The organism is Cupriavidus sp. LA-1 (genome assembly GCF_055385985.1).
The window spans coordinates 1,064,173-1,118,417 of record NZ_AP031388.1 but is presented as its reverse complement, the minus strand read 5'-3'; the positions used below and the strand labels follow the sequence as shown (position 1 = coordinate 1,118,417).

The 54,245-nt window shown below is 64.7% G+C and carries 56 protein-coding genes (1 of these 56 running past the window's edge); 23 read left to right on the top strand and 33 right to left on the bottom strand.

What is annotated here, in order from left to right; genetic code table 11:
- The first annotated feature begins 280 nt into the window (after positions 1–280).
- Positions 281–847: an antibiotic biosynthesis monooxygenase gene (locus ACZ5MJ_RS24295; RefSeq protein WP_464226218.1), complete on the top strand. Its 567-nt coding sequence runs from the start codon at positions 281–283 to the stop codon at positions 845–847.
- A 140-nt stretch (positions 848–987) separates the two neighbouring features.
- Here ACZ5MJ_RS24295 and ACZ5MJ_RS24290 read toward each other — a convergent pair whose 3' ends face one another.
- From ACZ5MJ_RS24290 to ACZ5MJ_RS24275, 4 genes are all read right to left on the bottom strand, one after another.
- Positions 988–1,557, bottom strand: coding sequence for a cysteine dioxygenase family protein (locus ACZ5MJ_RS24290; protein WP_464226217.1), 570 nt, complete (start codon positions 1,555–1,557; stop codon positions 988–990).
- A gap of 107 nt (positions 1,558–1,664) precedes the next feature.
- The gene (locus tag ACZ5MJ_RS24285) at positions 1,665–2,735 is read right to left on the bottom strand and encodes an acyltransferase family protein (protein WP_464226216.1); all 1,071 of its coding nucleotides are present in this window, start codon (positions 2,733–2,735) and stop codon (positions 1,665–1,667) included.
- 19 nt (positions 2,736–2,754) lie between these two features.
- Positions 2,755–3,012: a hypothetical protein gene (locus ACZ5MJ_RS24280; protein WP_464226215.1), complete on the bottom strand. Its 258-nt coding sequence runs from the start codon at positions 3,010–3,012 to the stop codon at positions 2,755–2,757.
- Between the two features lie 240 nt (positions 3,013–3,252).
- The gene (locus ACZ5MJ_RS24275) at positions 3,253–3,603 is read right to left on the bottom strand and encodes a MerR family transcriptional regulator (RefSeq protein WP_464226214.1); all 351 of its coding nucleotides are present in this window, start codon (positions 3,601–3,603) and stop codon (positions 3,253–3,255) included.
- Positions 3,604–3,701: 98 nt separating this feature from the next.
- Between ACZ5MJ_RS24275 and ACZ5MJ_RS24270 the strand changes: the two genes are divergently transcribed.
- Positions 3,702–4,130 (top strand): hypothetical protein, encoded by a 429-nt coding sequence (locus ACZ5MJ_RS24270; RefSeq protein ID WP_464226211.1) that lies wholly within the window; start codon positions 3,702–3,704, stop codon positions 4,128–4,130.
- 62 nt (positions 4,131–4,192) lie between these two features.
- Here the strand turns inward: ACZ5MJ_RS24270 and ACZ5MJ_RS24265 are convergent, their stop codons facing one another.
- From ACZ5MJ_RS24265 to ACZ5MJ_RS24250, 4 genes are all read right to left on the bottom strand, one after another.
- Positions 4,193–4,561 carry a VOC family protein gene (locus ACZ5MJ_RS24265; RefSeq protein ID WP_464226210.1) on the bottom strand — a complete coding sequence of 123 codons (369 nt, stop codon included), beginning with the start codon at positions 4,559–4,561 and terminating at the stop codon, positions 4,193–4,195.
- Positions 4,562–4,663: 102 nt separating this feature from the next.
- Positions 4,664–5,077, bottom strand: a complete 414-nt coding sequence (locus ACZ5MJ_RS24260; RefSeq protein ID WP_464226209.1) for a LysR substrate-binding domain-containing protein — start codon at positions 5,075–5,077, stop codon at positions 4,664–4,666.
- A 24-nt stretch (positions 5,078–5,101) separates the two neighbouring features.
- Positions 5,102–7,072, bottom strand: a complete 1,971-nt coding sequence (locus ACZ5MJ_RS24255; protein ID WP_464226208.1) for an APC family permease — start codon at positions 7,070–7,072, stop codon at positions 5,102–5,104.
- A gap of 269 nt (positions 7,073–7,341) precedes the next feature.
- Positions 7,342–7,893 (bottom strand): universal stress protein, encoded by a 552-nt coding sequence (locus ACZ5MJ_RS24250; RefSeq protein WP_464226206.1) that lies wholly within the window; start codon positions 7,891–7,893, stop codon positions 7,342–7,344.
- A gap of 361 nt (positions 7,894–8,254) precedes the next feature.
- On the opposite strand from ACZ5MJ_RS24250, the gene ACZ5MJ_RS24245 reads away from it, so the two are divergent.
- From ACZ5MJ_RS24245 to ACZ5MJ_RS24200, 10 genes are all read left to right on the top strand, one after another.
- Positions 8,255–8,419, top strand: a complete 165-nt coding sequence (locus tag ACZ5MJ_RS24245) for a hypothetical protein (RefSeq protein WP_464226205.1) — start codon at positions 8,255–8,257, stop codon at positions 8,417–8,419.
- Complete coding sequence (gene kdpF, locus ACZ5MJ_RS24240; RefSeq protein ID WP_078199188.1) at positions 8,419–8,508, top strand: K(+)-transporting ATPase subunit F; 90 nt, start codon at positions 8,419–8,421, stop codon at positions 8,506–8,508. The genes ACZ5MJ_RS24245 and kdpF overlap by 1 nt, the downstream gene beginning before the upstream one ends.
- Positions 8,508–10,328: a potassium-transporting ATPase subunit KdpA gene (gene kdpA, locus ACZ5MJ_RS24235; protein ID WP_464226203.1), complete on the top strand. Its 1,821-nt coding sequence runs from the start codon at positions 8,508–8,510 to the stop codon at positions 10,326–10,328. The genes kdpF and kdpA overlap by 1 nt, the downstream gene beginning before the upstream one ends.
- A 102-nt stretch (positions 10,329–10,430) precedes the next feature.
- Positions 10,431–12,665: a potassium-transporting ATPase subunit KdpB gene (kdpB, locus tag ACZ5MJ_RS24230; RefSeq protein ID WP_464226201.1), complete on the top strand. Its 2,235-nt coding sequence runs from the start codon at positions 10,431–10,433 to the stop codon at positions 12,663–12,665.
- A 17-nt stretch (positions 12,666–12,682) separates the two neighbouring features.
- Positions 12,683–13,309: a potassium-transporting ATPase subunit KdpC gene (gene kdpC / locus ACZ5MJ_RS24225; RefSeq protein WP_464226200.1), complete on the top strand. Its 627-nt coding sequence runs from the start codon at positions 12,683–12,685 to the stop codon at positions 13,307–13,309.
- A gap of 115 nt (positions 13,310–13,424) precedes the next feature.
- The gene (locus ACZ5MJ_RS24220; protein WP_464226199.1) at positions 13,425–16,274 is read left to right on the top strand and encodes a DUF4118 domain-containing protein; all 2,850 of its coding nucleotides are present in this window, start codon (positions 13,425–13,427) and stop codon (positions 16,272–16,274) included.
- A gap of 28 nt (positions 16,275–16,302) precedes the next feature.
- Positions 16,303–16,998 (top strand): two-component system response regulator KdpE, encoded by a 696-nt coding sequence (kdpE, locus tag ACZ5MJ_RS24215; RefSeq protein WP_464226197.1) that lies wholly within the window; start codon positions 16,303–16,305, stop codon positions 16,996–16,998.
- Between the two features lie 132 nt (positions 16,999–17,130).
- Positions 17,131–17,937 (top strand): TorF family putative porin, encoded by an 807-nt coding sequence (locus ACZ5MJ_RS24210; RefSeq protein ID WP_464226196.1) that lies wholly within the window; start codon positions 17,131–17,133, stop codon positions 17,935–17,937.
- Positions 17,938–18,037: 100 nt separating this feature from the next.
- Positions 18,038–18,421 (top strand): hypothetical protein, encoded by a 384-nt coding sequence (locus ACZ5MJ_RS24205; RefSeq protein ID WP_464226195.1) that lies wholly within the window; start codon positions 18,038–18,040, stop codon positions 18,419–18,421.
- 2 nt (positions 18,422–18,423) lie between these two features.
- Entirely contained in the window at positions 18,424–19,392 is a 969-nt protein-coding gene (locus ACZ5MJ_RS24200; protein ID WP_464226194.1) for a 4-hydroxy-tetrahydrodipicolinate synthase family protein, read from the top strand.
- 547 nt (positions 19,393–19,939) lie between these two features.
- Here ACZ5MJ_RS24200 and ACZ5MJ_RS24195 read toward each other — a convergent pair.
- Together ACZ5MJ_RS24195 and ACZ5MJ_RS24190 are read right to left on the bottom strand one after the other, a co-directional pair.
- Positions 19,940–20,605 carry a response regulator gene (locus tag ACZ5MJ_RS24195; protein WP_464226193.1) on the bottom strand — a complete coding sequence of 222 codons (666 nt, stop codon included), beginning with the start codon at positions 20,603–20,605 and terminating at the stop codon, positions 19,940–19,942.
- Positions 20,586–22,256 (bottom strand): MASE1 domain-containing protein, encoded by a 1,671-nt coding sequence (locus tag ACZ5MJ_RS24190; protein WP_464226192.1) that lies wholly within the window; start codon positions 22,254–22,256, stop codon positions 20,586–20,588. Before ACZ5MJ_RS24190 ends, ACZ5MJ_RS24195 begins: the two co-directional genes overlap by 20 nt.
- Before the next feature lie 458 nt (positions 22,257–22,714).
- Between ACZ5MJ_RS24190 and ACZ5MJ_RS24185 the strand changes: the two genes are divergently transcribed.
- Positions 22,715–22,960 (top strand): hypothetical protein, encoded by a 246-nt coding sequence (locus ACZ5MJ_RS24185; protein WP_464226191.1) that lies wholly within the window; start codon positions 22,715–22,717, stop codon positions 22,958–22,960.
- Positions 22,961–23,223: 263 nt separating this feature from the next.
- Here ACZ5MJ_RS24185 and ACZ5MJ_RS24180 read toward each other — a convergent pair whose 3' ends face one another.
- Positions 23,224–23,529 (bottom strand): panthothenate synthetase, encoded by a 306-nt coding sequence (locus ACZ5MJ_RS24180; protein WP_464226190.1) that lies wholly within the window; start codon positions 23,527–23,529, stop codon positions 23,224–23,226.
- Positions 23,530–23,980: 451 nt separating this feature from the next.
- On the opposite strand from ACZ5MJ_RS24180, the gene yddG reads away from it, so the two are divergent.
- Positions 23,981–24,925 (top strand): aromatic amino acid DMT transporter YddG, encoded by a 945-nt coding sequence (yddG, locus tag ACZ5MJ_RS24175; protein ID WP_464226593.1) that lies wholly within the window; start codon positions 23,981–23,983, stop codon positions 24,923–24,925.
- Positions 24,926–24,951: 26 nt separating this feature from the next.
- Here yddG and ACZ5MJ_RS24170 read toward each other — a convergent pair whose 3' ends face one another.
- The 5 genes from ACZ5MJ_RS24170 to ACZ5MJ_RS24150 are packed head-to-tail and all read right to left on the bottom strand — an operon-like array spanning position 24,952 to position 29,241.
- Complete coding sequence (locus ACZ5MJ_RS24170; RefSeq protein WP_464226189.1) at positions 24,952–26,334, bottom strand: DUF1329 domain-containing protein; 1,383 nt, start codon at positions 26,332–26,334, stop codon at positions 24,952–24,954.
- 16 nt (positions 26,335–26,350) lie between these two features.
- Positions 26,351–27,358 carry an NADP-dependent oxidoreductase gene (locus ACZ5MJ_RS24165; protein WP_464226188.1) on the bottom strand — a complete coding sequence of 336 codons (1,008 nt, stop codon included), beginning with the start codon at positions 27,356–27,358 and terminating at the stop codon, positions 26,351–26,353.
- 17 nt (positions 27,359–27,375) lie between these two features.
- A complete protein-coding gene (locus tag ACZ5MJ_RS24160) occupies positions 27,376–28,251 on the bottom strand; it encodes an SDR family NAD(P)-dependent oxidoreductase (protein ID WP_464226187.1) in 876 nt (291 codons plus the stop codon).
- On the bottom strand, positions 28,248–28,907 hold the full coding sequence (locus ACZ5MJ_RS24155) for a Dabb family protein (RefSeq protein ID WP_464226186.1): 660 nt from the start codon (positions 28,905–28,907) through the stop codon (positions 28,248–28,250). Before ACZ5MJ_RS24155 ends, ACZ5MJ_RS24160 begins: the two co-directional genes overlap by 4 nt.
- Positions 28,897–29,241 (bottom strand): hypothetical protein, encoded by a 345-nt coding sequence (locus ACZ5MJ_RS24150; protein WP_464226185.1) that lies wholly within the window; start codon positions 29,239–29,241, stop codon positions 28,897–28,899. The genes ACZ5MJ_RS24155 and ACZ5MJ_RS24150 overlap by 11 nt, the downstream gene beginning before the upstream one ends.
- Before the next feature lie 266 nt (positions 29,242–29,507).
- Here ACZ5MJ_RS24150 and ACZ5MJ_RS24145 point away from each other — a divergent pair, with 266 nt between their 5' ends.
- The 3 genes from ACZ5MJ_RS24145 (at position 29,508) to ACZ5MJ_RS24135 (ending at position 32,041) form a co-directional block, all read left to right on the top strand.
- Positions 29,508–30,524: a helix-turn-helix domain-containing protein gene (locus ACZ5MJ_RS24145; protein ID WP_464226184.1), complete on the top strand. Its 1,017-nt coding sequence runs from the start codon at positions 29,508–29,510 to the stop codon at positions 30,522–30,524.
- Between the two features lie 210 nt (positions 30,525–30,734).
- Positions 30,735–31,217, top strand: a complete 483-nt coding sequence (locus tag ACZ5MJ_RS24140) for a DUF4440 domain-containing protein (protein WP_464226183.1) — start codon at positions 30,735–30,737, stop codon at positions 31,215–31,217.
- A 101-nt stretch (positions 31,218–31,318) separates the two neighbouring features.
- Complete coding sequence (locus tag ACZ5MJ_RS24135; RefSeq protein ID WP_464226182.1) at positions 31,319–32,041, top strand: hypothetical protein; 723 nt, start codon at positions 31,319–31,321, stop codon at positions 32,039–32,041.
- A 65-nt stretch (positions 32,042–32,106) separates the two neighbouring features.
- On the opposite strand, the gene ACZ5MJ_RS24130 is transcribed toward ACZ5MJ_RS24135, so the two are convergent.
- On the bottom strand, positions 32,107–32,910 hold the full coding sequence (locus tag ACZ5MJ_RS24130) for a BPL-N domain-containing protein (RefSeq protein ID WP_464226180.1): 804 nt from the start codon (positions 32,908–32,910) through the stop codon (positions 32,107–32,109).
- Positions 32,911–33,017: 107 nt separating this feature from the next.
- Positions 33,018–33,842: a substrate-binding domain-containing protein gene (locus ACZ5MJ_RS24125; protein WP_464226179.1), complete on the bottom strand. Its 825-nt coding sequence runs from the start codon at positions 33,840–33,842 to the stop codon at positions 33,018–33,020.
- A gap of 237 nt (positions 33,843–34,079) precedes the next feature.
- Here ACZ5MJ_RS24125 and ACZ5MJ_RS24120 point away from each other — a divergent pair, with 237 nt between their 5' ends.
- Complete coding sequence (locus tag ACZ5MJ_RS24120) at positions 34,080–34,979, top strand: LysR family transcriptional regulator (protein ID WP_464226592.1); 900 nt, start codon at positions 34,080–34,082, stop codon at positions 34,977–34,979.
- 61 nt (positions 34,980–35,040) lie between these two features.
- On the opposite strand, the gene ACZ5MJ_RS24115 is transcribed toward ACZ5MJ_RS24120, so the two are convergent.
- Entirely contained in the window at positions 35,041–35,496 is a 456-nt protein-coding gene (locus tag ACZ5MJ_RS24115; protein WP_464226178.1) for a universal stress protein, read from the bottom strand.
- A gap of 368 nt (positions 35,497–35,864) precedes the next feature.
- On the opposite strand from ACZ5MJ_RS24115, the gene ACZ5MJ_RS24110 reads away from it, so the two are divergent.
- On the top strand, positions 35,865–36,707 hold the full coding sequence (locus ACZ5MJ_RS24110) for a universal stress protein (protein ID WP_464226177.1): 843 nt from the start codon (positions 35,865–35,867) through the stop codon (positions 36,705–36,707).
- 186 nt (positions 36,708–36,893) lie between these two features.
- Positions 36,894–37,325 carry a hypothetical protein gene (locus tag ACZ5MJ_RS24105; RefSeq protein ID WP_464226176.1) on the top strand — a complete coding sequence of 144 codons (432 nt, stop codon included), beginning with the start codon at positions 36,894–36,896 and terminating at the stop codon, positions 37,323–37,325.
- A 110-nt stretch (positions 37,326–37,435) separates the two neighbouring features.
- On the opposite strand, the gene ACZ5MJ_RS24100 is transcribed toward ACZ5MJ_RS24105, so the two are convergent.
- The 5 genes from ACZ5MJ_RS24100 to ACZ5MJ_RS24080 form a co-directional block, all read right to left on the bottom strand.
- Positions 37,436–38,170 (bottom strand): YoaK family protein, encoded by a 735-nt coding sequence (locus ACZ5MJ_RS24100; RefSeq protein WP_464226175.1) that lies wholly within the window; start codon positions 38,168–38,170, stop codon positions 37,436–37,438.
- A gap of 38 nt (positions 38,171–38,208) precedes the next feature.
- Positions 38,209–38,505, bottom strand: coding sequence for a XapX domain-containing protein (locus ACZ5MJ_RS24095; protein WP_464226174.1), 297 nt, complete (start codon positions 38,503–38,505; stop codon positions 38,209–38,211).
- 1 nt (position 38,506) lies between these two features.
- Positions 38,507–38,965, bottom strand: coding sequence for a DoxX family protein (locus tag ACZ5MJ_RS24090; protein WP_464226172.1), 459 nt, complete (start codon positions 38,963–38,965; stop codon positions 38,507–38,509).
- A 20-nt stretch (positions 38,966–38,985) separates the two neighbouring features.
- Positions 38,986–40,857: an amidohydrolase gene (locus ACZ5MJ_RS24085; protein ID WP_464226171.1), complete on the bottom strand. Its 1,872-nt coding sequence runs from the start codon at positions 40,855–40,857 to the stop codon at positions 38,986–38,988.
- 79 nt (positions 40,858–40,936) lie between these two features.
- The gene (locus tag ACZ5MJ_RS24080; RefSeq protein WP_464226170.1) at positions 40,937–41,623 is read right to left on the bottom strand and encodes a hydrolase; all 687 of its coding nucleotides are present in this window, start codon (positions 41,621–41,623) and stop codon (positions 40,937–40,939) included.
- A 319-nt stretch (positions 41,624–41,942) separates the two neighbouring features.
- Here ACZ5MJ_RS24080 and ACZ5MJ_RS24075 point away from each other — a divergent pair, with 319 nt between their 5' ends.
- Together ACZ5MJ_RS24075 and ACZ5MJ_RS24070 are read left to right on the top strand one after the other, a co-directional pair.
- On the top strand, positions 41,943–43,034 hold the full coding sequence (locus tag ACZ5MJ_RS24075) for a porin (RefSeq protein ID WP_464226591.1): 1,092 nt from the start codon (positions 41,943–41,945) through the stop codon (positions 43,032–43,034).
- A gap of 282 nt (positions 43,035–43,316) precedes the next feature.
- Entirely contained in the window at positions 43,317–44,321 is a 1,005-nt protein-coding gene (locus ACZ5MJ_RS24070) for a helix-turn-helix domain-containing protein (RefSeq protein WP_464226169.1), read from the top strand.
- Between the two features lie 166 nt (positions 44,322–44,487).
- Here ACZ5MJ_RS24070 and ACZ5MJ_RS24065 read toward each other — a convergent pair whose 3' ends face one another.
- From ACZ5MJ_RS24065 to ACZ5MJ_RS24025, 9 genes are all read right to left on the bottom strand, one after another.
- Complete coding sequence (locus ACZ5MJ_RS24065; RefSeq protein WP_464226590.1) at positions 44,488–45,930, bottom strand: amidase; 1,443 nt, start codon at positions 45,928–45,930, stop codon at positions 44,488–44,490.
- Between the two features lie 265 nt (positions 45,931–46,195).
- Positions 46,196–47,695, bottom strand: coding sequence for an aldehyde dehydrogenase family protein (locus ACZ5MJ_RS24060; protein WP_464226168.1), 1,500 nt, complete (start codon positions 47,693–47,695; stop codon positions 46,196–46,198).
- 53 nt (positions 47,696–47,748) lie between these two features.
- Positions 47,749–48,177: a c-type cytochrome gene (locus ACZ5MJ_RS24055; RefSeq protein WP_464226167.1), complete on the bottom strand. Its 429-nt coding sequence runs from the start codon at positions 48,175–48,177 to the stop codon at positions 47,749–47,751.
- 1 nt (position 48,178) lies between these two features.
- A complete protein-coding gene (locus ACZ5MJ_RS24050) occupies positions 48,179–48,625 on the bottom strand; it encodes a c-type cytochrome (RefSeq protein WP_464226166.1) in 447 nt (148 codons plus the stop codon).
- Positions 48,622–49,137, bottom strand: a complete 516-nt coding sequence (locus ACZ5MJ_RS24045; RefSeq protein WP_115213751.1) for a methylamine dehydrogenase light chain — start codon at positions 49,135–49,137, stop codon at positions 48,622–48,624. The genes ACZ5MJ_RS24050 and ACZ5MJ_RS24045 overlap by 4 nt, the downstream gene beginning before the upstream one ends.
- A gap of 19 nt (positions 49,138–49,156) precedes the next feature.
- Positions 49,157–49,744, bottom strand: a complete 588-nt coding sequence (gene mauD, locus ACZ5MJ_RS24040) for a methylamine dehydrogenase accessory protein MauD (RefSeq protein WP_464226165.1) — start codon at positions 49,742–49,744, stop codon at positions 49,157–49,159.
- A 32-nt stretch (positions 49,745–49,776) separates the two neighbouring features.
- The gene (locus ACZ5MJ_RS24035) at positions 49,777–50,334 is read right to left on the bottom strand and encodes a MauE/DoxX family redox-associated membrane protein (RefSeq protein WP_464226164.1); all 558 of its coding nucleotides are present in this window, start codon (positions 50,332–50,334) and stop codon (positions 49,777–49,779) included.
- On the bottom strand, positions 50,331–51,536 hold the full coding sequence (locus tag ACZ5MJ_RS24030) for an amine dehydrogenase large subunit (protein WP_464226163.1): 1,206 nt from the start codon (positions 51,534–51,536) through the stop codon (positions 50,331–50,333). Before ACZ5MJ_RS24030 ends, ACZ5MJ_RS24035 begins: the two co-directional genes overlap by 4 nt.
- 679 nt (positions 51,537–52,215) lie before the next feature.
- Positions 52,216–53,346: an IS110 family RNA-guided transposase gene (locus tag ACZ5MJ_RS24025; RefSeq protein WP_464219317.1), complete on the bottom strand. Its 1,131-nt coding sequence runs from the start codon at positions 53,344–53,346 to the stop codon at positions 52,216–52,218.
- A 329-nt stretch (positions 53,347–53,675) separates the two neighbouring features.
- Between ACZ5MJ_RS24025 and ACZ5MJ_RS24020 the strand changes: the two genes are divergently transcribed.
- Positions 53,676–54,245, top strand: partial view of a potassium transporter Kup gene (locus ACZ5MJ_RS24020; RefSeq protein WP_464226589.1) — the 5' portion only. Its footprint extends 1,332 nt past the window's final position; only the first 570 of its 1,902 coding nucleotides appear in the window; its start codon is at positions 53,676–53,678; its stop codon lies beyond the right edge, outside the window.

The window sequence follows — 54,245 nt, the reverse complement described above, 5'->3', positions numbered from 1 at the left end:
GGATAGGAGGTCAGCTGGGCACCTGCCAAATATTGCATGCGCTGCAAGGGGGCGGTTGACCGCTATCCGGGCGCAGCCGCCGCTTGGCTGGTGCCGTCCATTGGCCGTAGAGAATCGGCGCCGATTGCGGGAGGTGAATGCATTCCTCATCACTGAAGGGCTGCCGCACAACCGCATTCCGCGTAAGATGTAGAGGATCAGCCACAATGCCCCCGCCAAGCGTGTCAAAGCGAATCGCAGACGCATGGCGCAGCGGTTACTGCCATCCACCGGGAGCGCGATGAACACGACCACCTTCAATCCGCAGGAAATCGTGACGAGCATCATTGTCCACGAGGTCGCGCCCGACGACGCCGAGCAGTACGAAACGTGGCTCGCGGACATCCGGGCCGCGTGCTCCAGGTTTGCCGGCTACCTGAGCACCGATGTGGTCCGTCCGGTCGGCGCGAGCCGCGAGTACGCGACCATCGTCCGCTTCGCCGACTTCAAAAGCCTCAGCGCCTGGATGGAATCCGATGTGCGTCGCCAACATATTGAGAGCATGCGGCCGTCTCTGCGGCAAGGCGACCGATACGAGATCAGGACCGGCCTCGATTTCTGGTTCACACCAAAGAGCGCACCGGTCAAGGTTCCAACCGCGTGGAAGCAGTGGCTCATCACGTGGAGCGCCATTCTGCCGATCAGCATCGTCGTGCCATGGGGCGTCGTGCCTGCGCTTACGCGCCTGGGCTTCGCCCATGACTCGTTCATCGACAAGGCAGCCGTGACGGCGGCAATCGTGTTCCTGATGGTTTACGTTGTGATGCCGCGCTATACACGGCTCGTTGCACACTGGCTGTTCAAGTGACCAGCATGTACCTGGCGCGCTGCAGCGGCGCTCAAGCCGCGCAGCGTGCGTTTGCGCGCGTCATCATGCGGGGTCCGGAGCATGGGGCCGAGTTGCATTCCAGTCGCCGGCTAGTTGTTCCTGCGCGGCGATGATCCGGGTCAGCTTTCATTGTGCGGGACGGTGATGCGGCGACGGGTGCGGGCCTCAACGTCGTACGTGTTGAAGTCATTCATCGTTCTGCCATAGATGTGCAGACTGACCGCGCGGGACCGCCCAGCTGGAACGCCGGTAACGTGAATGTGATCGGGATTGGGTACGAAGCTGGTCACGGATCCGCTCCGTAGCAGGACGATGCCCCCACGCACCAGGTCTATCCCTTCGTCGGCGCCGCGATCCGGTGACACCCTCACATAGGCACGTTCCTCCAGAACGCCCTCGACCACGCCGACGACACCCCAACTTCCGTGGTCGTGTACCGGTGTCCATTGGCCTGGAAGCCAAACGAGCGCGTACAGCGAGAGCCCTTTGTCCGGGGCCTCATAAATGAGGTTACGGGTATAGCCCGCGTCGCTGCTCCGATAGTGATGTGGCTGCAGAAACGTGCCAGCATGCTCGATTAGATTGAGCATCAGCGGAGCGAGCGCCAGCACGCTGTCGGCCGGCTCCGACTGTAGTTGGCTTCGGGCGGTGGCCTGGTTGATGAAGCTGTCGAGAACGTGTGAGGTCATGGGCAATTTGTGCCTCCGGCCGGCTCGCGGACGATCCGCGAAGCCAGTCGTTCCGACACTGTTGAACTGGCGAGCCGAGGGATTGTAGTTCAAGTCAGAACACTACACTAGGCGGGGCTTTTTTGCGCTTCAATGGGATGGGATTTTCTGCGCAGATAGCGGGTCATGGGGGCCTCGAATTTCAAGTAAAAGATATAGCCAAAGAGCACGGCAATTGAAATCGCCCCAATCCAGATCATGTCACCATAGACGATTCGTGCGCGGTCCAGTTTAGTCAGGACTCGACCGATGAGGGGCAGTACAAAGATATGAGTGAGATAGAGTGAATAGGAACTGTCGCCGAGCAGGCGCAACATTTTTGGCCAGCGGGTGCCGCCGCTACGCTCGATGAGCGCGGTGCCAGCCACTATCAAGGCTGCCGGCAGCCCCCATGCGAGAACGCGCCAGTGCAGGTCAATATCCTCTCGAATTGATGCTGTCGCAAGTGCGCCGCCCAGGGCAAGTACAACAAGGACGGCGCGTCTGGATACCGGAGGCGCCTGCTGGTAGATCCGACCGGCAATGCATCCGAAGACAAATTCTGTCGTGATGGGATCTGTGAGAAATGCCAGAAACCCTTGCTGTTGCATGGCGAAGCCCGCGGTTGCGGTAGCCCCAAAAATAAAAATCAGGCCTGGGATGCGGACTTCCCGTCTTAGGAGAAGCATTGCTGCGAAGACCAGATAAAACAGCATCTCGTATGAGAGGGTCCATCCAACATAAAGGATAGGGTAGGTAATGCCTGCGGCCCTATCCAGGGTCGGTATGAACAGGCAGGACGCCAAGGTAATAACCCAGTCGAAATGGGCAGTGTTGAATACGGATGGTGCTGCGGCGAGCGCCAGCGTCATCAATCCGGTCAGCACCCAATAGACTGGTGCGATTCGTATGATGCGATCGAGCATGAATTTGCATGCGGCGTCAATCCCGCGCGGTCTGTCGCCTGCGGTGACCACCATCACAAAGCCGGAGATGACGAAGAAGATGTCGACACCGATCCGCCCCCAATGGTCGAGCAGATTGGCCAGATGGACGGTCCAGCCATTTCTCTGAACAAGTAGCGCCGCATGGAAGCAAACCACGAGCAGAGCCGCTACCCCGCGAAGCGATTGGATGCCGGAAAGAGTTGTTTGGCGCACGTTTTTTTGAAACGGAAAATTATCGATAGCTCGCGATTTTCGACGGCAACGGCGACCACTGCGGGAAGCATTGCCAGAACGTCCGGTAATCCCGTACCGGATAATCGTGCAGCGCAGCGAAATTGTGGAAGAATTGGCCGGTGTGTGCCTGGAGGACCGCGGTAAATGCGGTCATTTGCGATGCAGCAGCGCGCTCGGGCGTGCTGCTATAAACGGGAACGCGCACCATGGTCGCGCTGGGGCAGGGCGACGCGTCGAAGAGGTAAAAGCGATCCATCCGATCCTCCACTGAGACCGGTGCACACCGTTCGAAGCAACGGCGTGTTCTGATGATCCAGACTAGTGGCTCGCCATTTCTTTCTCGGTGCGAAATCGCACGAACTATTCCCGAAAGTTCCTCCTGGAATGGTGTGGGCGAATCCACGAGATCCTGATGCGGACCCTGGGGCGGCACGTTTCGATCGGCGACGACCAGGAAGCGTGAGGGGCTACATATCGAGGCCGGAGCGCTGAAGCATCAGGCGCGAAGCGGGCAACCCTGACCGAGGCGCGCTTCAAGGTCTTGACGCAGCGCTTTTAGCTCGACGATGCGCAGGTCGACCATCTGCAATTTTGCCCTCAGCAACGCTTCCAGTTCTCGTTCGGGGTCAACTGCCGCCTTGACACGTGCACCATGCGTGCGAATCTCGTTGAGGGTGAAGCCGAGCGTTTGAGCGGTTCGCACGTACTGAAGCCAGGCAAGGACTTCCGGCCCATAGTCACGATAGCCGTTGGTCCGCCTGCGGGCTTCGAGCAGACCTTCTTTCTCATAGAAGCGGAGCGCATCTCGCGACAGCCCGGACAACTCCGCCAGTTCACCTATTCGCATAGTGCTCCGAGAAAATTGATGCGCGGCGGCATGTATTCCCCTTGACGTTGGTGTGCACTCCAGGGTTGAGACTATAGACGCTAACACCGGAGAGCGCTATGTCTTACCCAAACCGATATCTGAAAATTGTCCGAGCCAGCGCCTGGTACGACGTTATTGCCACCGCCGCCTTCACGACGCCCTGGACATTTGAAGTTTTCTGGCGCGTCATGAATCAGATCGCTGCCAACCTGGCGCTCGCGCCGATGCCGGTTTTCGATCCCATACACGTGCTGTTTGCTAACCTGCTTGGCTCTGTTGTCCTGGTTTGGGCAGCAGTACGCCTATGGCGGACAACGCCAGGCTACGGCGTCTTCGACGGGATTGCCCGGGCATTGTTCGCGATGTGGCAAGCGGTGGCCCTTCACCAGGGCGCGAGCCCCCTGATCTGGCCATTCCTGGCCGCAGAGTTGGCCTTCGGCGCGGCGCAGTTGCTTCCGCTCCTGCGCGGCCCGTGGAGAACGCGACTGTTCGGCGCCTCGACTTGACGTGTGAATGGTCATGGTTATCCCGCAGGTTCTGCGGGATACATTACGTCAGGGCCCAGGCCCTAGTTTTGGTGGCAAACCACTTCAATGTTGTGCCCGTCCGGACCAATGACGAACGCTGCATAGTAGTTCGCGTGGTAGTGCGGGCGCAGACCAGGCGCGCCATTGTCTTTGCCACCCGCCTCCAGAGCCGCGCGATAGAAGGCTTCGACCTGCTGGCGATTCTCGGCCGTGAACGCCAGGTGAAGATGCGCCGGCTTCTCCTCGGTCTGGTACAGGCACAATGACGCCTTACCCTTTGGGCTAAGTTCGACACCGTACGTCGGCGGCCCCTCCGATGCAATCGCTACGCCGAGCGGTTCGAGTGCCTTGAGGAAGAACGCCTTGCTCGCTGCATAGTCGCTGACTCCGAATTTGACATGGTCAAACATGAGTGCTCCGGAAGTGTGTGTGGGCCTGCGCGCGCATCCTAACCCTTCCATCAAGGGGACGTCCACAAGCGGGCCTGGCCCACCGGCGGCCGCCCCCGCATGTCAAGCTTTCCGTGAGGGGTTTGTCATCGCTTCGTCGAGTTTCTCCATAAGAAACTCGGCGAAGACCGTTACCGCGGGCGGTACCGGTGGGCGGCTCGTGTAGACCAGCTGCAGGCCGAGGCCGGTGCTCGTGCGCCGATAGGTCGGCAGCACGCGCACCAGTTTCCCCTGCGCGATGACCGGCTCGACGATTAGCTGCGGCACCAATGCAATACCCAGTCCGGCTGTACAAGCCTGCGCCAGCACTCGCATGTCGTTGACCGCGAACCGGCTGTTGATCGACAACTCCTGAGTGCCGCGTGGACCCTGCAGACGCCACGCGCCTCGACCCCGGCGATTGGAAATCGTCAGACAGTCGTGCTCGGATCGACGACCTGCTATGGTGGACCAAAGCGCTGCAGACCGCGCGGGCAAGCTGACGATAACGCCGACTGGCAGTCAGGGCACGTTCATCGGCAGCAGCACCATCTGTTTGCCCCGCAAGTGCAGGCGCGCCTGCAGTTCTACCGGGGTCTGATTGTGCAACCATGCGGTCAGGAAATTGACCTGCTGAAAGATGAGTTTGCTGGCAAAGCAGACGCTGTTTGGATATTCCTCCAGCACGGCTTCGGCAAGCTTCATGAATTCGCGTACCGGGTCTGTGCCGAATGCCACCCGGGAATCCGCTGCAAGGCCGTGGCGGTGACAATGGCCGACGTAGTAGCGTAACGACGCGCCAATCGCATTCTGCAGGCGATGGAGGGCTTCTTGTCCTTCATAACTATGGGCATCGACCTCGCCCACCGCCAGGAAGATCACATTCTTGAAATGGCCGGGGAATAGCCGCTCGACCCACAGCAAGGCATGCATGCTGACGCCGCGATGCTTGCCCACCAGCAAGACGGCCGTGGGTTGGGCCGGATCGAGCGGCCGGATCCGGCTGGCATCGACCGACGGCGGATTGCCCGCAAAGAGCTCATCTTCGCGCGCGAGCTCGGCGCGCGTCTCGGTGTAGTGGCGCTTGATAAGGAAGCACACGCCAACGACGGCGCTTGTGACCAGCACGGTCAGCCAGCCGCCGGCGGTAAATTTTTCGACCAGGGTAATGACAAGTACGGTCGCGGTGACGGTGAAGCCCAGCACCGAGAGGGCGAACCGGATGATCCATTGGCCGCCCTCATGGCGGTGGCGCCACCAATAGATGCACAAGCCAAACAGCGACAGGCTGAAGGTCAGGAATACGTTGATGCTGTAGAGGACCACCAGCACCGCGACCTGGCCGTGTGTCCACAGCAGGATCAGAAGACTGGCGAGCCCCATCACGATGACGCCGTTTTGCCGGACCAGCCGGGTCGAGAGGTCGCGAAAGTGCCGGGGGACCCAGTAATCCCCCGCCATATTGGACAGCACCGCGGGCCCGTCCAGGAAGCCGGTCTGGGCCCCGACCAGCAGGAGCCCCGCTTCGAATGCGAGCACGGAGGCCAGCAGCGCATGGCGGGCAAAATCCGACCCCAGCCCAAGGTTGTCGATGATGTTGGCGAATACGACGGCGTTCAGTGTCTGCCCTTCGGCTGGCTTGGCGTTCCAGAGCATGTAGAGGAGGATGATGCCCCCTGCCGTGAAGGCGAGCGAGGTTGCCATGTAAAACATCGTCCACTTTCCATTGGGGACGCGGGGCTCGGCCAGCATATTGACATTGTTCGACACGGCCTCCAGGCCGGTATAAGTGCCGCCACCCAGCGAGAATGCACGCATCAGGATAGCGGCTACCGCCATGGGCCCGACGACTTGCGAAAGCTTCGACGCTTCGCCCACGGCGTCCGGTACCACGGCAACGAGATGATCGGCGTGGGCGACGATGCCATAGGAAATCAACCCCAGGTGCAGCACGACGAAGCCAAGAAAGATCGGCATCAGGATCAGGATCGACTCCTTCATCCCGCGAAAGTTGAGGCCGGTCATTAGTGCCACCAGCACCAGCTCCGTCGCCAGCTTGAACGCCTGCGCCCCGACCGGCAGCAGGCTGAAGAAGGCATCGACGCCGCTGGCCAGCGAGGTGGCCACGGTCAGCACATAGTCCACCAGCAAGGCCGCGCCGGACACCAGCCCGGGACGCGGACCGAGCAGTGCCGTGGCCACTCGATAGCCACCGCCCCCGGTAGGGAAGAGTTCGATGACCTGGTTGTACCCGACCGCAATAATGAAGACCGTCGCCGCCGTGGCGAACGCGAGGAACACTGCCAGCGGAGTGTGCGCGCCGAGCGCGAGGAAGGCTTCCTCCGGGCCGTAGCAAGACGAGGAGAGACCGTCCGCGCCGAGTCCGACCCAGGCAAGAACCGGCGCGACAGCGATCGCGTGACGGGTCCCTGGGTCGAGCGGATCGAGCGGCTTGCCGGCCAGGACCTTCCACCACCTTGATAATTCCGCCATTTTCGCCACCCGGCACGCTAATGCAACGCAGCACGCGAGGCGCCGCGCTCGGACTCAGGGCTGGCGGCGTCGCGGCGCGGGTGCCAGCGGAAGGGGTTGATAGCCCTTTGGGAATAATGTAGGCGCAACGGCGGCAGGCACCCAAGCTCGCAACGGCCGGCTGCAGGGGCTTCCCAACGCTTCAGGCGCTCGGCGCTCAGTCCATATCGCTCGGCGGCAAGCGGGGCCTCCGTGGAGCGCGCCGAGCCGGCAGGCCCTGAGGGTGGCTCTCAGTGGGCAAGCCTGTCAACGCATCGAGGCACGGATGCAGACGGATAGACGACAAGCGCAGGGTGTGCATGACTGGTGCGTGGCCGGTGCACCGTGAACTCGGATGGGACCTGTGCGTGCGGGGGGGCATTGACCAGCGTGACGGGAACGCGGGAGCGTCGCATGACCTTGGCCGGCGTACCGGCGCCTGCCAGGGCCAGGACCCGCGCCCAGGCTGACAGGCCCAACACGATACCGTCGCATTGGCACGCCTGTGCGGCATTCAATATCGTGTTCGCGGGCGCACCGATGCCGATCTGCGCCACGTAATCCACGCCGGAATCGTCAAGGATTTCGCCTGCACGTGCCAGTGCGGCTTCCCCTTCCCTGCGTTCTCGCTCTCGCAGCTCGGCGAGGGAGTGGTAGGCACTGGCCCTTCCATGCTCAATCGGCGCTTGCGCGTTGAGCAGCACGACCTGCACGACGCTGCCCTCTCGGTAGAGGAACGCTGCATGCCGGACGGCCCATAACGAACTATCTGAGCCGTCAACAGCGACGAGGAGCTTGATCATGGCGGTTCAACACTGGTAGCGGCAAATCCTATGCAACCAGCGTATGCAAGGACGCGTTTACCGTGCATCAATAAATGGCGGCAGTGCATAAAGATCTGATAAAGAAGCATTGGTCGGCCGGGCGGTTCCTGACCCGATGCCCTCGGGCGGCAAGCCAGGTGCCTTGTCGCGGGCAGCTCTGGCATCACCTCCGAGCCGATATCAGGGGGCAAGCCGGCACTAAAGTGCCTTTGTTCTCGCTTGCCGCACCCGCTTCCCACCATCTTTATGCGTTCTTTATACGCACCGGCCACCTTTCTACCCTGTTTTTACTACCCCGTCGCTAAGCTGCAAACCGGAAATCACGCAAGGGTGTTTAGTCATGGACGGGATCTTTCTGATCGTATTAATCGGCTTCGCCGTGCTTAGCGCAGCCCTGCTGGGGCTTTGCGCCGTGCTGGCCCCGCAATCTTCGGCGGGCACCGGGCAGGGCGGTCCGCATCACCAGGTGCTGGGAAAGAACAGCGCGTCGGACAGGGGGCAGTGATGAGCTGGACCGATCTGCTGAGCGGCGCGCTGGCCGCAGCCATTTTTGTTTACCTCCTTGTTGCGCTGTTCCGGCCGGAGAAATTCTGATGTCCTCCCAATTCGTGGGCCTGCTGATCCTGTATCTCGCAATCCTCCTGGCTTGCGCGCCATTCCTCGGCCGCTATCTGCGGCGGGCCGTGGAGGATGGCCGCTACGCGCTGACCGCGTGGGGCCGCCCCCTGGAGCGATTGCTGTATCGCCTGGGCGGCGTGCGCGCCGATGCCGAGATGGGGTGGAAGCAGTACACCGTCGCGGTGCTTGCCTTCAACCTGCTTGGCGTGGTGGCGGTCTACGCGCTGCAGCGTCTGCAGGGCCTGTTGCCGCTGAATCCGCAGGGCTTTGGTGCGGTCACGCCCGACTCGGCCTTCAACACCGCCATCAGTTTTGTCACGAACACCAACTGGCAAGGCTATTCCGGTGAGTCGACCATGGGCTATCTGACCCAGATGCTCGCGCTCACGGTGCAGAACTTCCTGTCGGCCGCAACCGGCATCGCGGTGGTGTTCGCGCTGATTCGCGGCTTCGCGCGCCAGAGTGCGGCCACCATCGGCAACTTCTGGGTCGACATGACCCGGACCACCCTGTATGTACTGGCGCCGATTGCCACGGTGATCGCGCTGGCCTTTGTCAGCCAGGGCGTGATCCAGAATTTCGATGCCTACAAGGAAGTCAGCCTTGTGACGGCGGTCGAATACAGCCAGCCCAAGGTCGATGGCGCCGGCCAGCCGGTGCTCGATGCACAGGGCAAGCCGGTCATGGAGGCCATGAAGACGGACAAGCAGACCCTGGCAATGGGGCCGGTCGCCTCGCAAGAGGCCATCAAGATGCTTGGCACCAATGGCGGCGGCTTCTTCAACGCCAACTCGGCGCATCCGTTCGAGAATCCGAATGCCCTGGCCAACTTCATCCAGATGCTGGCAATCTTCCTGATCCCCGCGGCGCTTTGTTTCACATTTGGCGAGATGGTGGGAGACAGGCGGCAGGGGGTGGCCGTGCTGGCCTCCATGACGGTGATCTTTGTCGCCATGGCTTGCGTTGCCGCGATGTCCGAACAAATGACCAATGCTGCGTTGTCCGGCTTGCCGGTCGACCATGCCAGATCCCTGTTGCAGGCCGGCGGCAATATGGAGGGCAAGGAGACGCGCTTCGGCATGGCGGCGTCGGCGCTGTTCGCCACCATCACGACCGCGGCTTCGTGCGGCGCCGTCAATGCCATGCACGACTCCTTCACCGCCATCGGCGGGCTGGTGCCGATGCTGCTGATTCAACTGGGCGAAGTGGTGTTCGGCGGCGTCGGTTCGGGGCTGTACGGCATGCTCGTCTATGCGGTGCTTGCCGTGTTCATCGCCGGCCTGATGATCGGCCGCACGCCGGAGTACCTGGGCAAGAAGATCGAAACCTATGAAATGAAGATGACCGCCGTCGCGATCCTGGTCACGCCGCTGCTGGTGCTGCTCGGCACGTCCGTGGCGGTAATGGCCGAAGCGGGGCGCGCGGGCGTATTCAATCCGGGTACGCACGGCTTCTCGGAGATCCTTTACGCGCTTTCGTCGGCGGCCAACAACAACGGCAGTGCGTTCGCCGGCCTCTCCGCCAACACGCCGTTCTACAACACGCTGCTGGCGGCGGCCATGTGGTTCGGGCGCTTCTGGATCATCATCCCGGTGCTCGCGCTGGCAGGCTCGCTCGCGGCCAAGAAGCGCGTGCCGCCCAGCGGCGGCACGATGCCCACGCACGGTCCCCTGTTCGTTGTCCTGCTGGTGGGGACGGTGCTGATGGTGGGCGCGCTGACCTACGTGCCGGCCCTGGCGCTCGGACCGGTTGCCGAGCAGCTCCAGGGCGCGGTGACGGCCACCGCGGCGAAGTAAGACGACCACTGACGAAGACATATCGAGCATTCCGACACGTCTGGTACCGCGCTGCGATGCAGCGGCGGGTGCCGGGTGTCTCCAGCGGATTGCGGAGAAACCATGCAACATGATTCGATGGCCCCGGCGGCCAAGCGCAGCGGCACGACGCCCGACGCTTCTACTTCCGACACGCTCCAGGCGAAGGGCGCGCCGGTGTCCGGGCTGCAACGCGATGCCTACCCTCCCCACCATCATCGCCCGGCACCGCGCAGCATGTTCGCGCCGGAACTGGTCAAGCCTGCGCTCGCCGCGGCCTTCCGGAAGTTGTCGCCGAGGGACCAGTTGCGCAACCCGGTGATGTTCGTCGTCTATGTGGGCAGCATCCTGACGACCATCCTCTTCTTCCGGGGGCTGTTTGCGCCGGCGGCGGCGCCTGGCGGAGAAAGCGCGGGCTTTATCCTGGCGGTGTCGGTCTGGCTGTGGTTCACGGTACTGTTCGCCAATTTTGCCGAGGCGATGGCAGAAGGGCGGAGCAAGCAGCAGGCCGAGGCGCTGCGCGGCCTCAAGACCACGGTCACCGCGCGTGTGCTGAAGGAAGGCAGCCGCGGCGGCGCCACCGAGGCCCGTCCAGCGACGGCGCTGCGGCGCGGCGACATCGTGCTGGTGCAGGCCGGCGAGATGATCCCCGGCGACGGCGAAGTGATCGAGGGCGTGGCCTCGGTTGACGAGAGCGCCATCACCGGCGAATCCGCGCCGGTCATCCGTGAATCAGGCGGCGACTTCTCCTCGGTGACCGGCGGCACGCGCGTGCTGTCTGACTGGATCGTGGCGCGCATTACGACCAACCCGGGCGAGAGCTTCATCGACCGCATGATCACGATGGTCGAAGGCGCCAAGCGGCAGAAGACACCGAATGAGCTGGCCCTGACCATCCTGCTGGTCGGCCTGACCCTCGTGCTGCTGCTGGCCACGGCCACGCTGCAGCCGTTCTCGCTCTACAGCGTCCTGGTGACAAAGGCCGGCATGCCGGTGACAATCACCGTACTGGTGGCGCTGCTGGTCTGCCTGATCCCCACCACCATCGGCGGATTGCTGTCGGCCATCGGTGTTGCCGGCATGAGCCGGATGATGGAAGCGAACGTGATCGCCACGTCGGGCCGTGCGGTCGAAGCCGCCGGTGACGTGGACGTGCTGCTGCTGGACAAGACCGGCACGATTACCCATGGCAACCGGCAGGCATCGCGCTTTATCCCGGCGCCGGGCGTGTCGCTGCTGCAGCTCGCGGAAGCGGCGTGGCTGTCGTCGCTGGCCGACGAGACCCCGGAAGGCCGCAGCATCATCACGCTGGCGCGCCAGCAGCCGGGGCTGACGGCGCCGGCGATGGCAAGCCTGAAGCCGGAGTTCGTGCCGTTCAGTGCCCAGACCCGCATGAGCGGTGTCGATCTGAGCGATGGTGGCAGCGAGCGTAACGTGCGCAAGGGCGCAGCCGATGCCGTGCGCCGGTACGTGACGGATCGCGCCGGCAAGTTCCCCGATGCGGTCTTGCAGGCCGTTGATGAGGTCGCCCGTGTCGGCAGCACGCCGCTGGTGGTAGCGGACGGCAACGGCGCTACAGTGCGCGTGCTTGGCGTGATTGAACTGAAGGACATCGTCAAGACCGGCATTCGCGAGCGCTTCAGCGAACTGCGCAAGATGGGCATCAGGACCGTCATGATCACCGGCGACAACCGCCTGACAGCGGCCTCGATCGCCGCCGAAGCCGGCGTTGATGACTTCCTGGCGGAAGCCACGCCCGAAGCCAAGCTCAAGCTGATCCGGCAGTACCAGGCCGAAGGGCGGCTGGTTGCGATGACCGGTGACGGCACCAACGATGCGCCGGCACTCGCCCAGGCCGACGTCGCCGTGGCGATGAACAGCGGCACGCAGGCGGCCAAGGAAGCCGGGAACATGGTGGACCTGGACAGCAACCCGACCAAGCTGATCGAGATTGTCGAGATCGGCAAGCAGATGCTGATGACGCGCGGCTCGCTGACGACCTTCAGCGTCGCCAACGACATCGCCAAGTACTTCGCGATCATCCCGGCGGCGTTTGCCACCACGTATCCGCAGCTTAACCTGCTGAATGTGATGGGGCTCGCCACGCCGGCATCTGCCATCATGTCGGCAGTGATCTTCAATGCGCTGATCATCGTCGTGCTGATTCCGCTTGCGCTGAAGGGCGTGGTCTACCGGCCGCTGGGCGCCGCGGTATTGCTGCGCCGCAACCTGCTGATCTACGGTCTTGGCGGCATACTAGTGCCGTTTGCGGGTATCAAGTTGATCGACATGATCCTTGCCCTGTTTGGCTGGGTCTGATTTCCCTCGGAGCTTTCATGAATACGCAAGCGCAGTCCCCGCAGGCATCCTCGCCTCCCGAGCAGGCGGGCCTTGTCCGGCCGATGGTGGCGGTGTTTATCGCGCTGTCGCTGATTACCGGCCTGTTGTACCCCGGCGTGATTACCGCCATCTCCAAAGCCGTGTTTCCGCATCAGGCAGGCGGCTCGCTGATCGAGAAGGACGGCAGGGCCGTCGGATCGGAACTGATCGGCCAGCCGTTCTCCGACCCGAAGTACTTCTGGGGCCGGTTGTCGGCGACCGCGCCGATGCCGTATAACCCCGCGGCTTCGGGCGGTTCGAACCTGGGTCCCACCAATCCGGCGCTGACCGACGCGGCGCGTGCGCGCATCGACGCGCTGCACACCGCTGACCCCGACAACCAGGCGCCGGTGCCGGTGGACCTGGTCACGGCATCCGGAAGCGGGCTGGATCCGCATATCAGTCCTGCCGCGGCCGGGTACCAGGCCGCGCGCGTTGCCCGGCTCCGGGGGATTCCCGTCGAACAGGTGAGGCAGCTGATCGCCGCGAGCACCGAAGCGCCGTTGCTGCCGGTACTGGGCGACCCGGGCGTCAATGTCCTGAAGCTGAACCTTGCACTGGACGGCGTTGCACCAAGGCGATGAAGATCCTGAAGATCGGGCGATCCTTGGGGGACTGCACGCCCCCCACAGCGGCAGAGGCCCCCGGATATGAGGCTGGCCGGGACTGCCTGTGCCAGGGTCAAGGGTGAGCCTTCCCATGCCTGACATCGAATCCCGCGATGCCGGCGCACGGCCCGACCCCGACGCGCTGCTGCAGTTGGTGCAGGCCGAAGGTGAGCGGGCAGCGCGCGGCAAGCTCAGGGTCTATTTCGGCGCTTCGGCCGGCGTAGGCAAGACCTTTGCCATGCTTACCGCGGCGCGGGTGGCGTCCGCGCAGGGCACGGATGTCGTCATTGGCATCGTGGAGACCCACGGCCGCGCGGAGACCGAAGCGCTGATTGCCGGTATCGAGCGGCTGCCGATGAAGGATGTGCCGTACCGCGAGCGGGTGCTCAGGGAGTTTGACCTTGACGCGGCCCTGGCCCGGCAACCAGCGCTGATCCTGGTGGACGAGCTGGCGCATTCCAATGCGCCGGGAAGCCGCCATCCCAAGCGCTGGCAGGACATACAGGAACTGCAGGCCGCCGGCATCGACGTCTGGACCACGGTCAACGTGCAGCACCTCGACAGCCTGAACGAGGCTGTGGGTGGCATCACGGGTATCCGTGTGTGGGAAACCGTGCCCGACATCGTCTTCGACAGCGCAGACGAAGTGGTGCTGGTCGACCTGCCCGCCGATGAACTGTTGCGCCGGCTGAAGGAAGGCAAGGTCTACCTGCCCGAGCAGGCCCGGCATGCGGCGCGCAACTTCTTCAGGAAAGGCAACCTGATCGCCCTGCGCGAACTGGCGCTGCGCCGCACCGCCGATCGCGTCGACGACGATGTCCGTGCCTGGCGCCAGTCCGAAGCCGTGCAATCGGTCTGGCGGACCCGCGAGGCAGTGCTCGCCTGCATCGGCAGCGGCGACGATGCCGAGCAGGTCGTCAAGAGTGCCCGCAGGCTTGCCGGCCAGCTTGATTGCGACTGGCATGTGGTGACGATCGCCACGCCGAGGCTGGCGCCGCCGTCCAATGCCGCCAGGGTCCGCCTGCAGACGGCCATGCGCCTTGCCGAGGAGCTGGGCGCGCGCACCGAGACACTGGCCGGCAACGACATGGTCCAGGCCATTGTCGGCTATGTCCGGCGCCACAACCTGACCAAGGTGGTGATCGGGCGGGCGCCGGCAGACTGGCGCCGGGGCGGGGCCTCGCTCGCGGAACGGGCGCGGTCGCTGCTTGGCCTGGCCTTGTCGCCCTTTGTGAATGCGCCAGCCTGGTTGTTCGGACGCCGCAGCTTTGCCGATGCGCTGGCGCTCGGGTGCCCGGAGATCGATATCATCCGCGTGGCGGCCGACACGACCCGTGCCGACATTCGCCCGCGCCACGGCGCCGACGAGCCGGAAGCCCCCGAGGCTGCCGACGGGGCCACACGCAAGGACTACCTCTGGGCCGCCGTATGGTGCGCGGGGGCCACGGCACTGTCGGCGCTGGCGTATCCCTGGTTCGATATCGTCAATATCGCCATGCTGTTCCTGGCGGCGGTGGTCGGGGTCGCGCTTCGTCATGGCCGCGGACCGGCCGCGCTGGCCTCGGTACTGGCCGTGGCGGCTTTCGATTTCTTCTTCGTGCCGCCGCGGCTGTCATTTGCCGTGAGCGATGTGCAATACCTGCTGACTTTCCTGGTGCTGCTTTCCGTCGGCCTGGTCATTGGGCAACTGACTGCCGGCTTGCGTGAACAGGCGCAACTTGCCGTGCAGCGGGAAGAAGACGCACGCACGCTGTACGAACTGGCGCGCGAGCTGTCGGCCGCGCTCATGCCGGACCAGATCGTTTCGATCGGCAGCCGCTTCCTGCGCGCCGCATTCGATGCCAACTCGGCCTTCTTCCTGGTTTCGCCGGAGGGGCGCCTGCTGTCGCCGGTAACCGATGCCGGCCAGCAAGACACCCGTGCGCGCACCGACTCGATCGACCGTGTGCTGGCGGAGTGGGTATTCCATCACGGCCAGCCGGCCGGCACTGGCACGCATACGTTGCCGGGCAGCACCGTGCTGTATCTGCCGCTGAAGGCGCCGATGCAGACCCGGGGCGTGCTGGCGGTGGAACCCGCGGTCACGCGCGCCTTTGCGCAACCCGCGCTGCGGCGCCAGGTCGACGTCTTCTGCACCCTGATCGCCATTGCGATTGAACGGTTGCACTACGTCGAGGTCGCGCAGCAGGCCTTGCTGTCGATGGAGTCCGAGCGTTTGCGCAGCTCGTTGCTGGCCGCCGTGTCCCATGATCTGCGCACCCCGCTGACCAGCCTGATCGGCATGGCAGAAACCATGCAGCGCAGCGAACCCGCGCTGGCGCCGCCACTGGACGAAACGGTAGCCGCCATGCTTGAGCAGGCAAAGCGGATGCGGACGATGGTGGTGAACCTGCTCGACATGGCGAAGCTGCAGAGCCGCGATGTCCGCACGAACAAGGAATGGCAGTCGGTGGAGGAACTCGTTGGCGCCAGCCTTGCCGCCATGCGCGATGCCCTCGGACGCCATCGCGTCATCGTCGCCGACTTGTCCGGGGTACCTCTGGTCGAATGCGATGCCGTGCTGATTGAACGCGTGCTGTGCAACCTGCTGGAGAACGCCGCCAAGTACACACCGGCGGGCACCGAGATCCGGCTGTCTGCCGCACAGGTCGACGATGAAATCAGGATCGCCGTCGAGGACGACGGCCCCGGCGTCCCCAAAGGCAAGGAGCGGCAGATCTTCGAGAAATTCACGCGTGGCGAGCGCGAGTCTGCCACTGCGGGTGTCGGCCTGGGCCTTGCCGTGTGCGAGGCCATCATGCAAGCGCATGGCGGGCGCATCTGGGTGGAACCGGCGCAGCGGCCGGACTTGCCCGGCGGGCAGGCGGGCGCGCGCTTTGTGTTCGCATTGCAGCGCGGCATTCCGCCGGCAGTGGAGCCGGAGCCGGTCGATGCCGGGTAAGCCGCCACACACACAACGGAGGGGGCTCATGCCATTTGATTTTTCCCCAACGATTCTGTTCGTTGAGGACGAGCCACACATCCGGCGCTTTGTCCGCTCGGCACTGGAGTCCGAAGGCTGCACCGTGCATGAGGCGGAGTCGCTCAAGCGCGGATTGATTGAGGCGGGCACCAGGCAGCCTGATCTTGTCATACTCGACCTGGGGCTGCCGGACGGCGATGGGGTGCAATTGATTCGCGAGATGCGTACGTGGACCGAAGTGCCGGTCCTTGTCCTGTCCGCACGCAGCGGGGAAGCCGACAAGATCGGCGCGCTCGATGCAGGCGCGGACGACTATCTGACCAAGCCCTTCGGCGTCGGGGAACTGATCGCGCGCCTGCGCGTTCTGCTGCGTCGGCATGCCAGGGCCAACCCGCAAGGCTCCCACCAGATCACGTTCGGCGACGTCCACATCGATCTTGCCAACCGGCTGGTCACCCGTGCCGGACAGGACGTGCATCTGACCCCGATCGAGTATCGGCTGCTGGCGGTCCTGATCGCCCATCGCGGCAAAGTCATGACGCACCGGGAATTACTGCGAGAGGTCTGGGGGCCTTCACAGGCGGAAAGCAGCCAGTACCTGCGCGTCTACATGGGACATCTGCGTCATAAGCTTGAAGCGGACCCGGCACAGCCTGCCCACCTGCTGACGGAAGTGGGGCTGGGCTACCGGTTTGCCGGATAGCATCGGACCCCCCGCATCTTTATTGAATCTGCACGCAGGCATTGCCGCTTTTGATACATTTTTTAGGTGTCAGGCCATATCGTGACGAGGCTCCCGGCGACCGGGATTTTCTCAACTTCTGTCACAAGAAAAATGACTGACCTGCGCCATACCGCGGCTGCGCTGCTTGCGTGTTCCGTACCTTCCATCATCCTGTTCGCCGCCATGCCCGCCATGGCGCAATCCCAGCCAGACGCCGCGACGTCCGCAGCGGCTCCGGCATCGCCGCATACGTTCACGGCCAACGTCTCGCTGGTCTCGGACTACCGCTACCGCGGTATCAGCCAGACCAACCTGCGCCCGGCCATCCAGGGCGGTTTTGACTACGCGCATGAGAGCGGCTTTTACGTGGGCAACTGGAACTCGAGCATCAGCTGGCTCGAAGATGCCAACCCGTCGGTGTCAGCGCCGGTCGAAATGGATTTCTACGGCGGCTTCAAGAACACGCTCAAGGTATCTGACCTCGAACTCAACTATGACCTGGGCGTGCTCGAGTACTACTACCCGGGCGGCTACAACAACCCGCGTCCGTACACCACGGAGCTGTACGCAGGCATCGGCTGGGGCCCGGTGTTCCTGAAGTACTCGCATGCCGTGACAAACCTGTTCGGCTTCAACGACAGCAAGAACAGCTACTACGTCGACCTGAGCGCCAACGTGCCGCTGAATTTCTGGGACCTGACGCTGAATGCGCATGTGGGTTACCAGGGCGTGACGCACAACAGCGACGCCTCGTACACCGACTGGAAGATCGGCCTGACCAAGGACCTGGGCAAGGGCTTTGCGCTGGCGGTGGCCTACGTGGACACCAACGCCAGGGAATCGGTCTACACCAGCGTGAACCGCGGCCGCTACTTGGGCAAGGCCGCGGCCTGGGCTTCGCTGACGAAGACGTTCTGAGCGTATGAGCTTTGCCGGCGCTGCTTATCTTGATGCCGATTTAACGCGTGACCCGCATATCCTTGCATCAAATTTAGGCGGCGCTGGCTAGCATAAAGCCATGTCCAACACGCGACCCGCTACCGCGAGGGTCCACCGAATCATGCGACAGTCAAGCCTGGCCGTTGACACCGTTCCCCGACGTATCGCCTTGCGTCGTGGCGAAGGCACCGTTGCCGCACTGCGGGCGCTCCCGCTGCAGGCGCCATGCCGGATCCGGCTGCGCCTTGCCGTGGCCGCCATCGATGTGCTTGCGCTGCGGCAGACCCTCCACCGGGCACTGGGCGAGCTTGCCCGCGCTTATGTGGTTGAGGTGGACTACCGGCACGGGCAAACCACGATGCATGTGGATCTGGCCCGCGGCGACCGCGACGCCGCCATGCACGCCATCATGATGGCCTTGCCGGCTGCGGAGTTCGGCACCACCACAGCCTTGGGAGCGTGAGCATGTGGCGCACTGATGAGGAGAGCTTCTGCGGCCCGGCCGTGCGCGCCTGCGCTGGCATCGATGCCGTTCCCCGGACATCGCCGTGGGGCATCTGGGTGCCGATGATCACGCCGATGCGCGCCGGCGCGCTCGACCTGCCGGCAGCCGCCAGGCTGGCCGAGCGCTATGTCAAGGCAGGCGTGAACGGGCTGGTCATCCTCGGCACGACCGGGGAGGGAAGCCTGCTGACGAGCCGTGAGCGGCAAGTCTTCACGGCAGCCGTGCTCGAGGCCGTTCATGGCGAGCTGCCGGTGATGGCTGGCGTAGGCGCGGTGGATACGCGCGCAGTATGCGCGCAGGTCGCCGAACTCGACGCCTTTGACCTGGCGGGCTATCTGGTGCCGGCTCCCTACTACCTGCGGCCGTCCGATCAGGGCATCAGCTGGCATTTCAACGAGGTGGCACGTGTCAGCGGCCGCCCCCTGATGCTGTACAACGTCCCGAAGCGCACGGGTTGCGGGATGTCGCCCGCGCTGATCCGATCCCTGCTGGCACATCCGCGGATCACCGCAGTGAAAGAGTGCGACAGCGGCAATCTCGCCGCGCTTTGCGCCGGTTCGCAAGCTTCCGTGCTGTGCGGCGAGGACACTGCCATGCTGGCGCACCTGCTTGGCGGTGGAGCGGGCGCCATTGCGGCGTCGTCGCATATCCGCCCCGATCTCTTCATACGCCTGCTGCATCTGTCGCAGACCGGCCATTCAGGCGCTGCCCGTGCCTTGTTCACCCGGCTCGAGCCACTGATTGCCCTGATGTTCTCAGAGCCGAATCCCGCGCCGGTGAAAGCGGCGCTGGCGCTCTCAGGCGAGGTTTCGCCGGAGACACGGCTGCCATTGCAATCGGCCAGTTTCGCGCTGGTCCAGCGCCTGGAAGAGGCCATGGCTCTGCTTCCGCCTCCATACAAGGAGCGAGACAGCAATCTTGCGGCGTGAAAGCCGGCCGCGAGGGTCGTGACACTACGCTGTCTGGCAGCCGGCACGCCTGCAGCTAGCGGGTCTTTATGCGTTGTTGATGCTGTGTACCAGGGTATTTACACCAGCTTTGCGCTTGTGTTTGTACATTGGAATCAGGTCCGGAAGCCCGGACTTCAGCCCACTCGGCCTTACGCGGAGGACGGGCTGTTGCCGGACCGGCAGCTTTTGTGTCGAGGCGAAAATGAAACCTCCTGTGCCCATCTTCATTACCTGCGCGTCGTGCGGCTATGTGCATTCGGAGACCCTTCAGGATATGGTCTCCGGAAAGTTGCCCCAGCCATTGACCTGCCCTGCTTGCCATCATGAGCTTGGCGTCGACTGGGGCTGGATTGCAGACCAGGCCGAGCTCATCGGGCTCACGCAAACCGAGCGATAGCGCGCCGCAAGCGCAGCCGAATGCTTCAGCATGCCGGCAAATCGGGTGATCGAAAGCGGCATGCAGATCCACCTGCAGGCCCGAGAACGAGCCTCTTGCCGGAACAGGGAACCGCGGACCATAGTCGCCCTATTGGCTCTCAATCCACTGGATGGCGAAGCGCATCAACTCCTTGCCGTTGGCAACGCCCAGTTTTTCCTTGATGTTGGCCTGATGCGCCTCGATCGTCTTGATGCTCCGATTCAGCTTACCGGCAATCTCGCGGGTGCTGAAGCCGAGTCCGATCAGGTGCAGGACCTCGAACTCCCGTTCTGAAAGGCTCGCGATCGAGCCCGTTGGGGTTTTCCTGGGAACTACCAGGGCCCTGGCCAGCTTCTCATGCATGGCCGCGCTCAGGTAGATATTGCCGGCCAGCACCTCGCGGATGGCGTTCACAATATGTTCCGTGGCCTCGAGTTTCATCAGGTACCCGTTTGCGCCTGCCCGAAGCGCACGTTCGGCAAACAGGGCTTCATCGTGCATGCTGAGAACGAGGATGGCCAACTCGGGGTAGTGTTGCCGGAGCGCCTTGACAAGGTCCAGCCCGGAGGTCGATTGCAGGCTCAGGTCAACAATGGCCATACCCGGCCGGCAGGCCATCGCCACCAGGGCTTCTTCGGCATTGCCGGCCACGCAGCAGACATGCAGATCGCCATGCAGATTCAGCAACTGGCTTAATCCGTCCCGGACGATCGGATGGTCATCCACGATCAGGATCTGCGTCGCGCGGCCCGGACTAGACGGCTTGCCTTTCATGGCCCGGACTCTCTGGTATGGGATAGCTGATGGCAACCGTGGTGCCACCCAAGGCATTGCGGGTGACCGTGCAAGCGCCGCCCATCAGGCTGGCCCGGTGACGCAGGCTGTGGAGTCCCAGTCCCGACGCACGCTCCATTTGTTCCGCGTCGACGCCCACGCCGTCGTCAGTGACGGAAAGCCTCTGCATGCCGCCTTCGCGCTCGAGGCTGATCCAGATGTGGCGGCCGTGGCTGTATTTCAGCGCGTTATTGACGGCCTCCTGTGCCGCACGGTAAAGATTGATCTGCATCGGCGGATCCAGCAGGTCCACATCTGCGTCGATGTGCAGCGCGCAGTCGATGCCGTTCAGTGCGCGGGTGCTCTCTGCCAGCCCTTGCAAGGCCACGCCAAGGCCACCGGATTCCATGGCGACCGGGTCCAGGCCATGGGCGATCTTGCGCGTCATCAGGGACGCCTGCCCGACCAGCCTGGCGATGGTGGCCGCCTCCGCGGCGGCCGGGTGGTTGTGCTTCTGCAGTTCCTGGTTCAGGGTGGCACAGTAGAAGCCCAGGCTGGTGAGGTGCTGCCCGAGGCCGTCATGCAGTTCCCTGCCAATGAGCCTCTGCTGCTGATCGCTGATGCGGATCAGCTCCGCTTCCAGCAGGCGGCGTCGCGCCATCTCCTGCTTCAGCTCATGGTTTGTCCGATTCAGGTCCCGGGTTCGCGCCTGCACGCGCTGTTCCAGTTCGAGGTGGGATGCCAGCAGGAGATCATGGACGTGTTTCTCCTGGGAGCGTGCAGCTACCAGCAGCAATCCGGTCACTGCCACGACGTTCGCGAAGGTGCACCATCTCACGAGGCTGTCCACCGGAGATTCGACGGCAAAGGGGCCGGTGCCGTGGGTGGTGCCCCAGATGGCCACGATTGAGACCAGCAAGGTCGCCAGGCTGGTGCCCACGTGATCGAAGCGCAGAGCGGCCCAGATAATGAAGGGGAAAATCGCCAGGGCTGCCGGATAGTAGCTGTGCCCGGCAAGTTCGGTGGCGCCGAAGATGAGGTAACTGATCCAGAAGAGGGCAGCGGTCAGTCCACACGCTTCCGTTGCCCGCCTGGCGGAGCGGACGGGACTCGGATACGTGAGCAAGCCGAGCAGCGCCGGGGCCACCACGAGCACCCCCATCATGTCACCGAGCCACCATTCCAGCAGGGCGGCGCCGTACTCTGCGGCTGACACCATGCCTCCTTCCAGGAGGGCGGTGGCACCAATCAGCGCGCCCACTACGGTGCTGGCCGTCGCAGCCAGGATGATGAACGCCAGCACGTCCCTGATCCGGTCCAGGCTGACCTGGAAGCGCGCTACCCGCGTCAGCAGCAATGTCGCAGTCAAGGCTGCAGCCGTTGCGCCGAGTCCAATCATCGCAGCCACCGGCAGCGGTACGCCTGCCGACATATTGGCTAACGCGGAGCCAATGGCAATTCCCGGTGCAACAGCGAAGCCCAGTACCAGCAACGCAACCAGGGCGATGCCGCTGGAAGGCCACACCAGGGACACCGCACCGCCTACTACCGCATACCCCAGCCCCAGCTTCGCACCTGCGTAATACGCCAAGGCGACAAGGCCGACGTCAGCGAAACGGGCGAGCCAAGTCTTGCGCGGAATAATGACCATGGTTCGTCTCAGATACGGGGACTGCCCCTGGCACATCAAGTCATTTTGTCGTTAGCCGCGATGCCATTACTCTTGCGCAAGCTAGCGTCCGATACACCTGTAGTGAATTACGCGTTTGCGGTGAATTCGCGCCAGGCCAGATGTTGCGAAACCATGGTGCCGTAACACATATCAATCTATGCCAGAACTCCCTTGTGCGGAAAGCGCAGCCAGATGGAATTGATCAGCGCCAGCCTATGCCGCGCGGGTGCGATGCCGGGTTCTGTATGCGCGCAGGGCGAAGTCCGCACGACTCAGCGAATCGGGCAATCCCCTAGCCTCTTTTCGGAGCAGGGCCTTATTCATACGCCTGCCCTTAGAGCATACATTGCATTCGTATGAAACTGCGGTGTAAAAAGCCGGCGCGAAATGAGTTCGCTGCGGTGTTCTTGCAACCAACTGAAATGGAGGTATAAGAAATGTTAAAAACACTCTTGCTGCTCGCGGCGGCGCTTGGCGCCGGCGTGGCCTATGCCGGCAACGGACCGCGTGACGTGTACACCGATGGCGCCAGCATGATGGGGACCCGAGACCCCTATACAGATGGGGGAAGGAGCATAAAGTTTGACGTCTATTCAGATGGTGCGAGAGTCACGGACAGAAGAGACGTGTTCACCGATGGCGCGAGAATCACCAATCGCGATGGACTGGTTGAGGACATGTAAGGTAAGGCCGAACTGTCCGCACCAGAGAATGTCGCAGGCGCACAGCGTCTACGGCCGCGAACCAGACATGTCCCCCGAGCAACAGCCTCGGGGGATTCTTTTTGAGCGGCGTGGCTTCTGTCCGGAGACGGTTCCTGCGATCTTGCCCTGCCGGGCGAAGCCGCCACAGCGTTCGCTGCGTGCCGGTTCCGCCGGTTTCCGAACCAGTCTGTTGCAGTCCTGAAACCGAAAGGTACTGACGCAGCGGCCGGAAGCCGCGAGCGCTATTGCCACTTCGATCCCAGTGCGCCTAGTCCGGCCTTCCTGAGATCCTCCGGCGTCATCACCACGCGAAACTCGCAATCGGCATTGAACATCAGAAACCAGGGTTCCGCGAAGGCAGGAATCTGCGATGGATCAGCGAGGTCGACCACGAGAATCGCACCACGTGCGCCGTTCTGTTCCGTAAAGTAGGCCGCCTCCGGCTTCAATTCGGCCAGGACCTTCTCCATCACGTCACCGATCGTGCCATTGCGCACCAAAGTATTGAATGGCTCATGAGGTATCCGAATATTAAGAAGCATTCGCATGTTCAGTCTCCTGGGTTGGGCGCTGGATCTCTTCCGGAGACGCTGTGCGCAAGCAGTGCGGCACGCGGACAGGAAGCAGACCAGGGCTTTCAACCTAGTCGATGGTCGCCGTGCACCCCAGGTATGCGTTGCAGTGCGCGTGCGGTAAGACACGTACCGCTGCATCTTCCTGGCTGCGCGCGTGCCAGGAGCGCTACCTCCGCAGTTGAGGCGCTGGCCGTGTTGCCGGCGGGCAAGCCGCGACTCGCCATCGGGCGACAAGTCGATCCGGGCGCATGACCCGTACAACGAACGCAAGACCATCCGGACCGGCATCTCGGATTGGTAAGATACGAACCAGGTGAAATGACGGGCCATGCCCAGCCGTGCCGACGCAACGTTGGACGCGGCTGAACACGGCGCTTCCGAGAATTCCTTGGTTCAGATCGACAGGCAAGTGCAAGCAGGTGTCATGCAAAACAAGAGTAAGGCAACGCTCATCGGGCTCATCGCAATTTTGTTATGGAGCTCGATTGTCGGCCTGATTCGCGGCGTCAGCGAGCACCTCGGGGCGACTGGCGGGGCGGCGATGATCTATACCGTCGCATCGGCCCTGCTCTTGCTGACAGTCGGCTTTGCCAGGATGCATGCGTTTCCCAGGCGCTATCTCGTTTGGGGAAGCGTTCTGTTCGTTTCGTACGAGTTGTGCCTTTCTCTGTCCATCGGCTACGCGAACAGCGGCAGGCAGGCCATCGAGGTGGGCATGGTCAATTACTTGTGGCCGAGCTTCACCATGTTGTCTGCCATCGCCTTCAACAGGCAGAAGGCCAGCTTCCTGATCTTTCCCGGCTTCCTGATCGCCATTCTCGGGATCTGCTGGGTCCTGGGCGGCGATCAAGGGTTGGACTTCGCCGGGATGGCCGCGAACATTAAAGACAATCCGCTCAGCTACGGGCTGGCCTTCCTTGGTGCCTTGATCTGGGCGGCATACTGCACCGTGACCAGCAGGATTGCTGAAGGTAAGAATGGCATCACGCTGTTCTTCATGCTTACCGCACTGGCGCTGTGGATCAAGTATTTCGCCACGGAGAGCGGAACGATGGCGTTCAGCTATCAGGCAATGATCTATCTTGCCCTGGCCGCTTCCTCGATGGGGTTCGGCTATGCGGCCTGGAATGTTGGCATCCTGCATGGCAATGTCACCGTCCTTGCCGGCGCTTCCTACTTCATTCCGGTTCTTTCCGCTGCCCTGGCGGCCATGCTCTTGCGTACACCGCTGTCGATCGCCTTCTGGAAGGGGGCATCCATGGTTTGTGCGGGGTCGATCCTGTGCTGGATGGCAACGCGAGGGCGACGCTCCAGGCCACCCCCGTCGCCAGCATTGCCGCGGTCGCATGAACGTGTCCAGGAGCCGTGAGTCCCTGCGTCCGCGCTGCCTGATCGTCAATGCCCCGACCCCCGGACCGAATCGGGCGAAAAATATGCTTCGCTGAACTGCGGACTGTTGTTCAGGCGTACCGGCTTTCCTTCATTGGTCAGCCGGTCCGCCAGATAGGAGCCGGCGGTGAGGTCATGATAGAACGCCGCTGCCGGGTAGTAGCGCCGTGCATCGTAGGCGTAGAGCGACGCTTGCATATTGGTTCGCCACAACTGGCCGCGGGCATCGTAGTTGTCGGCAAGCACGGCCATCCAGGTGTCCTCGTCCAGGTACAGGACGCGCTTGGCATACTGATGCCGGAAGCCTTGCTTCAGCCTGGCTTCCAGCACCCAGACGCGGTGCAGTTCGTAGCGGATGAAGTCGGGTGCCGGATGGTTGGGGCCCAGCAGCTCGGCGTACTTGACTGCGGGATTCATCAGCTTGTAGTTGTGGTAGGGAATATAGATTTCCCGCTTGCCGACAATCTTCCAGTCGTAGCGTTCGCCGGAGCCATTGAACAGGCGATCGTCGTCCACGGTGCGGAAGCCGCCCGGCCCCAGCGGCTGGTCGAAGCCGAACTCGGGTGCCTGCCGCACGCGGCGGGTGCCGGGATTGTATTGCCAGGTCCTGGCCGTATCCGAACCTTCGCGATCCCAGTAATTGTGGGAGACGATGATATTGCCGCGTTCGCGTAAAGGCAGTTCGGTTTCAACGCGTGCGAAGGTGCGGTTGATCAGGGGCGAGCCGCTTGCAAACGCGGTGCCGTTGACCGGCGACCAGATGTCGTATTTCCATTTGCCCCACGCGATCTTGCCGTCGCGATACACGACCGCCTGGTCGTAGACGGCTGCCTCTTCGGCAATAGCGGAAGAGAAGCGCAGGTTCCACATCAGCTCCAGGCCACTCTTGGGGACGGGAAAGGGCGCGGTGGGCGGATAGTCCTTGAGGCCGTTCGCGTCCGCCGTCAGCTGCGTCCTGGGAGCGTGTTGCTGGATCGCCTTGTAGACGGCATCGCCATAGCGGAAATCGCGATGGCTGGGATAGATCGCCATCTTGAAGGTTGCCGGGTACAGCCTGAACATGGCAAGCTGCCCGTCGCTCAGGTGAGCACGGTACTGCTCCAGGTTCTGGGCCGTGACGGTTGCCAGTGGTTGTTCCGACGCGTAGGGATCGGGATACGCATCTCCCGGCCGGAATGCCACGCCCGCGGGCGCGGCCTGCCACTTGCCGCTCCACGCGGGGATGCTGCCATCCTTGTTGGCGGACCGTTCGGCACCCATGGGCGTGAGCGGGCCGTCCAGGCGCCTGACTTCATCAGGCGTCATCGCGGCCAGGGAAGGTGCGTTGATCTGTGAGGCGGTCAGCACCGCACCGGCTATCGTGTACAGCAGGAAGGCCTTGCGCTTCATTGTGTCTCCTCCGATTTCAATGGTGTGATGGGCGTGCGCCGGCATTGGCTTGCTCGGCGATATGCAGCACCAGCTTGCTTGCCGCCTTGCCCGACTGGACCAGGTCGAGCGCGCGTGCAGCCTGTTCCAGCGGCAGGCACTCGATGCGAGGCGGTCGCAAGCGTGCGCTGCCGAGCAATGCCGCGATCTCGCGCAGCCGCGCGCCGCTGGGCATCTTGCTGAACGCCAGGGCGGCGCGGACGCCGCGCCGCGCGGCTTCGGCGGGATCCGGACCGTTGTCGCCACTGACCAGCGTCAGGATGGCGACAAGGATGCCGCCGGGCCTGAGCAGGTCCATCCCGTCGGGCAAGGTGCCGCAGCCAACCGCATCCAATACCAGGTCGACGCCGGCCGGCGCCCATGCCTGCATGGCGGCGGCGATGTTGCCGCCGCGGTAGTCGATGGCCAGGTCACACCCGAGCGCCATCAGTTCGTCGCGGCGTGCCGCGCTGCAGGTGGCGGCGACGGTTGCCCCCGCGGCCTTTGCCAGTTGCACGGCAAACGTGCCGACTGCGCCGGCACCGCCATGCACCAGTACCGTCTGACCTGGCCTGAGTCCGCCTTCGTCGAAGAGTCCCGTCCAGGCGGCCAGCGCCGGGGTCGGGACTGCCGCGGCTTCGGCAAATCCCAGGTTGTCGGGAATCGGCACCACGCAATCCTGGCTGACCGCAACGTACTCGGCATAGGAACCCCACTTGCCTGCGCCGACCCCGGTTTGCGCGAACACGCGCTGTTCCGGGGCGAAGTCGTTGACGCCGGCTCCCACCGCGGCCACGACGCCGCTGGCATCGAAGCCGATCACGAACGGGAAGCTGTATTGCATGAAGTGGCTCAGATAGCCTTCACGGCATTTCCAGTCCGCCGGATTCACGCCGGCACAGGCCACGCGGATCAGGACTTCGCCGGCAGCGGGTTCCGGCCTCGGCAGGTCGCCAAGCCTGAGTACCTCAGGTCCGCCGGTACGATCAATGACGACAGCGCGCATGTTCCGCTCCATGGGGCTCACCTCGCGCACAGTTCTTGGTTCAAAGCAGGATGGGCCCAGGACGGGATCACGGGCGGCGCCAGCATGCCCTGGCCGTCAAGCGTGCGGACGTTCAGGCCCTGCGCCAGCGGGAAGTGCAGGCTATGAGCGACGTGACCGGTGCGCAGGCGGGCGGGCACGCTGCAGAGCGCAAGCGCGGTTTCCACCAGGTACTCCACTGGCTCGGTTGGATAGCCATCCGGGATATAGCGCTCGCTGCCTGGCGTGCGGATCGCCGTGCTTGGCGCCACGGAATTGACCGCGATATTGTCGGCCTCCAGTTCCGCTGCGAGGCCCTCGGTGAAGCGGTTGATGGCGGCCTTGACCGCGGCATACGCCGTGACCCCGCCAGCCCGGTCAAAGTCCTGATACGGGCGCGCGGGCGGCAGGGCGGTGACTGAGCCCAGGTTCAGGATCCACCCCGCGCCGCGCGTGCGCATCAGCGGGATCGCGGCACGGCTGAGCACGAAGGGGATGCGCAGGTAGTGCTCGACCGTCTTGTCGAAGATTTCCAGCGGCATCGATTCGACGCGGCCGTATTCCGCCATGCCGGCATTGTTGACCAGGATGTCGAGTCCGCCCGCTGCCTTTGCCGCTTGCGTCACCAGGTCGTCGCGCTGCGCCGGGTTCTCCAGGTCCGCCGCCAGCGCGATGGCACTGCCCCCTTGCCGCCTGATCAGGCTGACGGTCTCGGCCAGCGTGCCAGGTTCGTCGTCGTGCTGGCCTGCGCGCCGTGCCGTGGCAACCACCAGCGCGCCTTCCGCCGCGAAGCGCTGCGCGATGGCACGGCCGATACCGCGGCTGGCGCCGGTTACCAGCGCAATCTTTCCTGTCAGTGTTTCGTGTGCGGTCATGGCGCGTATTCCTCCTTGCGGTTCTGGTTGGCAATCAGGCTGGTCGTGAGCGGGCAGAAGGCATGCGAGATCGCATCGACTGTCCATTCGGGAAACTCGGGGTCGAACCATCGGTCGACGCGGCCCCAATGGAAGGGGTGCATCAGGTATTCGCCCAGCAGGTCGTCCACGCTGGCGAACTCCTGCTGCCAGACATGGGTCCATGTGCCGGGCGACAGGACGCGGGCCAGCCGCCAGTTGAGGATGCCGGGCATGTATTCGGGCATTCTCAACAGGTCCTGCTCAAGGCCGCGGACCTGCCAGTGCGGCGCTTGGGGCCGGACCCGCAACATCAGCGTGCGCCAGATCCCGTCGCGCAGCCGAGGGGCGCGCAGTCCACCCGAGATCGGGCTATAGGCCACGCTATCCACCTCTGCCATGCCGCTGAGCGCGGCAGCCAGGCCCACGTCGTGAGCGGGCGACTCGGGCCAGCCTGGCGCGAATTGCAGGTCGAGCGTGTAGTCGCCGGCGCCCCAGCTTCCCGGCAGGTTGCGGCCGATTGCCACGTGGCGCACGCCTGGCAGCGTTTCGATCCGGGCAAGCAGGGCTTGCTCAGGTGTGGATGTCCCGCCGCAGATGCCGGCATGCAATCGGACCTGCGCAGTCTCAAGCCGCATTGCATTGCTCCTTGCGCTGGGGCAGCGCATGTGCCGCATCGGCCATCACATGGCGGCGGCGGGCTTCACACAGCGTGTCGACGGACGACCAGAAGGCCAGGGCCGGGGCGTCGATGCTGGCGCGCATGGTGTAGTAAGCCGGCGCATCCGGCACTTGCCACAGCAGCCACAGCGTATTGGGTGCATCTTCCAGCGCCACCGGCGGCGACACCCAGCGCTGCAGCAGCGCCAGGCCCCTGGCGGCGCTGCCGGGCAGGTACTGGTCTTCCAGCAGGGTCAACACAGTGGGCAAGTGCCCGGGCGCGAGCACGATTTCATCGAGTATGTGGATCATGGCTGTGTCTCGTGCGACGCAGGCAGGGCGCAGCAAGGCCGCGGTGCCGGAGCCGGAGGATTGCGGGAGGGAAGCGCGGTCATGGGTGGTCCCGTGGGTTGTCCCGTATGGGCATGGCGTTGATGGCATGGCAACCTCCATGGCCCAGGCCTTGCGCAAGCTGTTGCGCGGGTGGAGGTGCCGGGACGATTATGGGAGGCCTGCCCGCACCGAATCCCTACCCGGACGATCAACAACCGCTACCGAAGCAATCACGACGAGTGCCCATGACCGCCCACATACCGGGGAATCCCGTACCTGTTCCGCACGGCATGGTGCAGCGCCTGCTGGATGAACTGAAGCGTCAGGGCGTCGAGGTTCCGCCTGCCGCGGGCACATCCGGCGCATCCGGGCCTGCGCCGCCCGCCCGGTTCACCGCGCTCTATCGCGCCGCGATCGAACGGCTGGAAGCCCTGGTTGCCAAAGGCAACGGCCACGCCCCGATGTGCAAGCAGGAAGTGGACTTGTTGTGCCGCTGTGTATTGAGCAGCCAGACGCTGAGAGAGGCGATCCACTGCGCGGCCGACTTCTGCGCGATGCTGTATCCGCGCGCCGGTGCGCTCAGCCTCGCGCAAGGCGCAGGCCAGGCGGTGTTCCGCATGGATTCGCTGCGGCGTGCGAAGACCTCCGCGGCTTGCCTGGTGGACCTGACCGGACTCTTCTTCTACATGCTCCTGTTCGGCTGGCTGGTCGGGCAGCCGTTACGCCCGACCCATGTCTACCTGGCGCATCCCCGGCGCGAGGACGCCATGCCTTTCCTGGGCCTGTTCCATGCCGCCGTGACCGCCGGCGCGCAGACCTACGGATTTGAGTTCGACGAGGCACTGCTAGACCGGCCGGTCGTGCGCCAGGCCGCGGAGCTCGATGCCTTCCTGGACGACTTTCCTTACCGGCTGATCGGTGCGCCGGTCGAGGTCGTATCGCTGAGCCAGCAGGTGCGCGGCATCCTGCATGCGGCGCTGGTGCATGGCGCGCGGCTGCCGACCCTGGCCGAGCTGGCCACGCGCTTCGATGTGAGCGAACCGACCCTGCGCCGCCATCTTGCCGCCGACGGCAGCAGTTACCGCGTACTGCGCGAACACAGCCTGCAGGAGTACGCCGAGCAATGCCTGTGTACGACCAACTGGTCGGTAGGCAGGATCGCGGAGCAGCTTGGCTTTGCCAGCGAGGAAGCGTTTCGCCGGGCGTTCCAGCGCTGGACCGGGCATGCGCCGACGCGGTTCAGGCGGGAAAGCCGGGGGTAAGGCCGCCGCCAAGCGTGAGCTGTCGCACCATGTAGCCGGTCGTGGCGCCTTTGCATTGCCGATCCGCACCTAGTATTCAGGGTGGCCTGAAATCTTTCCGAGCTCTTGGGGGCGGTGGAAGGCATGGTCGGAAATGGCAAGCCCTTGCGGGCCGCGCCCATCTTCAGGCGTTGTGCCCTGGCTCTCAACCCTTACCTGAGGAACTCTGCCATGAAGCTGCTTCGCATTGCCATCCTGGCGCTTGTACTCTCGGGCTGTGCCATGAACCAGGGCACACCAGGCAGCGCGCAGGCGTCGCGCACAGAAAGCTGCAAGGTAACGTCAGAGCCGGAAATCGCGGCGCTGTTTGATCGATGGAACCAGTCTCTGCAGACCGGCGATCCAAACAAGGTGGTGGCCAACTATGCCGAACGGTCGATCCTTCTTGCTACGGTATCCAACAAGCCTCGCCTGACCGTCGCGGAGAAACAGGACTATTTCAAATACTTCCTGCAGGACCGCCCCTTCGGGAAAATTGACTTCCGCAGCATTGAACTGGGCTGCAATTCTGCCGTGGATGCCGGGCTCTACACTTTCACCTTTGCGCGCACAGGCGCAGTCGTCAAGGCCCGCTATACCTACACTTATCGCTGGAATGGTACGCAATGGCTGATCACGAGTCATCACTCGTCGGCCATGCCGGAGAAGATGTAGCTGCGGCCGGCCAGCTCGTGCCGGGCTGAAAACAGAGCCAGAGAAGCCACCCATCGGCGCCATGTGCCATGCGCACGCCCGAGCCCGTTCGCAGTCACCGCATGCGCCACAGCGATGCGCGCGTGGATGGGTCTGGACGCCGCTGGCGTATGGCCCTGGTCGTCACGGCCTTGCTGATGAGTTACGCTGCCGTCGATATATTCCTGCCGCTCGGTCGTGACCTGACCCGGTTTGATCCTGCCGCGGTCGGCGAGCTGGAAGCGAAGATGTGGCGCGCTTACTATGAGCGCCAGCCCGTCACGCTGTTCCTCGAACTGGCGCAAACCTTGCGCACCCAGTATCGCTTCCCCTTGCTTCGCTCGTACGTCGGCGCCTACTACGGGGCATCGGCGGCATTTGTGTTCAAGGAAGGCAGCGAGCGCAGCGATTACGAGAAGGCATTGCCAACGCTGCGCACTTACTTTGGCATGATCCGGAATACGGGAAGGATCGATTTCGATGTTGGACGCGCCACCACGTTGGAGCTGGAGTGGTGGATCGTGCATCGGGAGCACGAGCGCTATCCATCCGACGCCTTGGGACACGCGTGCGCCGAAGCCGCGGCGGCGCTCTACAGGGTGCCGGCGGCCTCAACACTCGAGCATGGCCGCTTGCGCGCACAGGCCATGCTCTTGCGTGATGCACGCGCCGAGGCCGGTGGTGTCACGGAACCAGAGTGGGCGACCATCGAACTGCTGTTGCAGCAGAGCTATCGCGCGCTTCGCGGTGCGGTGGCGTCGGCATCCGGAACTTCCGGCAACCTTGACTCAGGCAAGGAACCCTGACGAGCTTCGGCGCCGTGCGTGCACGTAGTCCGGACGGCGCTGGCCGGCATGCGGTGCCACGCCCCTCAATCCAGCACAAGCCCCGCGTGCGCCAGCAACTGGCGAAACACAAGCAGGCGTGCGTCGCCGGTCTGCGCCAGCCGGTCGCAGACATAGAGGTATTCGGGCATATCGCTGTGCCCGCGCAGCGCATCCTTGCACTCGCGCTCGGAGATCTCCAGGTGGACGCCGGTGAGCACCGCGCGGCCCTTGCCCACGCGTGCACTGACGATGGCGGGCGGCGTGCCGTCGATGCCCGCATAGACGGCCAGGACCTGCGTGTCGGGGCCGGGTGCGTCGCCAAGGTCGAAGCGGCAGCCACCGTGGTAATGCGTGTAGAGCGACAGCGGGACATCGGTCAGGCTGTCCGTGGTCTGCAGTTCCACCGCGGCCGTGGTACGCGGTGTGCCGTCATAGAGCAAGCCGCCGGTCAGTTCGGGCAGCGAGCCCACTGCCACGGCATCGACAAAGCGCAGTTCGCGCGGGCCGCAGATCGCCCCCCTGGTGCCGGCATGAAAAGCCAGTTCCCGGCACGCGTAGTAGGCGCCCGCGCAAATCCCGAGGTAGACGCCGCCCTGCTCGACAAAATGCCGGATGCGCGCGTTCGGGGCGCCGTTCAGCAAGGCGCAATAGGGAAGGTCGGCGCCGCCCGGCATGACAAACAGCACCGCATCGTCGAACAGCGTGGCGTCGTGCCGGATCTCGTCAGCCATCACCGCGCGGATCTCGTAGGCGCCGGCATGTAGCTGGTGCCCGATGGTCCGCATCAGGCATGCGGTCCACTCGGACGCACCGGCGTCGACGTAAGTAAGGATCTGGGGCCTTGGCATGTCGGCATCCGCTTCTTGTAGTTTCCGACTTTAGCCGTTCCGGACCGAAAACTCCAAGCCGGGATCCGCGGCCGTGCTGGCCCGGGCCGCAGGCACCGCCCCGCCGGTCAGGGCTTCTGCGGCTGCCCCAAAGCCGGAGGCGCCGGTGGCGGCAGAGGCGCCGCCACGGGTTCCAGCCCCGTGCTGCTGACAATTGCAGCCGCCGCCGGCGAGGCCAGGAACCTGACGAAGCGGGAAGATGCCGGGGTCTGTCGGCCTGCGATCGTTCCCGCGGAAAAGAACACCCTCTGCTGTAGTTCAGCTGGCAACGGGCCGACGTAATCCAGTTCCTTGAAGGGCAGCAGCTCGCTGACCTGCTGGAAGCCGATTTCGGCATCGCCTCGCGCCACCACGGTGCCGACACGCTCGCTGTAGATCTTGCGGGCCTTGTCCTTGATCTTGTCCGCGACACCGAGCCGGGCGAACAGTTCGTTGGAAAGATACGTCCCGCTGGCGCTGGCGGAATACGCAATGGATTTGGCGTTGAGCAGGGTCTGCGTCAGCGCCTCGGTCGTGCTGATATCCGGCTTCGGCGTGCCCTTGCGCACGGACATGCCGATCAGCGAGCGGGCCAGGTCGACCCGGCTGCCGGCGGCCACCTTGCCTTCCGCTACCAGCTTCTCAAGGCCTGAGTCCGCCAGGATCACCACGTCGAAGGTCTCGCCCCGCGCCAGCCGGCTGGGGATGGAATCGGGGGCATTGCCCATCGACGCACCGTAGGCGGTGATGACATGGTCCTGCGTGGCGGCCTCGTACAGTGGCACCAGCTGCTGGTAGGCGGCCGTAAAACCGCCCGAGGTGATCACGCGGATCTCGTCTGCCCGGGCCGGGGCGGCCAGCCAGAGCATAAGAACCAGCAGGGCAGGCCTGGCGGCCTGGAGGTTCAGCTTCATGTCGTCTCCTGTTATTCACTGCTGCGGGCGGCGGCGCCCGTCAGTCTTCTTTCCTATTGGCTGCGCGCGCGATCGGGCCGAGGCGAGCCTTTTCGCGTGAACTGCGAATATCAGGACGAGTCGCCGGGATCGATCTTTTTGTGCGCTTTTCGGCACGGCACAACGTCCCGATCAGGCATTGCAAGCGTATCGACGCAAGACTATTCTGTGAATTGCAATGTTCTGATGATTCAATGCATGCCACGCATTAATTTTGCCCTGGAAGACCTGCAGGCTTTTGTCGCAACGGCCGAAAAAGGAAGTTTCCGCATGGCGGCGGAAACCCTTCATATTTCACAGCCAGCGCTCAGCCGGCGCATCGAAAAGCTGGAAAAGACGCTCGGCTCCCGCTTGCTGGACCGGACCACGCGCCGGGTGGAAACGACGCATATCGGCAGGCAGTTCCTGGAAGAAGCCCGCGCCGCGCTCGATATCCTGGATAACGCCGTGTTCCGGCTCGGGGACGAGGCCACGCTGCAACGCGGACAGGTGACAGTGGCCGCGATACCGTCTGCCGCGCTGCATTTCCTGCCTCATGCAATCCACGTGTTTGCCAGCCGGCATCCTGGCGTGCGCGTGCGCGTGATCGACGAAAACGCCAGCACGGTACTGGCCAGCGTCATGTCGGGAGAGTCGGATTTCGGGCTCAATTTCATGGGCGCGCAGGAACCCAACATCGAGTTCCGCGCCATCCGCGCCGAGCGCTACCAACTGGCAATGCGGCGCGACCACGCATGGTCCGCGCGAGGGTGCGTGGACTGGGAGGAGCTGGCGGGGCAACGCATGGTCAGCGTGTCCAGGCAAAGCGGCAATCGCGCCCTGATCGAAAATGCCATCGCCCACCTTGAGCGACGCCCCACCATTCACTACGAAGCCAACCACGTCGTCGGCGTGCTGGCGCTGGTGGAAGCGGGTCTTGGCATGGCCGTGCTGCCTGCCATGTCGATGCCGCGGGATCATCCCCGGCTCTGCGCAATCCCCCTGGTCGAGCCTGTCGTAGACCGCGTCCTGGCGTTGATACGCCGTCGCGACCGGCCATTGCAGCCTGCCGCGCAGGCGTTGTACGAGACCATCACATTGGAAATGGCGGGCAATTAGGGGGAAGCCAGTCGCGGGCTTCTTGTTGCCTGTCCGCCTGCGCGATACCGGACCGGTGCGGCTAACCTTCGATTTCGCTGCGGACCAGGAGCACTGGCTTGCTGGTCTTGGCAAGCACGCCTTCCGACACGCTGCCCATCAGCAGGCGCCTGACGCCGCGGCGGCCGTGGGTGCCAAGCACGATCAGGTCGGCATTCCACGCATCGGCTTCGGTGACGATGGTCAGCGAGATCCGGCCGGGCGAGACCGGCTTTTCATCCAGTTGCACTGAATGCCGCACGCCCGCCTCGCTGAGCCTGGCCGAGGCCGCATCCAGTGCCTTGCGGCCGTGCGCGATGATGTTGTCGACCAGTTCCTTGGGGTTGAAGTAACCGGCCTCGAAGAAGACATCGCTGTCGTCCACCACGAACAACGCCTTCACCTCGGCCCCGGTTGCCCTGGCGATGATGATCGCCTGGCTCAGTGCCAGGTCCGAAGAGCGGCTGCCATCGACGGCAAGCAGGATGCGCTGGTACATGATGGGTCTCCTGAGGGCAAGGATGCGCGAGGTCGATGCTGGGATCGATTGCAATCAGCGTAGACGCCGGCGTCGATACGCGCTTGATATGCATCAACCCGAAGCGGCAGGCGTGGCGAGTTCCTGATCGCAACCGGAACCGGAGTGATGACCACAAGACTTGAGGGCCCGGCCGTGCCAACGGAGCGATACGTGTGCCGCGTCGCCGCAGGGCAGGCTCGTTGATCCGGGTCAAGCGCCGTTCGGCCTGGCTGCCTAGACTGGTTTGAACCTGAGCCAAAGGGCGGTCATGGCTTGCGACAGCATCCTGGTTCACCTGGACCGCAATCCCCAGGCAGCAAAGGCAAACCAAAGAACGGAATCACGTCATGGACTTCAGAACCATCCTTGTCGACCTCAGCGAAGATGCTGCACGGTCCGCGCGCATTGAAACGGCGGCACGGCTTGCCACAGCGTTAGGCGGCAGCGTGGTCGGACTGACTGCAACAGGAACACACCTGGAGCCGTATCGCGGGGCAGGCAAGGAGGCCGGGCAATATGCCGCGCTTGCCGCGAGCCATCTGCACAAACTGGCCGCCGATCACAAGAGGACACTCGACACCCTGACCAGGCAGGTGTCGCCGGCCATTCCCACCCGGCACATCGTTGTCGACGCCGAGTCCGGCTGGGCGCTTGCCGACGCCGGCCGCTACGCCGATCTCATCCTGCCCGCACCGCCCTCGGCACAGGCCGATGTGCCGGCGCTGCTGGCCGGGGTTGCGGAGTATGCGATGCTCAATGCCGGCCGACCCATTCTGCTGGTGCCCGGCGCGACCGTCCCGCGAACTGGTGGCCATGTCGCCATCGCATGGAACGGCGGCCGGGAGGCCGCGCGGGCGGTAGCGGACGCACTGCCGTGGCTTGCACATGCCAGCGCGGTTTCCGTCCTGGTGGTCAGCGCAGGCAGGCGCGGCGGCGCCGCTGAGCAAGAGGCCTACCGTGACAGCGCGGATCGGCTGGCAGCCTGGCTGGCCAGCCATGGCATCCGCGCCAATCTGCTGGTCGGAGAGGGCGACCCCGACCACGTTCTGCCGCAACTTGCGGATAAGGCGCAAGCCGACCTGCTGGTCGCCGGCGGCTATGGCCACTCCCGCCTGAGAGAGCTTGTGCTCGGTGGCACCACCCGCGCCCTGCTGCGCCAGTCAGGCTTGCCGGTGTTCATGTCGCACTGAGGTGTGACTTCTGCTCCCATCGTCAGCTGACCAATTGCGGCCGGGAGCGGCCGGTCGCCGCGGTGTCTGGCCGCCTTCGTCCAAGCCCGGGATGGAGTCCTATGGTAAGGTTGGCGGGATGAGTTCACGGACTTCAACTGGTGACGCATGGGCCTCACCAATGTCGTGCTGGGAGAGTGAGGCATCGTGAGTGATGCGAAGCAGGAAACGCGGCGCACGCGGCGGACCGAGAGAGTTTCAATCAGCAGGGACTTGCGCCTGAGCGTGCCGCCAGAGGCCAGGCCTGCGCCGGTCAACGGGAAAGACTGGCTCCGGCAGAGGAAAGAGCAGCTGCAGGCTGCGCGTGCCGCTGCCAGGCAAAGGCGCGATCTGCTAAGAGCTGAGATCATGTCAGCCGTGCAAGAAGTTGCCCGAGAGGAACGCACTGCGGCGCGGCTGGAAGCTGAACGCCTGAAGGCGGAAGCCAGGACCGCGCGGACCCACGCGCGGGAGGACGCACGCGCCGCCGCCAAGTTCGAGCGTGCCCAACCAACCCGCCCGGCTTCCAAACGAAAGACGCTTGCTAATGAGAAAAGCAAGCTGGTCTCTTACGTTGATCTGTTGCGGATGCGTGGGTGATCTGACGGAAGTTCGACAAGCGGACTACCGATCGATTTCGTGGAAAGCGGCGTCGGTCTCGTGATCCGGTTCGAAGCGTTGTCGGCGCAGGCAAAGCGCCGATGACAGAGTCAGGCGGGCACAAGCCTGGCCTGCCACTGCTCTCGGCATAGCGCGGCTAGCAAGAGCACGGGCAGCAAGACACACCAGAAGCTAATGGCAGCGAATGCCAATGCACCCAGCACGGCTCCGGCAGCAAAGCCCGCCAGAGCCGGCAGCATCTTGCGCAGGCGCGCGCGGATCGCGCCTGCTTGCTCGGGCCCGGCTGTCAAGAGGTCAACCAAGTCAATCACGATCTGGGTAGTGTTGCCGGTCATGATCGTGGTGGGTCCCAGGTCGGCCAGTGCGGTACGGGACAGAGCGTTCTGGATGCCCATCGCCACGACAGCCAGCATGCCGGCCAGCGTTGTCAGCGAAGAGCCGGCAGTGAGGCCCGACCGGGCGGCCGTTGCCAGCAAGCCAGTGCCCACGAACAGCAACAGGAATACGCATTCGATGGCAAGCAGCACGGCCACGGCCGGACGCTGGCGCTGCACCAGCCACGACTCCAGCAGCCGCGTTGTCGCAACCGCTGCTGCAAAAGCGGGCAAGGCAAGGAGCTTGGTCGCCAGGCCCTCGGAGCTGCCTGTCAGTTCCACCCCGATCATGATGAAGTTGCCCGTGACGTGAGCCGTGAACAGCCCGAACAGGGAGATGAAGCCGACCACGTCGACAAAGCCCGCAACATACGACAGGACGCAGCCATGCACGCTGTGGTTGATGTGCTTGTGGCTGTCCGGAATCGATGTTTTCCCGTCGGCCTTCATGGGCTTATCCCTGCTCGCGTCTGTACTACGGCTCCCCGTCAACGCGAGACATCGTCCCGCTCGACGGAGCCGTTGCCCTGGGTGCCTTCGAGTTCCGCCACAATCTTGGGCGGCGCGCCTGAGATCTTGGGCACGCATTCCGTGCGGAACCAGGCCACGGTGACCGGCTCACCGGCTATGACGCGTTTGACCGTCGGCACGACCTGCTCGCCGATCAGCATGCCAAGCAGACCGAGCAGCGCGATTGCCGGTGGCGCGGGTGAACGCACTTGCAGCACGGCATAGATGATCCCAACGAGGATCCCCGCGCCGAACGACACGAGATAGAGCTTCATTTCAGTCTCCCTGTTCCGATGCCGCCCGGCCGGGACGGCGCAGGTCGTGCCAGGCGACCAGCACGAAGCCACCCGCCAGCCCGATGTGCTCGAAGAAGGCGTTCTCCACCATGATCCGGCCGGGCATCGGCACATTCCAGAACGCGTTGGCCAGGAACGACGCCATCAAGGTGAACGCCGCCAGCGCCAGCGCCCCGACCCAGCGCCAGAAACCTGTCAGGATCATCGCCGAGGCGCCGAGTTCCAGCACGATGACCAGCGCCGCCAGGGGAGCGGCCGGCGCCAGGCCGAAATGCTGCATTTCGGCGATGGCGGCCGGGAAGTCCAGCGCCTTGGTGAGCCCGCCCTGCAGGTAGGCGGCGCACAGTGCCAGCAGTGCCAGCCACCGGATCGCTGGCGTGGCCGCGCGGGCCAGCCCTGCGCCCGGCGCTGCATGGGGGTGGGTAATATGCTCAGGCATCGTTGCCTCCGTCTGCACAGTCAGAACGCCCAGCAGGAACAGCCGAGCGCACCCCAGAATTGCCGCACGTCGGCAACCGGCACCTGCGCGGCCCAGGCCGCCGCATGCGCATGGCCATGGACGCCGCAGCGGTGCGCGCAGCCGCATGCCACGCTGAGCGCGGCGGCGGACTGGCTGCCCTGGCGGCGCGCCTGATAACCTCCATATGTCCGCACCGGCGACCAATCCGGCATGGCAGGCGGGATGTCGGGAGCCAGTGTGCCGAACTCGCCGTCGCCATAGACCACCTTGCCACCCAGCATCGTCAGTACCGAGGTGATGTCCTGGATCTCATCGCCGGGGACGGTGAAGTAGTCGCTCGACAGCACCGCCAGGTCTGCAAGCTGGCCAACGGCAATCCGGCCTTTCTTGCCTTCCTCGTTGGAGAACCAGGTGTTTGCTTCGGTCCAGAGCCGGAGCGCGGTCTCCCGATCCAGCAGGTTGGCCTGCGGATACAGCGACAGGCCGCCGAGCGTCTTGCCCGTGGTCAACCACGATAGCGACACCCATGGGTTGTACGAGGCCACGCGCGTGGCGTCCGTGCCTGCGCCAACCTTGATGCCGCGCTCGAGCATCTGCTTCACCGGCGGCGTCCGCTCGGCCGGCTTCGCGCCGTAGCGCTCGACAAAGTACTCGCCCTGGTAGGCCATGCGGTGCTGCACCGCAATGCCGCCGCCCAACGCTGCAATGCGGTCCATATTGCGGTCGGTGATCGTCTCGGCATGATCGAAGAACCAGTGCAGGCCGTCGAAGGGCATATCGCGGGCCACCTTCTCGTAGACGTCCAGCGCGCGCGAGATGGTCTCGTCGTAGGTGGCATGCAGCCGCCATGGCCAGCGGTTTTCCACCAGCAGGCGGATCACGGGTTCAAGGTCGGCCTCCATCGACGGTGGCATCTCCGGGCGCTCGACGCGGAAGTCCTCGAAGTCGGCCGCGGTATAGACCAGCATTTCGCCCGCACCGTTGTGGTGATAGAGGTCATCGCCCTGGCCTGGCTTGACCTTGCCGGCCCAGGTGCGGAAGTCGTTGAGTTCGTCCTTCGGCTTCTGCGTGAACAGGTTATAGGCAAGCCGCACCGTGAGCTGGCCTTCCTGGTGGAGTTCCTCGATCACTGCGTAGTCATCGGGATAGTTCTGGTAACCGCCGCCGGCGTCGATCACGCCGGTGACGCCGAGCCGGTTCACTTCGCGCATGAAATGCCGCGTTGAGTTCTTCTGGTACTCGGGCGGCAGCTTGGGCCCCCTGGCCAGCGTGGCGTAGAGGATGGTCGCGTTGGGCTGGGCCAGCAGCAGCCCGGTGGGGTTCCCGTGGGCGTCACGCACAATCTCGCCGCCCGGTGGTTCCGGCGTGTCCTTGTTGTAACCCACGGCGCGCAGCGCGGCGCCGTTCAGGAGGGCGCGGTCGTACAGATGCAGGACGAACACGGGCGTATCGGGCGCCACCGCATTCAGCTCGTCGATGGTCGGCAGGCGCTTCTCGGCGAACTGGTGTTCGGTAAAGCCACCCACCACGCGCACCCATTGCGGCGCTGGTGTGCGCGCTACCTGTTCCTTCAACATGCGCATGGCGTCCGCCAACGAGCGCACGCCGTCCCAGCGCAGTTCCATGTTGTAGTTCAGGCCACCGCGGATGATGTGCATGTGGCTGTCAATCAATCCCGGGATCGCGCGCCGCCCTCCGAGGTCGATGACCGGCACGGTGCTGTCGCCGAGGGGCATGATGTCCTGCTTGCTGCCGACGGCCATGAACTTGCCGCCGCGGATAGCCACGGCGTCCGCTTGGGGCCGTTGCGGATTCAGCGTGGTGAAGCGGCCATTCGCCAGGATCAGGTCGGGCTTGTCTGAGGAAGGCATCGCAACTGCTCCTCCCGGCCGGCGGCATCTTGCCGCGCGGCCCGGGTCTGGGTGTCGAATATGGGTGGAAGGCCGCCGATTACCTGGCTGGCACCGCAGGCACGATCTCGTGGGTACCCGTGGCTCGCTGTGGCGCCTTGTGCACCATGGTGTAGGCGTAGTCCACGCCCATCCCGTACGCGCCAGAGTGTTCCCTGACCAGCGCCATTACCGCGTCATACGTATCGCGGTGCGCCCAGTCGCGCTGCCATTCGAGCAACACCTGCTGCCACGTCACGGGCACCACGCCGGCCTGGATCATGCGCTGCATGGCATAGTCATGCGCTTCCTTCGATGTGCCACCCGAGGCGTCGGCCACCATATAGATTTCGTACCTACCTTCATCCATCGCGCATAGCGCGAAAGTGTTGTTGCAGACCTCGGTCCACAGGCCGGAGACGACCACCTTCTTGCGGCCATTGGCAGCCAGCGCGTCACGCACCTTCTGGTCGTCCCATGAGTTCATCGAAGTGCGTTCGAGCAGTTTCTGGCCGGGAAAGACGTCAAGCAGCTCGGGATAGGTGAAGCCCGAGAAGCTCTCGGTCTCCACGGTAGTGATGGTGGTCGGGATATTGAAGATCCTGGCGGCCTTGGCCAGGCCAACCACATTGTTCTTCAGCGCTTGCCGGTCCATTGACTGGACGCCGAATGCCATCTGCGGCTGGTGGTCGATGAAGATCAGTTGACAATTCTGCGGAGTCAGCACTTGAAGTTTTGGATCGCTCATGATGGTCTCCAGAATGACGAAGCGGAGGAGTGCAAGCGACCGTCCCGCGCCGGCCGGCGGACGGGGATGAGGACGGGGACGGGGACGGGCATCAGCAAATTCGAAAGAAGGCGTCGGCCAGGCGACGCTTCACTACTATAGGAATTCACGCGCCTGGCGGGCTTGCTTTTTTTGCGACCTGCAACAGACCTTCGCCTTGCCCCACTTGTATGATTGCAAGATCAAAAAACGTTCGGCGAGGTGGGCGGATCACCAGCCCCCGTGGCGTCAATGGCAAGCATGTTCAGACGACTCGAGGTGAAAGATGGCAAACATCGGCATGTGGCGCGCGATTGTTCCGCTGGCGGTGGCGACTTCCTGCCTTGCCGGGGAGGCCAGCGCCCAGTCGTCGGTCGTGATCTATGGTCGCCTGAATACCGCGCTGGAGTATTCCAACGCCAGCACAGCAACGGACGGCACGCGGCTCGGCGGCACCGGCCGCCTGACCAACAATCGTAGCGTCTTCGGCCTGCGCGGCGACGAGACGCTCGGCTACGGGCTGAAGGCAATCTGGCAGATCGAGAGTACGTTATCGCTCGATACCGGCGCCGGGCAGATTGCCGCGCGCGACACGCGCCTTGGCCTGGGGAGCCCCTACGGTACGGTCTTCATGGGCAACTGGGACACCGCGTATACCAGCGCAACCAAGGGCTACGATCCGTATTACCCGACCACCGCGGGCTATATGGCTCTGATGGGCAATGGTGCGGCCGCCACCAGCGACAATGTACAGAACACCAGCGCCTTCGATCGGCGCCAGCAGAACTCGCTGCACTATCAGTCGCCGCTGTGGCACGGATTGAGCGGTGCCATGACGTGGGGCCTGCCCGAGGAAAAGACCAGTGTGCCTCGCAATCCGGCGCTGTATTCGTTTGCCGGTTCCTATGACAATGGTCCGCTCAATGTGGCGTTGGCCTATGAAATCCACCAGCACTACCACACGGCAGGCCGCAATGACGATGGCATGAAGGTAGGGGTGTCGTACCGGTTTCCCACCACAACGATTGCGCTGGTGTACGAGCGGCTGCATTACCGCACGGCTACCGGCGACCTGACGCGCAGTGGCTACTACACGTCGCTGGTGCAGAAGCTGGGCCCCGGCAGCGTAAAGATCGGCTTTGCGCTTGCCAGCAGCGGTGCGGGCAATGCAACGGAAACCATCGGCTCTTTCCGCAGCGGCGCGGATACCGGCGCCACGCAAATCACTGTGGGCTACGACTATCCGCTATCCAAGCGGACGTCGATCTATACGTACTACAGCCGCATCAACAACCGGAAGAACGCGATTTACGACTTTGCCATCAATGGGCTGGGCGTAAAAGCCGGTGCCGACCCGCAGACCTTTGCGCTGGCGATGCGCCACTACTTCTGAAGCGCCAGCGTGCGGGCCCGGTGCGAAAGCTATGCAGTATCAATAGCCAGCCGATGTGGAAGGGCCGGCATGTTCGCCAGATGCGCCCCGGTCCAGCCTTAAACACGGCGTCGTGGGTGAGGCCGGCTCAGGGTTCTCCCGCTTCCGCGGGGCACGCGCTGTTCGCTACACTGATCCGCCGCACACGCCGCCGACAAGACGCCACAAAAAGGGGGCACACCCCGACAGAATCACCTGCGTCTCTTCCGGGGTGATGTGTGGTGCACAAGTCCAGCGGCCCCCATGCATCCGAACAAACCGCCTCCCGCCGACCAGCCCGCCAACGCATCCGCGCCGCGTGTGCTGCGCCATGTCATTGCCGACGAGGCGCAGGCCGCGGCGGCCGAGCTGAACGGCTGGCAGCAGCGCTATCAGCAGCTGACGCCGGGCGTGTTCCGCGCCGAGGTCTCGCAGGTGACTTACGGCGATGTCCACGTGTTCCGCGAACAGACTACGCAGGCACTGCTGGAGGAGGGTGAGGCGGCACGCGGCTATGTCTCGCTGGCGCTGCCGCACATGCAATGCGATGACGGCTGGTTCCACGGCTATCGCATGCATGGCCACGCGCTGCTGTGCGCGGGCAATGGCCAGGCACTGGCGATGCGCACCCCGCGCGAACTGGACCTGGCCGGACTGACCATGCCGCTGCCGGCGCTGGAACGCGCCGTGACGCTGGCCGCCGGCGAGCCGCGCCCGCTCGGCGCCATGGCCAGGGTGCGCCAGCTGCGGCCGGCGGTCGGCAACGAGTTGCGCGCCGCGCTGCTGTCGGTGCTGGCCACCGCGGCGATCGACGCTGAAGTGTTCAGCAACCGCTTTGTGGAAGGCGCGATTCGCGATGCCTTGCTGCTGGCCGCCGCGACCGCGCTGATCGATGACGGCGCCCGGTCGCGCGAGCCGTTGCCCACCGCCGGCGCCCGTCGTCAGCTGGTGGCCGACGCCTATGCGCTGGTGCGCGCCACGCCCGACCACGGCTGGAGCATCCTGGCCCTGTGCGAGCAGCTGGGCGTATCGCGCCGCACGCTGCAGTACAGCTTCAACGAAGTCACCGGGCTCGCACCGCTGGATTTCGTGCGCGCGGTGCGCATGAACGGCGTACGCCAGACGCTGCGCGCCGGCCTGGCGGAGCCGGTCGGGACCGTGGCGGCACGCTTCGGCTTTCATCACCTGCCGCGCTTCGCGGCGCAGTACCGTGTCTTCTTCGGCGAGCTGCCGTCGCAGACCCTGGCACGGCGCCGCAATAGCGGCTAGGCAACTAGTGTCCTGTTCCGCAAATACCTTGCCATGAAATCGCCCAGTTGGCCGCCATGCGTTGTTGCTCGTCGTTGCCATAGCTACGGCTATGGCGCCTCCTCGCGCCTAGCCTGACGACCAACTGGACGATTTCATTTTGGCAAGCTATCCACGGAACTGGACACTAGGCCATCATCGCACGCGGCAGGTGGCGCCCCACCCAGTCGCGCTCCTGCTCGTAGGCACGTGCCAGGCGCAGCACGCCAAGGTCGTCATGCGGGCGGCCGACCAGTTGCATGCCCATCGGCAGCCCGTCGCGGCTGAAGCCCACCGGCACGCTGATGACCGGGCAGCCCGACAGCGTCCACGGGAACACCACTTCCATCCAGCGGTGATAGGTATCCATCTGCCTGCCGGCGATGGCCTTGGGCCACGGCTCGCGTACGTCGAACGGGAACACCTGCGCGGTCGGCACCGCGATGAAGTCATGGTTGGCAAAGACCTGCTGCAGTGCCTGCGCCCAGGCGCTGCGGTCCGCACTGGCGGCATAGATGTCGCCGGCGCTGAGCTTGAGCGCGCCTTCGATCTCCCACACGGCCTCGGGCTTGAGCAGCGCGCGCTTGGCCGGGTCGCGGTAGAAGGGCAGCATGCCGTTGCCGACCAGGAAGTGGCGGTGCACCAGCCAGGTCTTCCACAGGCGCTCCGGCGCGAACGGCGGCTTGATCGCCTCGACCGACACGCCGAAGGCCGGGAAGGCCTGCAGCGCCTGCTCGCACAGCGCCAGGATGCCATCTTCCATCGGCAGGTAGCCGTCCCAGTTGCCGAGCCACGCCACGCGCTTGCCCTTCAGGTTGGCGGCAAGCGCTGCCATCACGTTGTCCGGCGTGAGCCCGGCCAGCACCGGGTCGCGCTCCAGCGCCAGCGGCGTGCGCGGATCGGGGCCCGCCTGCGTGGCCAGCAGCAGCGCGACGTCGGCCACGGTGCGGCCCATCGGGCCCTCGTAGCCCAGTTGCTGGATGAAGACCTCGGGCGTGGGGCCATAGGGCACGCGGCCCATCGACGGACGGAAGCCATACACATTGCAATACCCGGCCGGGTTGCGCAGCGAGCCGCCGAAATCGCTGCCGTCGGCCACCGGCAGCATGCGCATGGCCAGCGCCGCGGCCGCGCCGCCGCTGCTGCCGCCGGCGCAGCGGGTGGTGTCGTAGGGGTTGCGGGTGGCGCCGTAGACCGGGTTGAAGGTCTGGGAGCCGAGCCCGAACTCCGGCGTATTGGTCTTGCCGATCAGGATGGCGCCGGCCTTGCGCACGCGTTCGACGATGATGGCGTCGGTGGTCGGCACGTTGTCCTTGAAGATCGGCGAGCCGAAGGTGGTGCGGATGCCGCGCGTCAGCGCCAGGTCCTTGGGCGCCTGCGGCATGCCGTGCATCCAGCCGGCCGATCTGCCGCCGGCGAGCGCCTGGTCGGCGGCGGCGGCTTCCTGCAGCAGCACGTCGCGTTCGCGCAGCGCGACGATGGCGTTGGTGGCGGGGTTGACGCGCTCGATATGCGCCAGGTAGGCCGTCATGACCTCGCGGCACGAGACCCGGCGCGCATGGATCTCGCGCGACAACTGCCAGGACGGCATCATCACGATCGGGTCCGGCGCGCCGTCGGCAGCCCCGCCGGCAGGATTGCCGCCCGCGCTGGCAGGCGCGGCGGCAGCCGGGCGCGAGATGGCGGAAGCGGTGGCGCCGGCGGCAGCCGTGGTCAGTGCGGCGCCGGCCAGCCGGCCCAGCCACTGGCGGCGGGCGGGCTGCGGCAGGGGGGCGGTGGGGGCCGTGGTGGCGGTGGCGGGGATGGAGGGATTCGTCTTCATGGTCGCTCTCGTCGGAACAAGGAATGCGCTGCGCTCAGACAGCGATCATCACCGACTTGGTCTCGGTATAGTGGTCGAACACCGCCCGGCCCATCTCGCGGCCGAGCCCCGACTGCTTGAAGCCGCCGAACGGCATGGCGTTGTCTAGCAGGTTATGGCAGTTGACCCAGACCGTGCCGGCCTTGATGCGCGGCACCAGCCGGTGCACCCGCGACAGGTCGTTCGACCACACCGACGCCGCCAGCCCGAACGGCGTGCCGTTGGCGCGGCCGACCACCTCATCGATCTCATCGTAGGGCAGTGCGACGACCACCGGCCCGAAGATCTCTTCCTGCACCACGCTGGCGCTCTCGGGCGCCCCGGCCAGCACCGTCGGACGGAAGAAATGCCCGCGCGGCATCTCTGCCGGGCCGCCGCAGACCAGTTGCGCGCCGTCCTGTACGCCTGCCTGCACATAGTGCGCAACGCGCTGGCGCTGGCGCGCGGAGACCAGCGGCCCCATGGTCGTGTCCGGCTCGATGCCGGCGCCGAGCCGGAAGCCGTTGGCGATGCCCGCGAGCGCCTCGACCGTGGCATCGAAATGCTTGCGCGGCAGGTACAGCCGCGAGCCTGCCGTGCATACCTGGCCCTGGTTGAAGAAGATCGCCTGCGCGGCGCCTGCTGCCGCCGCCGCGGGCGACATGTCGTCGAGCATGATCACCGGCGATTTGCCGCCCAGCTCCAGCGTCACCCGCGCCAGCCGCTGCATGGCCACGCCGCCGACCAGCTTGCCGATCTCGGTGGAGCCGGTGAAGGCGATCTTGTCCACGCCCGGATGCGCGGCCAGCGCCGCGCCGCAATGCGCGCCGTCGCCGGTGACGATATTGACCACGCCGGCCGGGTAGCCGGCTTCCATGACCAGCTCGCCCAGGCGCAGCGCCGACAGCGGCGTTTCCTCGGCCGGCTTGAGCACCACCGTGCAGCCGCAGGCCAGCGCCGGTCCCAGCTTCCATGCGGCCATCAGCAGCGGGAAGTTCCACGGGATGATGGCGCCGACCACGCCCACCGCCTCTTGCCGCGTAAAGGCCACGAACTCGCGCTCGCGCACCAGCGGCACCGATACGTCCAGGCTCTCGCCATGCAGCTTGGTGGCCCAGCCGGCCATGTAGCGCAGGAAACCGGCGGCGCCGGCCACGTCGACCGCGCGCGCCATGGCGGCAGGCTTGCCGTTGTCGAGTGCCTCGATCTGGGCCAGCTCATCGGCGTTGGCCTCGACCAGGTCGGCCAGGCGCAACAGCAGGCGCTCGCGGTCGGACGGGCGCATCGCGGCCCAGGCGCCGTGCTCGAAGGCGCGGCGTGCCGCCTGTACCGCGGCGTCGACATCGGCGGCCTTGCCCGCGGCTACCTCGGCCAGTGTGGTCTGCGCGGCGGGGTCTTCGGTGGCGAAGACCCCGCCGTCGGCGGCGGCCAGCCACTGGCCGTCGATCAGCATGCGTTTGGGGCGTTGCAGGAAGGCGCGGGTGGCGGCCAGAAGCAGGTCGGTGCGGGTGTCCATGGGTCTCCTCGGTTTGTCGGTTTGTCGGTTTGTCGGTGTATCAGGATGTCGGTTCAGCGGCCCGACAGGATGGCGGCGCGGTGCGCGGCCACGTCGTCGAGCCGGTCATTGCGGTAGCGGGTCACTTCCTGCGTCGTGTACGGGGCAACGTCGCGCTGGCCGGTCAACGCCGGCAGCATCCAGTTCATCAGCTCGGCGATCTGCGCGTCGGTCAGGGCCGATCCGGATGTGCCCGGCACCTGCACCAGGAACGCGCGGCCCGCGGGCGTGCGCAGCAGCTGCGGTATGGTGATGCGCATGTCGGGAATGCCGGCCGCGGGTTTGCCGGAGGCGTCGGGCAGGTGGCAGCCGGAGCAATGCAGCATGTAGCTGGCCTGGCCGTGCTGCAGCCTGCCTTCGGCGTGGGCCGCGCCGACAGCGAGGCTGGCCGTCATGCAAGCCGCCATGCAGGCCAATACGTGGCGCAGAACGGCGCGTGCCATGTCAGCGTGCCTCGCGCAGCTTGCGCACCGCGCCAGGCGTCTTGCGCTCGGCGCGGGCCTTGGCCAGCAGTTCGGCGCCGTCGGCGGCGGCAGCTTGCCCGTTCTGCGTGTTGAGCCATGCCATCACCGCCAGCAATGAAGCATCCGGCAGCGCGGCAAACGGCGGCATCACGCCATTGAAGGACTGGCCCTGCGATTCGATCGGGCCGGCCAGCCCGTGCACCAGCACATTGGCCAGGTAGGCCTGGCCGGCGGACGAGCCCAGCCGCTCGCGCAGCGCATTGGCCAGCGGCGGCGCGACCCCGGTGATGCCGGAGGCATCCGTGTTGTGGCAGGCCGCGCAGTTGGCGGCGAACAGGTCCTTGCCTTGCGCCGCCAGGTCGGCCGCGGTGGCGGGCATGGTGCCCAGCAGCGCCGCACTGGCGGCGAGGAAACCGAGGCGCTTCATTCTTGCACTCCCAGAATGATCGAGGTGGTGCAATGGAACATGGTGCTGCTGTTGCTCATGCACCAGTTGACGTCGTTATGGACGCCGAGCTTGTAGCCCGGGCGCTCGCGCTCGTTGGTGTTGCATTCGCAGCGGCCGCACGTGGTTTTGCCGCAGCAGTCGTTGTAGCTGACCATGTAGTCCTTGCCGTCCGCGGGGTTGCGGCAGGTGCCGACCCACGACACCTTCGACGGCTCGGTGCCGGGCGGGCAGGTGGTGGAACTGCCGCCGCAGCACGAGCACAGGAAGCCGTCGACCGCGCAGTACTTCCAGTAGTCGCATGAGGTTTCATCAGCCGGCTTGCCGGTGCGCGCGCCGTGCGCGGCCGCGGCATGCGCGCTGCGGTCGAAGGGCAGCACCGGCAGCGCCAGGCCGCCTACCATGGCCTTGCCCAGCGTGGCCAGCACGCTGCGGCGGCCGACGCGCTGTGCGGCCCGGCGCGTCTGGCGCTCGAAGAGGTTGTCGAACCACATAATGTTTTCCTCCGTGCGCTCAGGCGTGGGTTTCCAGGAACTGCTGCACCGAGGCCACGTTCAGCTCCATGGCGGTGAACAGGCTTTCCAGCTGCTCGCGCGAATTGACCAGGCCCTTGGCGCGCAGCGTGCCTTGCTGGTCGAGCAGCACGCCATAAGGCAGCTTGCCGATCTGCAGGTGCATGCCGAGCTCTTTCGACAGCACGTACTCGAACTCGCCCAGGCCGGCCTGGCGCAGGAAGGCGAGGTGCTCGGGCTGTTCGCCGTCCGAGGCCAGCACGACGCGCAGCCAGTTGCGCTCGCTGGCGCGGATCGACTTCAGCACCGGGATCAGCTTCTTGCAGACGGGGCAGGTGGGCGACAGGAAGAACAGCAGCGTGGCGGCAGCCTGCCGGCCGCCCACGGCGACATCGCCGCCGCGCACGTCCTGCAGCGCGAAGGGCTGCAGCGGCTGGCCGACGCGCGGGCCGGCGTCGATCACCAGCGCGCCCATCGGGGCCACGCGTTCATAAAGGATGCCGACCTGGCGCGCCAGCGCATACAGGCCAAGCAGGAGCGCGAGCACGGCGATCCAGAGCACGATATTGGCAATCACAAGAGCAGTCATGACGGTCTCGGTCAGAAGAATGGAAAAGGTGTTCAGGCGCGGGCACGGGCGCGTCCCGCATTGGCCAGCAATTGCGTGGCCGCGAGCCACATCAGCAGCAGGGCCAGCGCGCAGAAGCCGGCGCCGGCAAAGTCGAGCGGCGCCAGCGCGCGTGCCGGGGCGGTCGCGGCGGATGCCGCCGCCGTGGCCAGCACGGCGAGCAATGCGAGATTGCGCATCACCAGGCCAGCGGACAGCGGCATGCTGTCGGCATCGCTGCCGCAGCCGCAGCGGATATCGCGCCGGCCGCGTGCCAGGTTGATGCACACCGCGGCGGTGGCAAGCCCCACGACGGCAAAGCCGGCGACGGCGGACGTCGCCTGCAGCGGTTGCGCGACCAGCAGCAGCGCGGCACCGGCTTCGGCTGCGACGAAGGCCACCGCCGCGGCACGGCTCCACGCGGCGGGCAGCAACCGGTACGCATCGAAGGCAGCGTGGAAGCGTTCGAATGCGCGCAGCTTGGGCATCACCGACAGCAGCAGCACCAGCGCCGCGGCCGCGCTGCAAGCGGCAGTGACCATGGGGTCAGCGATCAGCGTGGCGGCGTTCATTGGTGGGCCTCCACCTGCACCGCGTTCTCGCTGACGCCATCCAGCCGCGCCACCGGCTTCAGGCGGTTGGCGGGGTCGAGCGCGACCACGCCGGCCTTGGCGGCATCGAGCGCATACAGCGTGGGCGTGGCGCCTTGCGTGATGGTCAGCGCCAGCGCGTTCTGTCCCGGCGCGCGCGCCACGCGCGTGCGGCTGGCCAGGTCGATGGTCCAGATCTCGGCCGCGGGGGTCTTGTGCGAGCCTTCGCGGCTCTTCGGATGCATGCCGACGTAGAGCCGCTGCGTCGCGGCGTGCAGCGCGAACAGCTGGTAGCCACCCGGCTTCCACCCGGCCTTGGCATCGGCGGCGCTGACGATGGGCCAGGGCTTGCCGAAGGACGGGGTCTCGCCCGACACGTCGGCGGTATAGACGTTGCCGTTGAAGGAGACGAAGTAGAGCGTGTTGCCGATGCGCTCCGAATGCAGGAAGACCGGATCCTCCTGCGGATCGAACATGCGCGCGCTGCGCTTCTGGCCGGCAGGCTGCCCGTTGGCATCATGCGTGACAGTCAGCATGGCGCCGTCGCTGCACAGGGTCTGAAAGCGCTGGCTGGAAGCCGCGCTGGCAAAGATGCCCCAGCAGCCGGGTGTCTGCACCTCGGACGCGAGCTTGTTTTCCTTCAGGTCGACGATGCTGACCGAAGTGGCCGGCGTGGCGTTCTGCACATACAGGAAGCGACCGTCCGCCGAGGTGGCGATGATGCCGCGGTAATTCAGCGACTGCGCGTGGCGCGGCGGAATCACGATCTCGCTGCGGTAGGCCAGCGTGTCGGCATCGTACAGGCTGACCACGTCGGTGCGCTCGCCGCGCGACAGGCGCGGGTAGAAGGTCGAGACCACGTAGATGGTGCGCTTGTCCGGCGACAGCAGCGACTGCCCGCCGAAGCCGGTCGGCACCAGCCCCAGGTACTTCATCCGCTTGCCGTCCACCACGTGCAGGCGGCCGTCGACCATGTGGTGGAAGGCTACGTCGGAGATATAGAGGCGGTTCTCGTCGGCCGGCGCCAGCTTCGCCATGGCGAGCGTTTCCGGCGGCAGGTCTGCGGCGCTTGCGGCACTCGCGGCCATGGCCAGCGACAGGCCAAGGAAGGCGGCGAGGGTGGCGGATCTGGCAAGCCGCCGCGTACTGACGGCGCGGCTTGCCCTCCTGCTTGTGTGCTTCACGACTGTCTCCTGTCGATACCGGAATGCAGGCAGTCTATGAAGCGGATCCACCGGGGCGTTAGCCGGAATCGGCAATCGCCACACCGGGGAATGTACCTAACCGCAAGGCCCTTGCTCCGGCCTTGCAGGGGCATAGGGCGAGGACGCGCGGGCACGCGGCTGGGCAGTCGTGCGGGCGGCCCTTCGGCGGGGCCGGTATGTACCAGCGCGGATATCCGTTTTTGGCAACAGTGGGCCGTCAGCGGCAGTGCAGTTCGGCCCGGCGCTTGCAGAAAGACCGGCTTCTTGCTGAAAGCCCGGAGCCCCCATTCGCCGTGACAGGCGCCCATGCAGTCAAAAAAAGCTGCGACTCCTGGCCGACACCAATGCTGTTGGCTGATATGACTCCCCGTGTCAATCGAGATTGGTTTGATTTAGTTTCACAGTTGGATGTTGTTCCTCCATTCAATTTCCTGAGGGCGACGTAGCAGTAAGTCTCGACGGTGGATCACGCTGATATCCGCGGGTTGGTTACCGCATTACAGAGGTCCGCCCAATGAGCCTGCCGCTATCTAGTGCCGCAAGTCGGATCAAATCCATTGCTTAGCCATCGCGCGGGTTGCTCGTGTGCCGGGCTACGCCGCCTTCAGGAAACTGGCTTCTACCGTAGGTGTCAGATAGGTTGATATCGGGCGCTGGGTTAGGTTGTCTGCGCCTGATTCGGTACGGCAAGCGACATGGCGAGCTGGCTGATGTCCCAGATGAACCCGCTGAGTTCGCGGGCCACCGCAACCACCGCAATGTTCGGGTTCTTGCCGCGCGCGGCAAGTTTCCGATAGCGCCGGCACAGTCGAACCTGGGCGTCCCAGGACCGGTCAACGATGGCCTTGGGAATGCCTTCGTGCCGGCGCTGAATCTCGGGGCTCACCCGTGCCGGGTGCCGGTAACTCCAGGCGGCTTCGATCAGCAGCTTTCTTGCATAGCTATTGCCGTTCTTGGTGATGCTGCCTTGGCGCCGCTTGTCCCCCGATGAGTGTTCGGAGGGTGCGACGCCAAGCCAGGCCATCAGTTGGCGCGGATGCGCGAAGCGCGAGAGATCGCCCAATTCGGCGAGCATGCCTATCGCGGTGGTGAACTGCACGCCGCGCATGGCCTGCAAGCCGAGTACGGCCGGATAGAAGCGCCAGTTGACCACGGCTTCGCGCAAGGCCGCCTCGAGACGGCTGCATTGCGCGAGCCGATCCTCGATGGCACGTCGATATTCGTCAAAGGCAAGTTGTTGCCACACGGCATCGAAGGCAAAGGCACTAATCCAGCGGCGGTGCGCTGGTCCCCAGTCGGCTCTGCCGGTGTAGCGGACACCGTGCGAGAGCAGAAAGGCCTTTAGCCTTTGTCGGGCCCGCTTCAGATCGTCCTTGGCGCTGACCCACGCGCGGGACAGATCCCGGAATGCTTCGTCTTCGACGCTGGGCACGTACACGGCCGAGAGGTCACCGGCGCGCAGCGATCGCACCAGTTTGACCGCATCGCGCCGATCGGTCTTGACGCGCTCGCCGGGCTTCCTCGGGATCAGCGACGGCGCGCACACCATGCACTCAAATCCCTTCCCTGCAAGCTGTCGGTAAAGGCCATAGCCGCAGGGGCCGGCCTCGTAGACGATGCGGATCCGGCGCGCTTTGGACTGCAGGCGCTTGCACAGGCGGTCTATATCGGCCTTCGAGGTACCGATCTTGCCAAGCAGCTCGACCTCACCCATGCCGAGTGCATAGGCGACCGTGATCGAGTCCTTATGGACATCCAACCCGACATACAAAGTGATATCGTGTTCCATGCTGGCCTCCGTGCTGGAAATCGCCGGGTGTGGCACTGTCCACACCATGCGGCTCTGGCAGTGATGCTAACCCGCGTTAGATTCCTCGCGGCGGGCCAGCCCTCTTGCCCTCCAGGGGAGTCATATTGACTAGTTCAACGTCTATGCTCTCAATGTCGGGAGGATGAAGGTGCCGGGGTGCTACGCAGACCGCTTTTGCGGTGGCTACGGCCAGGCAGACACTGGGTTGGCAGGCGACCGCAGCGGCGACCTCGTTTGCGGTGCAGCAAGAGCCGGATCGGCGCTTGAGGGGTCAAGGATATCGAGGAGCAGCGGTGGATTCCTATGCCATTACCGGTGAAACGCCGGGCGACACGCACCTGCAGCAATCCCGCGCAGCCCTCACGCTTGCTGCCCTGGGCGTCGTCTATGGCGATATCGGCACGAGCCCCCTCTATGCAGTCAAGGAAACCTTCAATCCAGGCCACGGAATTCCCCTCGTCACCGAGAACATACTTGGCGGCATCTCCGCGATCCTCTGGGCGCTGATGGTTGTCGTTTCGCTCAAATACGTGATCCTCATCATGCGGGCCAACAACAGGGGGGAGGGCGGCATCATGGCACTGCTCGCGCTTGCCTTGTCGTCAGTGAAAAAGGTTGGTCGCTCCCCGACGCTGATCCTGCTCGTAGGGCTGTTCGGCGCGTCGCTCTTCTATGGTGATGCCGTGCTGACGCCCGCGATGTCGGTACTCTCGGCGCTCGAAGGCATCGAGGTGGGCACTACCGCGCTGCAGCCTTACATCCTGCCGGTATCCGTAGGTGTGCTGATCGCGCTGTTCCTGTTCCAGCGGCATGGCACCGCCGCCATCGGCGCGCTGTTCGGGCCGGTCATGATCGTGTGGTTTCTCGCCCTTGCCGCC

Excerpts from the sequence above, each read along its gene's own strand:
- ACZ5MJ_RS24295 (WP_464226218.1), top strand. The coding sequence starts at position 281 with ATGAACACGACCACCTTCAATCCGCAGGAAATCGTGACGAGCATCATT.
- ACZ5MJ_RS24290 (WP_464226217.1), bottom strand. The coding sequence starts at position 1,557 with ATGACCTCACACGTTCTCGACAGCTTCATCAACCAGGCCACCGCCCGA.
- ACZ5MJ_RS24280 (WP_464226215.1), bottom strand. The coding sequence starts at position 3,012 with ATGGATCGCTTTTACCTCTTCGACGCGTCGCCCTGCCCCAGCGCGACC.
- ACZ5MJ_RS24275 (WP_464226214.1), bottom strand. The coding sequence starts at position 3,603 with ATGCGAATAGGTGAACTGGCGGAGTTGTCCGGGCTGTCGCGAGATGCG.
- ACZ5MJ_RS24270 (WP_464226211.1), top strand. The coding sequence starts at position 3,702 with ATGTCTTACCCAAACCGATATCTGAAAATTGTCCGAGCCAGCGCCTGG.
- ACZ5MJ_RS24265 (WP_464226210.1), bottom strand. The coding sequence starts at position 4,561 with ATGTTTGACCATGTCAAATTCGGAGTCAGCGACTATGCAGCGAGCAAG.
- ACZ5MJ_RS24255 (WP_464226208.1), bottom strand. The coding sequence starts at position 7,072 with ATGGCGGAATTATCAAGGTGGTGGAAGGTCCTGGCCGGCAAGCCGCTC.
- ACZ5MJ_RS24250 (WP_464226206.1), bottom strand. The coding sequence starts at position 7,893 with ATGATCAAGCTCCTCGTCGCTGTTGACGGCTCAGATAGTTCGTTATGG.
- ACZ5MJ_RS24245 (WP_464226205.1), top strand. The coding sequence starts at position 8,255 with ATGGACGGGATCTTTCTGATCGTATTAATCGGCTTCGCCGTGCTTAGC.
- kdpF (WP_078199188.1), top strand. The coding sequence starts at position 8,419 with ATGAGCTGGACCGATCTGCTGAGCGGCGCGCTGGCCGCAGCCATTTTT.
- kdpA (WP_464226203.1), top strand. The coding sequence starts at position 8,508 with ATGTCCTCCCAATTCGTGGGCCTGCTGATCCTGTATCTCGCAATCCTC.
- kdpB (WP_464226201.1), top strand. The coding sequence starts at position 10,431 with ATGCAACATGATTCGATGGCCCCGGCGGCCAAGCGCAGCGGCACGACG.
- kdpC (WP_464226200.1), top strand. The coding sequence starts at position 12,683 with ATGAATACGCAAGCGCAGTCCCCGCAGGCATCCTCGCCTCCCGAGCAG.
- ACZ5MJ_RS24220 (WP_464226199.1), top strand. The coding sequence starts at position 13,425 with ATGCCTGACATCGAATCCCGCGATGCCGGCGCACGGCCCGACCCCGAC.
- kdpE (WP_464226197.1), top strand. The coding sequence starts at position 16,303 with ATGCCATTTGATTTTTCCCCAACGATTCTGTTCGTTGAGGACGAGCCA.
- ACZ5MJ_RS24210 (WP_464226196.1), top strand. The coding sequence starts at position 17,131 with ATGACTGACCTGCGCCATACCGCGGCTGCGCTGCTTGCGTGTTCCGTA.
- ACZ5MJ_RS24205 (WP_464226195.1), top strand. The coding sequence starts at position 18,038 with ATGTCCAACACGCGACCCGCTACCGCGAGGGTCCACCGAATCATGCGA.
- ACZ5MJ_RS24200 (WP_464226194.1), top strand. The coding sequence starts at position 18,424 with ATGTGGCGCACTGATGAGGAGAGCTTCTGCGGCCCGGCCGTGCGCGCC.
- ACZ5MJ_RS24195 (WP_464226193.1), bottom strand. The coding sequence starts at position 20,605 with ATGAAAGGCAAGCCGTCTAGTCCGGGCCGCGCGACGCAGATCCTGATC.
- ACZ5MJ_RS24190 (WP_464226192.1), bottom strand. The coding sequence starts at position 22,256 with ATGGTCATTATTCCGCGCAAGACTTGGCTCGCCCGTTTCGCTGACGTC.
- ACZ5MJ_RS24185 (WP_464226191.1), top strand. The coding sequence starts at position 22,715 with ATGTTAAAAACACTCTTGCTGCTCGCGGCGGCGCTTGGCGCCGGCGTG.
- ACZ5MJ_RS24180 (WP_464226190.1), bottom strand. The coding sequence starts at position 23,529 with ATGCGAATGCTTCTTAATATTCGGATACCTCATGAGCCATTCAATACT.
- yddG (WP_464226593.1), top strand. The coding sequence starts at position 23,981 with ATGCAAAACAAGAGTAAGGCAACGCTCATCGGGCTCATCGCAATTTTG.
- ACZ5MJ_RS24170 (WP_464226189.1), bottom strand. The coding sequence starts at position 26,334 with ATGAAGCGCAAGGCCTTCCTGCTGTACACGATAGCCGGTGCGGTGCTG.
- ACZ5MJ_RS24165 (WP_464226188.1), bottom strand. The coding sequence starts at position 27,358 with ATGCGCGCTGTCGTCATTGATCGTACCGGCGGACCTGAGGTACTCAGG.
- ACZ5MJ_RS24160 (WP_464226187.1), bottom strand. The coding sequence starts at position 28,251 with ATGACCGCACACGAAACACTGACAGGAAAGATTGCGCTGGTAACCGGC.
- ACZ5MJ_RS24155 (WP_464226186.1), bottom strand. The coding sequence starts at position 28,907 with ATGCGGCTTGAGACTGCGCAGGTCCGATTGCATGCCGGCATCTGCGGC.
- ACZ5MJ_RS24150 (WP_464226185.1), bottom strand. The coding sequence starts at position 29,241 with ATGATCCACATACTCGATGAAATCGTGCTCGCGCCCGGGCACTTGCCC.
- ACZ5MJ_RS24145 (WP_464226184.1), top strand. The coding sequence starts at position 29,508 with ATGACCGCCCACATACCGGGGAATCCCGTACCTGTTCCGCACGGCATG.
- ACZ5MJ_RS24140 (WP_464226183.1), top strand. The coding sequence starts at position 30,735 with ATGAAGCTGCTTCGCATTGCCATCCTGGCGCTTGTACTCTCGGGCTGT.
- ACZ5MJ_RS24135 (WP_464226182.1), top strand. The coding sequence starts at position 31,319 with ATGCGCCACAGCGATGCGCGCGTGGATGGGTCTGGACGCCGCTGGCGT.
- ACZ5MJ_RS24130 (WP_464226180.1), bottom strand. The coding sequence starts at position 32,910 with ATGCCAAGGCCCCAGATCCTTACTTACGTCGACGCCGGTGCGTCCGAG.
- ACZ5MJ_RS24125 (WP_464226179.1), bottom strand. The coding sequence starts at position 33,842 with ATGAAGCTGAACCTCCAGGCCGCCAGGCCTGCCCTGCTGGTTCTTATG.
- ACZ5MJ_RS24120 (WP_464226592.1), top strand. The coding sequence starts at position 34,080 with ATGCCACGCATTAATTTTGCCCTGGAAGACCTGCAGGCTTTTGTCGCA.
- ACZ5MJ_RS24115 (WP_464226178.1), bottom strand. The coding sequence starts at position 35,496 with ATGTACCAGCGCATCCTGCTTGCCGTCGATGGCAGCCGCTCTTCGGAC.
- ACZ5MJ_RS24110 (WP_464226177.1), top strand. The coding sequence starts at position 35,865 with ATGGACTTCAGAACCATCCTTGTCGACCTCAGCGAAGATGCTGCACGG.
- ACZ5MJ_RS24100 (WP_464226175.1), bottom strand. The coding sequence starts at position 38,170 with ATGAAGGCCGACGGGAAAACATCGATTCCGGACAGCCACAAGCACATC.
- ACZ5MJ_RS24095 (WP_464226174.1), bottom strand. The coding sequence starts at position 38,505 with ATGAAGCTCTATCTCGTGTCGTTCGGCGCGGGGATCCTCGTTGGGATC.
- ACZ5MJ_RS24090 (WP_464226172.1), bottom strand. The coding sequence starts at position 38,965 with ATGCCTGAGCATATTACCCACCCCCATGCAGCGCCGGGCGCAGGGCTG.
- ACZ5MJ_RS24085 (WP_464226171.1), bottom strand. The coding sequence starts at position 40,857 with ATGCCTTCCTCAGACAAGCCCGACCTGATCCTGGCGAATGGCCGCTTC.
- ACZ5MJ_RS24080 (WP_464226170.1), bottom strand. The coding sequence starts at position 41,623 with ATGAGCGATCCAAAACTTCAAGTGCTGACTCCGCAGAATTGTCAACTG.
- ACZ5MJ_RS24075 (WP_464226591.1), top strand. The coding sequence starts at position 41,943 with ATGTGGCGCGCGATTGTTCCGCTGGCGGTGGCGACTTCCTGCCTTGCC.
- ACZ5MJ_RS24070 (WP_464226169.1), top strand. The coding sequence starts at position 43,317 with ATGCATCCGAACAAACCGCCTCCCGCCGACCAGCCCGCCAACGCATCC.
- ACZ5MJ_RS24065 (WP_464226590.1), bottom strand. The coding sequence starts at position 45,930 with ATGCCGTCCTGGCAGTTGTCGCGCGAGATCCATGCGCGCCGGGTCTCG.
- ACZ5MJ_RS24060 (WP_464226168.1), bottom strand. The coding sequence starts at position 47,695 with ATGGACACCCGCACCGACCTGCTTCTGGCCGCCACCCGCGCCTTCCTG.
- ACZ5MJ_RS24055 (WP_464226167.1), bottom strand. The coding sequence starts at position 48,177 with ATGGCACGCGCCGTTCTGCGCCACGTATTGGCCTGCATGGCGGCTTGC.
- ACZ5MJ_RS24050 (WP_464226166.1), bottom strand. The coding sequence starts at position 48,625 with ATGAAGCGCCTCGGTTTCCTCGCCGCCAGTGCGGCGCTGCTGGGCACC.
- ACZ5MJ_RS24045 (WP_115213751.1), bottom strand. The coding sequence starts at position 49,137 with ATGTGGTTCGACAACCTCTTCGAGCGCCAGACGCGCCGGGCCGCACAG.
- mauD (WP_464226165.1), bottom strand. The coding sequence starts at position 49,744 with ATGACTGCTCTTGTGATTGCCAATATCGTGCTCTGGATCGCCGTGCTC.
- ACZ5MJ_RS24035 (WP_464226164.1), bottom strand. The coding sequence starts at position 50,334 with ATGAACGCCGCCACGCTGATCGCTGACCCCATGGTCACTGCCGCTTGC.
- ACZ5MJ_RS24025 (WP_464219317.1), bottom strand. The coding sequence starts at position 53,346 with ATGGAACACGATATCACTTTGTATGTCGGGTTGGATGTCCATAAGGAC.